This is a genomic window from Streptomyces sp. NPDC048507 (assembly GCF_043199995.1).
Taxonomy (GTDB): Bacteria; Actinomycetota; Actinomycetes; order Streptomycetales; family Streptomycetaceae; genus Streptomyces.
This window is the reverse complement of sequence record NZ_JBICWZ010000015.1, coordinates 57,672-115,342: the sequence shown is the minus strand read 5'-3', so window position 1 is coordinate 115,342 and position 57,671 is coordinate 57,672. Positions and strand designations below refer to the sequence as shown.

General features: G+C 72.8%; 43 protein-coding genes and 1 pseudogene (2 of these 44 cut by a window edge). 34 read left to right on the top strand and 10 right to left on the bottom strand.

What is annotated here, in order from left to right; genetic code table 11:
- The 6 genes from mmuM to argF form a co-directional block, all read left to right on the top strand.
- Window positions 1–200, top strand: the 3' portion of a protein-coding gene (gene mmuM / locus ACGFXC_RS30740; protein WP_393718142.1) for a homocysteine S-methyltransferase. 661 nt of this gene lie to the left of the window's left edge; 200 of the gene's 861 nt are visible here — the last part of the coding sequence; its start codon lies off the left edge, out of view; it ends in the stop codon at window positions 198–200.
- Window positions 201–268: 68 nt separating this feature from the next.
- Window positions 269–1,759: a 3' terminal RNA ribose 2'-O-methyltransferase Hen1 gene (locus ACGFXC_RS30735; protein ID WP_393718141.1), complete on the top strand. Its 1,491-nt coding sequence runs from the start codon at window positions 269–271 to the stop codon at window positions 1,757–1,759.
- On the top strand, window positions 1,756–4,380 hold the full coding sequence (locus ACGFXC_RS30730; RefSeq protein WP_393718140.1) for a polynucleotide kinase-phosphatase: 2,625 nt from the start codon (window positions 1,756–1,758) through the stop codon (window positions 4,378–4,380). Before ACGFXC_RS30735 ends, ACGFXC_RS30730 begins: the two co-directional genes overlap by 4 nt.
- A gap of 167 nt (window positions 4,381–4,547) precedes the next feature.
- A complete protein-coding gene (locus ACGFXC_RS30725) occupies window positions 4,548–5,045 on the top strand; it encodes a hypothetical protein (RefSeq protein ID WP_393718139.1) in 498 nt (165 codons plus the stop codon).
- Window positions 5,046–5,100: 55 nt separating this feature from the next.
- Window positions 5,101–6,327 carry an arginine deiminase gene (locus tag ACGFXC_RS30720; protein WP_393718138.1) on the top strand — a complete coding sequence of 409 codons (1,227 nt, stop codon included), beginning with the start codon at window positions 5,101–5,103 and terminating at the stop codon, window positions 6,325–6,327.
- 164 nt (window positions 6,328–6,491) lie between these two features.
- Window positions 6,492–7,502 carry an ornithine carbamoyltransferase gene (argF, locus tag ACGFXC_RS30715; protein WP_393718137.1) on the top strand — a complete coding sequence of 337 codons (1,011 nt, stop codon included), beginning with the start codon at window positions 6,492–6,494 and terminating at the stop codon, window positions 7,500–7,502.
- 43 nt (window positions 7,503–7,545) lie between these two features.
- Here the strand turns inward: argF and ACGFXC_RS30710 are convergent, their stop codons facing one another.
- Window positions 7,546–7,965 (bottom strand): ATP-binding protein, encoded by a 420-nt coding sequence (locus ACGFXC_RS30710; RefSeq protein ID WP_393718136.1) that lies wholly within the window; start codon window positions 7,963–7,965, stop codon window positions 7,546–7,548.
- Window positions 7,966–8,206: 241 nt separating this feature from the next.
- Between ACGFXC_RS30710 and ACGFXC_RS30705 the strand changes: the two genes are divergently transcribed.
- Both ACGFXC_RS30705 and ACGFXC_RS30700 read left to right on the top strand, forming a co-directional pair.
- Window positions 8,207–9,034: an enoyl-CoA hydratase family protein gene (locus ACGFXC_RS30705; protein WP_393718135.1), complete on the top strand. Its 828-nt coding sequence runs from the start codon at window positions 8,207–8,209 to the stop codon at window positions 9,032–9,034.
- A 4-nt stretch (window positions 9,035–9,038) separates the two neighbouring features.
- Window positions 9,039–11,369 carry a bifunctional salicylyl-CoA 5-hydroxylase/oxidoreductase gene (locus ACGFXC_RS30700; RefSeq protein WP_393718134.1) on the top strand — a complete coding sequence of 777 codons (2,331 nt, stop codon included), beginning with the start codon at window positions 9,039–9,041 and terminating at the stop codon, window positions 11,367–11,369.
- A gap of 25 nt (window positions 11,370–11,394) precedes the next feature.
- Here the strand turns inward: ACGFXC_RS30700 and ACGFXC_RS30695 are convergent, their stop codons facing one another.
- From ACGFXC_RS30695 to ACGFXC_RS30685, 3 genes are all read right to left on the bottom strand, one after another.
- Window positions 11,395–12,234 carry a GNAT family N-acetyltransferase gene (locus ACGFXC_RS30695; RefSeq protein ID WP_393718133.1) on the bottom strand — a complete coding sequence of 280 codons (840 nt, stop codon included), beginning with the start codon at window positions 12,232–12,234 and terminating at the stop codon, window positions 11,395–11,397.
- A 289-nt stretch (window positions 12,235–12,523) separates the two neighbouring features.
- Window positions 12,524–13,324: a PaaX family transcriptional regulator C-terminal domain-containing protein gene (locus ACGFXC_RS30690; protein ID WP_393718132.1), complete on the bottom strand. Its 801-nt coding sequence runs from the start codon at window positions 13,322–13,324 to the stop codon at window positions 12,524–12,526.
- Window positions 13,325–13,328: 4 nt separating this feature from the next.
- A complete protein-coding gene (locus tag ACGFXC_RS30685) occupies window positions 13,329–14,948 on the bottom strand; it encodes an AMP-binding protein (protein WP_393718131.1) in 1,620 nt (539 codons plus the stop codon).
- 142 nt (window positions 14,949–15,090) lie between these two features.
- On the opposite strand from ACGFXC_RS30685, the gene ACGFXC_RS30680 reads away from it, so the two are divergent.
- Window positions 15,091–16,215, top strand: coding sequence for an acyl-CoA dehydrogenase family protein (locus ACGFXC_RS30680; RefSeq protein WP_393718130.1), 1,125 nt, complete (start codon window positions 15,091–15,093; stop codon window positions 16,213–16,215).
- Window positions 16,212–16,610: a RidA family protein gene (locus tag ACGFXC_RS30675; protein ID WP_393718129.1), complete on the top strand. Its 399-nt coding sequence runs from the start codon at window positions 16,212–16,214 to the stop codon at window positions 16,608–16,610. The genes ACGFXC_RS30680 and ACGFXC_RS30675 overlap by 4 nt, the downstream gene beginning before the upstream one ends.
- A gap of 257 nt (window positions 16,611–16,867) precedes the next feature.
- On the opposite strand, the gene ACGFXC_RS30670 is transcribed toward ACGFXC_RS30675, so the two are convergent.
- On the bottom strand, window positions 16,868–18,247 hold the full coding sequence (locus tag ACGFXC_RS30670) for an aminopeptidase P family protein (RefSeq protein ID WP_393718128.1): 1,380 nt from the start codon (window positions 18,245–18,247) through the stop codon (window positions 16,868–16,870).
- 171 nt (window positions 18,248–18,418) lie between these two features.
- Between ACGFXC_RS30670 and ACGFXC_RS30665 the strand changes: the two genes are divergently transcribed.
- The 14 genes from ACGFXC_RS30665 to ACGFXC_RS30600 all read left to right on the top strand — a co-directional run bounded on the left by ACGFXC_RS30665 (window position 18,419) and on the right by ACGFXC_RS30600 (window position 34,663).
- Window positions 18,419–20,845 (top strand): collagenase, encoded by a 2,427-nt coding sequence (locus tag ACGFXC_RS30665; RefSeq protein WP_393718127.1) that lies wholly within the window; start codon window positions 18,419–18,421, stop codon window positions 20,843–20,845.
- Between the two features lie 82 nt (window positions 20,846–20,927).
- A complete protein-coding gene (locus ACGFXC_RS30660) occupies window positions 20,928–22,148 on the top strand; it encodes an NAD(P)/FAD-dependent oxidoreductase (protein WP_393718126.1) in 1,221 nt (406 codons plus the stop codon).
- Complete coding sequence (locus ACGFXC_RS30655; RefSeq protein ID WP_393718125.1) at window positions 22,148–22,462, top strand: (2Fe-2S)-binding protein; 315 nt, start codon at window positions 22,148–22,150, stop codon at window positions 22,460–22,462. The genes ACGFXC_RS30660 and ACGFXC_RS30655 overlap by 1 nt, the downstream gene beginning before the upstream one ends.
- Entirely contained in the window at window positions 22,443–23,939 is a 1,497-nt protein-coding gene (locus ACGFXC_RS30650; RefSeq protein ID WP_393718124.1) for an NAD(P)/FAD-dependent oxidoreductase, read from the top strand. Before ACGFXC_RS30655 ends, ACGFXC_RS30650 begins: the two co-directional genes overlap by 20 nt.
- 76 nt (window positions 23,940–24,015) lie before the next feature.
- Complete coding sequence (locus tag ACGFXC_RS30645; RefSeq protein ID WP_393718123.1) at window positions 24,016–24,942, top strand: dihydrodipicolinate synthase family protein; 927 nt, start codon at window positions 24,016–24,018, stop codon at window positions 24,940–24,942.
- A 21-nt stretch (window positions 24,943–24,963) separates the two neighbouring features.
- On the top strand, window positions 24,964–25,968 hold the full coding sequence (locus tag ACGFXC_RS30640) for a proline racemase family protein (protein WP_393718122.1): 1,005 nt from the start codon (window positions 24,964–24,966) through the stop codon (window positions 25,966–25,968).
- Window positions 25,965–27,002: a proline racemase family protein gene (locus tag ACGFXC_RS30635; RefSeq protein WP_393718121.1), complete on the top strand. Its 1,038-nt coding sequence runs from the start codon at window positions 25,965–25,967 to the stop codon at window positions 27,000–27,002. The genes ACGFXC_RS30640 and ACGFXC_RS30635 overlap by 4 nt, the downstream gene beginning before the upstream one ends.
- 56 nt (window positions 27,003–27,058) lie before the next feature.
- A complete protein-coding gene (locus tag ACGFXC_RS30630) occupies window positions 27,059–28,003 on the top strand; it encodes an ornithine cyclodeaminase family protein (RefSeq protein ID WP_393718163.1) in 945 nt (314 codons plus the stop codon).
- Between the two features lie 57 nt (window positions 28,004–28,060).
- On the top strand, window positions 28,061–28,771 hold the full coding sequence (locus ACGFXC_RS30625; RefSeq protein ID WP_393718120.1) for a GntR family transcriptional regulator: 711 nt from the start codon (window positions 28,061–28,063) through the stop codon (window positions 28,769–28,771).
- 203 nt (window positions 28,772–28,974) lie between these two features.
- On the top strand, window positions 28,975–30,720 hold the full coding sequence (locus tag ACGFXC_RS30620; RefSeq protein WP_393718119.1) for an ABC transporter substrate-binding protein: 1,746 nt from the start codon (window positions 28,975–28,977) through the stop codon (window positions 30,718–30,720).
- Window positions 30,721–30,742: 22 nt separating this feature from the next.
- Complete coding sequence (locus ACGFXC_RS30615) at window positions 30,743–31,693, top strand: ABC transporter permease (protein ID WP_393718118.1); 951 nt, start codon at window positions 30,743–30,745, stop codon at window positions 31,691–31,693.
- Entirely contained in the window at window positions 31,690–32,676 is a 987-nt protein-coding gene (locus ACGFXC_RS30610) for an ABC transporter permease (RefSeq protein ID WP_393718117.1), read from the top strand. The genes ACGFXC_RS30615 and ACGFXC_RS30610 overlap by 4 nt, the downstream gene beginning before the upstream one ends.
- Window positions 32,676–33,680 carry an ABC transporter ATP-binding protein gene (locus ACGFXC_RS30605; RefSeq protein WP_393718116.1) on the top strand — a complete coding sequence of 335 codons (1,005 nt, stop codon included), beginning with the start codon at window positions 32,676–32,678 and terminating at the stop codon, window positions 33,678–33,680. Before ACGFXC_RS30610 ends, ACGFXC_RS30605 begins: the two co-directional genes overlap by 1 nt.
- The gene (locus ACGFXC_RS30600) at window positions 33,677–34,663 is read left to right on the top strand and encodes an ABC transporter ATP-binding protein (protein WP_393718115.1); all 987 of its coding nucleotides are present in this window, start codon (window positions 33,677–33,679) and stop codon (window positions 34,661–34,663) included. Before ACGFXC_RS30605 ends, ACGFXC_RS30600 begins: the two co-directional genes overlap by 4 nt.
- Before the next feature lie 67 nt (window positions 34,664–34,730).
- Here the strand turns inward: ACGFXC_RS30600 and ACGFXC_RS30595 are convergent, their stop codons facing one another.
- On the bottom strand, window positions 34,731–36,785 hold the full coding sequence (locus tag ACGFXC_RS30595) for a prolyl oligopeptidase family serine peptidase (protein ID WP_393718114.1): 2,055 nt from the start codon (window positions 36,783–36,785) through the stop codon (window positions 34,731–34,733).
- Between the two features lie 109 nt (window positions 36,786–36,894).
- Between ACGFXC_RS30595 and ACGFXC_RS30590 the strand changes: the two genes are divergently transcribed.
- Both ACGFXC_RS30590 and ACGFXC_RS30585 read left to right on the top strand, forming a co-directional pair.
- Window positions 36,895–38,460 (top strand): MFS transporter, encoded by a 1,566-nt coding sequence (locus tag ACGFXC_RS30590; RefSeq protein WP_393718113.1) that lies wholly within the window; start codon window positions 36,895–36,897, stop codon window positions 38,458–38,460.
- Between the two features lie 33 nt (window positions 38,461–38,493).
- On the top strand, window positions 38,494–38,967 hold the full coding sequence (locus ACGFXC_RS30585) for a hypothetical protein (protein ID WP_393718112.1): 474 nt from the start codon (window positions 38,494–38,496) through the stop codon (window positions 38,965–38,967).
- Window positions 38,968–39,317: 350 nt separating this feature from the next.
- Here the strand turns inward: ACGFXC_RS30585 and ACGFXC_RS30580 are convergent, their stop codons facing one another.
- Both ACGFXC_RS30580 and ACGFXC_RS30575 read right to left on the bottom strand, forming a co-directional pair.
- Window positions 39,318–40,847, bottom strand: a complete 1,530-nt coding sequence (locus ACGFXC_RS30580; protein WP_393718111.1) for a helix-turn-helix domain-containing protein — start codon at window positions 40,845–40,847, stop codon at window positions 39,318–39,320.
- 168 nt (window positions 40,848–41,015) lie between these two features.
- Window positions 41,016–42,983 carry an amidohydrolase gene (locus tag ACGFXC_RS30575; protein WP_393718110.1) on the bottom strand — a complete coding sequence of 656 codons (1,968 nt, stop codon included), beginning with the start codon at window positions 42,981–42,983 and terminating at the stop codon, window positions 41,016–41,018.
- 104 nt (window positions 42,984–43,087) lie between these two features.
- Here ACGFXC_RS30575 and ACGFXC_RS30570 point away from each other — a divergent pair, with 104 nt between their 5' ends.
- From ACGFXC_RS30570 to ACGFXC_RS30550, 5 genes are all read left to right on the top strand, one after another.
- Entirely contained in the window at window positions 43,088–44,104 is a 1,017-nt protein-coding gene (locus ACGFXC_RS30570) for a LacI family DNA-binding transcriptional regulator (protein ID WP_393718109.1), read from the top strand.
- Window positions 44,105–44,325: 221 nt separating this feature from the next.
- Window positions 44,326–47,040 carry an aconitate hydratase AcnA gene (gene acnA / locus ACGFXC_RS30565; RefSeq protein ID WP_393718108.1) on the top strand — a complete coding sequence of 905 codons (2,715 nt, stop codon included), beginning with the start codon at window positions 44,326–44,328 and terminating at the stop codon, window positions 47,038–47,040.
- Between the two features lie 301 nt (window positions 47,041–47,341).
- Entirely contained in the window at window positions 47,342–48,772 is a 1,431-nt protein-coding gene (gene ngcE, locus ACGFXC_RS30560; RefSeq protein ID WP_393718107.1) for an N-acetylglucosamine/diacetylchitobiose ABC transporter substrate-binding protein, read from the top strand.
- 22 nt (window positions 48,773–48,794) lie between these two features.
- Window positions 48,795–49,745 (top strand): carbohydrate ABC transporter permease, encoded by a 951-nt coding sequence (locus ACGFXC_RS30555; RefSeq protein WP_393718106.1) that lies wholly within the window; start codon window positions 48,795–48,797, stop codon window positions 49,743–49,745.
- Between the two features lie 13 nt (window positions 49,746–49,758).
- The gene (locus ACGFXC_RS30550) at window positions 49,759–50,694 is read left to right on the top strand and encodes a carbohydrate ABC transporter permease (RefSeq protein ID WP_393718105.1); all 936 of its coding nucleotides are present in this window, start codon (window positions 49,759–49,761) and stop codon (window positions 50,692–50,694) included.
- 252 nt (window positions 50,695–50,946) lie between these two features.
- Here the strand turns inward: ACGFXC_RS30550 and ACGFXC_RS30545 are convergent.
- Window positions 50,947–51,210: pseudogene (locus ACGFXC_RS30545) on the bottom strand (MgtC/SapB family protein); the annotation flags it as partial.
- 111 nt (window positions 51,211–51,321) lie between these two features.
- Entirely contained in the window at window positions 51,322–54,042 is a 2,721-nt protein-coding gene (mgtA, locus tag ACGFXC_RS30540; RefSeq protein WP_393718104.1) for a magnesium-translocating P-type ATPase, read from the bottom strand.
- Window positions 54,043–54,612: 570 nt separating this feature from the next.
- Here mgtA and ACGFXC_RS30535 point away from each other — a divergent pair.
- The 3 genes from ACGFXC_RS30535 to ACGFXC_RS30525 form a co-directional block, all read left to right on the top strand.
- Entirely contained in the window at window positions 54,613–55,827 is a 1,215-nt protein-coding gene (locus ACGFXC_RS30535; protein WP_393718103.1) for an ROK family protein, read from the top strand.
- 118 nt (window positions 55,828–55,945) lie between these two features.
- Window positions 55,946–57,058 (top strand): sugar ABC transporter substrate-binding protein, encoded by a 1,113-nt coding sequence (locus ACGFXC_RS30530; RefSeq protein ID WP_393718102.1) that lies wholly within the window; start codon window positions 55,946–55,948, stop codon window positions 57,056–57,058.
- Window positions 57,059–57,341: 283 nt separating this feature from the next.
- Window positions 57,342–57,671, top strand: the 5' end (the start) of a protein-coding gene (locus ACGFXC_RS30525; RefSeq protein ID WP_393718101.1) for an ATP-binding cassette domain-containing protein. It continues 459 nt past the right edge of the window; only the first 330 of its 789 coding nucleotides appear in the window; it begins with the start codon at window positions 57,342–57,344; its stop codon lies off the right edge, out of view.

The following is a 57,671-nucleotide window of genomic DNA, read 5'->3' as shown; positions in this document are numbered from 1 at the left end:
CCTCCGTCACCACGAAACCCCTGCTGGCCTACCCCAACGACGGCTCGCTCTGGGACGCCGCCACCCTGACCTGGCACGCCCCGGCCGCCCCCGCCCCCTGGGACGTCCCGGCCTGGCGCGCGGCGGGCGCCCGCCTCATCGGCGGCTGCTGCCGCGTCGGCCCGGACGACATCGCGGCCCTGGCCCCCCGCCTCCGCTGACCCGCACCCCGCCGGACGGCACGAAAACCAGGGGCGCCGGACCGCTCCCGTGAACCAGAATCGGCCGGGTGTTCCTGACGATCTCCACCACCGGCACCCCCGAACGACCCGCCACCGACCTGGGCTTCCTGCTGCACAAGCATCCCGGGAAGGCGCAGGCGTTCGCCACCTCCCACGGCACCGCCCACGTGTTCTACCCCGAGGCCACGGCCGCGCGGTGCACGGCGGCCCTGCTGCTGGAGGTGGATCCCGTCGCACTCGTGCGGCGCGGCCAGGGCAAGGGCCGTGGCGGAGCACCCGACACGGCGCTCGCGCAGTACGTCAACGACCGCCCGTACGCCGCCTCCTCGCTGCTCGCCGTGGCGCTCGGCGGCGTCTTCCGCAGCGCCCTGGCCGGCCGGTGCGCGGCCCGGCCCGAACTGCCGCCGAGGCCGCTCCCGCTGCGCGTCGAGATACCCGTACTGCCCGCCCGGGGCGGCGCGGAGCTGGTGCGCCGGCTGTTCGGCCCGCTCGGCTGGAACTCCGTACGCACCGAGCCCGTCGTCCTCGACGAACGCTTTCCCGAATGGGGCGACAGCCGCTACGTGCGGCTCGTCCTGGAGGGCGAGCTCGGGCTCCAGGACGCCCTGCGCCAGCTGTACGTGCTGCTGCCCGTGCTGGACGACGCCAAGCACTACTGGATCGCCCCCGACGAGGTCGACAAGCTGTTGCGCGCCGGAGACGGCTGGCTCGCGGGCCACCCCGAGCACGCCCTCATCGCCGCCCGGTACCTGGCCCGGCACAAGCGGCTCACCCAGCACGCCCTGGAGCGGCTGGAACTGGCCCGCCTCGCCGAAGCCGACGGCAGCGAGGCCGGAGAACTCGACGACGCGGTGGAGGACGCAGTGGACGAAGCGGCGGCCGACGCGGCGGCGGCCGGGCCGGCCGTACCGCTCGCGGTGCGGCGGCGCGAGGCCATCCTCGCCGCTCTGCGCACCGCCGGCGCGGCCCGGGTGCTCGACCTGGGGTGCGGTCAGGGCCAGCTGGTGCAGGCGTTGCTGAAGGACGTCTCGTTCACCGAGATCGTCGGCGTCGACGTCTCGATGCGGGCGCTGGGCACCGCCGCCAAACGGCTGCGCCCGGACCGGATGGGGGAGCGCCAGAGTTCCCGCGTCAGCCTGCTGCAGGGCTCGCTCGCGTACACCGACAAGCGGCTGGCCGGTTACGACGCGGCCGTGCTCAGCGAGGTCATCGAGCACCTGGAGCTGCCGCGGCTGCCCGCGCTGGAGTACGCGGTCTTCGGCGCGGCCCGGCCCCGCACGGTGCTCGTGACCACCCCGAACGTCGAGTACAACGTCCGCTGGGAGTCCCTGCCCGCCGGGCACGTCCGCCACCGCGACCACCGCTTCGAATGGACCCGCGAGGAGTTCCGCGGCTGGGCGGGCCGGGTCGCCGCCCGGTTCGGCTACACCGTCGCGTACGTACCCGTCGGAGACGAGGACCCCGACGTGGGGCCGCCGACGCAGATGGCCGTCTTCACCGCCGCCACCGACACCCCGAAGGAGGGCGAGGCAGCATGACCACCCCCGCGACCACCCCGGCAACCACCCCCACCACCCCCGCCATCCCCGCCGCCCCCCGCGTGCTTCCCGTCACCGACCTGTCCCTCGTCGTCCTGATCGGGGCCACCGGATCGGGCAAGTCCACCTTCGCGCGCAAACACTTCAAGCCCACCGAGGTCCTCTCCTCGGACTTCTGCCGGGGACTGGTCGCCGACGACGAGAACGACCAGAGCGCCAGCAAGGACGCCTTCGAGGTGCTCCACCACATCGCGGGCAAGCGGCTCGCCGCCGGACGCCTGACCGTCGTGGACGCCACCAGCGTCCAGGCCGAATCGCGCCGCGCGCTGGTCCGGCTCGCCCGCGAGCACGACGTGCTGCCCATCGCGATCGTCCTGGACGTGCCGGAGGCCGTCTGCGCGGCCCGCAACGCCGCCCGCCCGGACCGGGCGGGCCTGCCCCGCCGGGTCATCCAGCGCCACCGCTCCGAACTGCGCCGCTCGCTGCGCGGCCTGGAACGCGAGGGCTTCCGCAAGGTGCACGTCCTGCGCGGAGTGGAGGAGGCCGAGACGGCCGAGGTGGTGCTGGAAAAGCGGTTCAACGACCTCACCCACCTCACCGGCCCCTTCGACATCATCGGTGACGTCCACGGCTGCGCCTCCGAGCTGGAGACCCTGCTCGCCGCGCTCGGTTACGAGGACGGCGTCCACCCCGCCGGCCGCACCGCCGTGTTCGTCGGCGACCTGGTCGACCGCGGCCCCGACAGCCCGGCCGTCCTGCGCCGCGTGATGGGCATGGTCCGGTCCGGCGACGCCCTGTGCGTGCCCGGGAACCACGAGAACAAGCTCGGCCGTTACCTCAAGGGCTCGAAGGTCCAGCTGACCCACGGGCTCGCGGAGACGGTCGAACAGCTCGGGCGCGAGTCCGAGGAGTTCGTGCGGGAGGTACGGGAGTTCATCGCCGGGCTGGTCAGCCACTACGTCCTCGACGGCGGCCGGCTGGTGGTCTGCCACGCCGGGCTGCCCGAGAAGTACCACGGCCGCACCTCCGGCCGGGTCCGTTCGCACGCCCTCTACGGGGAGACCACCGGCGAGACCGACGAGTTCGGCCTGCCCGTGCGCTACCCGTGGGCGCAGGAATACCGGGGCAAGGCCGTCGTGGTCTACGGACACACGCCGGTCCCCGACACCGCCTGGATCAACAACACCATCTGCCTCGACACCGGAGCCGTCTTCGGCGGCCGGATGACCGCCCTGCGCTGGCCCGAGCGCGAACTGGTCGACGTACCGGCCGAGAAGGTCTGGTACGAGCCGGTCCGGCCGCTCGTCGCCGAGGTGCCGGGAGGGCACGACGGGCGTCCGCTGGACCTGGCGGACGTGCACGGCCGGCGCGTCGTGGAGACCCGCCACCTGGGCAACGTCGGCGTCCGCGAGGAGAACGCGGCGGCCGCCCTGGAGGTCATGAGCCGCTTCGCGGTGGACCCCCGCCTGGTGCCCTACCTCCCGCCGACCATGGCGCCGACGGCCACCTCCACGGAGGAGGGCCACCTCGAACACCCCGCCGAGGCCTTCGCGCAGTACCGCGCCGACGGCATCGGGCGGGTGGTGTGCGAGGAGAAGCACATGGGCTCCCGGGCCACCGTCCTGCTCTGCCGGGACGCGGGCGCGGCCCGCGAACGCTTCGGCGTGGAGGACGGGGTCACCGGCTCCGTCTACACCCGCACCGGCCGCCCCTTCTTCCAGGACCCCGCGGTCACCGAGGAGTTCCTCGCCCGGCTGCGCGCCGCCGTCGGTGCCGCAGGCCTCTGGGAGGAACTGGACACCGACTGGCTGCTGCTGGACGGCGAACTGCTGCCCTGGTCCCTGAAGTCCACCGGGCTGCTCCGCAACCAGTACGCCGCCGTCGGCGCGGCCTCCCGGGCCGTCTTCCCGGACGTCCTCGCCGCCCTGGAGGCGGCCGCCGCCCGCGGCGTGGAGACCGGCGCCCTGCTGGAGCGCCAGCGCGGCCGGGCCGCCGACGCCGCCGCCTTCACCGCGGCGTACCGGCGTTACTGCTGGAGCACCGACGGGCTGGACGGCGTACGGTTCGCGCCGTTCCAGCTGCTCGCGGCGGCGGGCCGCTCACTGGCCGCCGTGCCGCACGACGAGCAGCTGGCCTGGCTGGACCGGCTCGCGGACGCCGATGAACGGACCGCCCGCGAGCGGGCCGCCGAGGGCGCGCAGGCCGCTCCGCTGCTGCGGCGCACGCGCCGGATCCTCGTCGACACCGAGGACGGGGACTCCGTGCGGGCCGGCACCGACTGGTGGCTGGAGCTGACGGCGGCAGGCGGCGAGGGCATGGTCGTCAAACCCCTCCGGGCGTACGCCCGGGACGGCAAGGGCCGCCTCGTGCAGCCGGGGGTGAAGGTGCGCGGGCGCGAGTACTTGCGGATCATCTACGGTCCGGAGTACACGCGTCCGGAGCAGCTGCAGAAGCTGCGCGGACGCTTCCTCGGGCACAAGCGCTCGCTGGCCCTGCGCGAGTACGCGCTCGGGCTGGAAGCGCTGGACCGGCTGACGGAGGGGGAGCCGCTGTGGCGGGTCCACGAGGCGGTGTTCGCCGTCCTCGCCCTCGAATCGGAGCCGGTCGACCCCCGGCTGTGATCCGCGCCGCCCGGCACGCGCCGTAAAGCGGGAGCCCCCGTACGGCCCGGAATTAGGTCGTATGGGGGAACTTTCGCGGAGAACTCCGGGGAAACCCCCGGCGGGATCGTTCATCCAGGGCAGCGGAATGTCCGCGACCCTGGAAGGACGGAACGTCACCTATGAAGATGACCGCGCGCGGAAGCATTGCGGCACTCCTGACCTGTATGGCCGCGGCCGGCGCGGCCACCCCGGCCGTGGCCGACGCGGTTCCCGTGGGAGTCCCGCTGGAGGCGGTGGAGACCACGCTGGGCGTGCCCGTCCCGCACCTGGCCACCGCGGTCCCGGTACCGGTCGTCGGAGCTCCGGAGGCGCCCCGTCAGCACAAGGGCGACATGCTCCCGACCCCACTGCTCCCGGTGGTGCCGATCGCCACCGACCTCGGTGCCACCAAGCTCACCTCGCCCGTGCCCAACCTCGCGGGCGCGCCGGAGACGGACGGGGAGGGGTCGCTGGAGTCCCCGGACACCACGCTGCGCACCCGCAGCCCCGGCGCGGTCCTGGGCGCCCCGCTGACCATGCCGGACGGCAGCAACTACGGGCTGCCGAACCTGACGGCGCCCAAGCTGGGCGTGGTCGCCCCCGAGGTGATCGGCGCCCCGACGGCACTTCTCGGCCTGCGCTGAGCCCGCGGGGCCGACGCCGGGTCAAAAAGCCGTTCGGTCTGGGAACGTGTACGGCATGGGATTCCATGTCGACTCCGAGACCGGGCGGCTGCGCCGCGTCATCCTCCACCGGCCCGACCTGGAGCTGAAGCGGCTCACACCAAGCAACAAGGACGCCCTGCTCTTCGACGACGTGCTGTGGGTGCGCCGGGCCCGTCAGGAGCACGACGGGTTCGCGGACGTGCTCCGCGACCGGGGGGTCGCCGTGCACCTCTTCGAGGACCTGCTGCGGGAATCCCTGGAGATCCCCGAGGCGAGACACCTCGTACTGGACCGGGTCTTCTACGAGAAGGAGTACGGTCCGCTCGCCACCGATCACCTGCGGGCGGTGTTCGACGGGCTGTCCTCGGCGGACCTCGCGCAGGCGCTGGTCGGCGGGATGACCAAGCGGGAGTTCCTGGAGCGGCACGCCGAGCCCGTCTCGGTGCGCTTCCACGTCCTGGACATGGACGACTTCCTGCTCGGCCCGCTGCCCAACCACCTGTTCACCCGGGACACCTCCGCGTGGATCTACGACGGGGTGTCGATCAACGCCATGCGCTGGCCCGCCCGGCGCCGGGAGACCGTGCACTTCGAGGCGATCTACCGGCACCACCCGCTCTTCACCGGCTCCGGCGCCTTCCACTACTGGTCGCAGGGGCAGGCGGACTACCCCTCGACGATCGAGGGCGGGGACGTCCTGGTCATCGGCAACGGAGCGGTGCTGATCGGGATGAGCGAGCGGACCACCCCGCAGGCGGTGGAGATGCTCGCACGGGGGCTGTTCGCGGCCGGCTCGGCGACGGCCATCGTGGCGCTCGACATGCCCAAGCGGCGCGCCTTCATGCACCTGGACACGGTGATGACCATGGTCGACGCGGACACCTTCACCCAGTACGCGGGGCTCGGCATGCTGCGCTCCTACACGATCAGGCCCGGCGAGCGGGCCGGTGAACTGCGGGTCACCGACCACCCGGCGGAGCACATGCACCGGGCGATCGCCGAGGCGCTGGGCCTGGAGCGGATCCGGGTGCTGACGGCCACCCAGGACGTGCACTCCGCGGAGCGCGAGCAGTGGGACGACGGCTGCAACGTGCTGGCGGTGGAACCGGGGGTGGTCGTCGCCTACGAGCGGAACGTCACGACCAACACGCACCTGCGCAAGGAGGGGATCGAGGTGATCGAGATCCCGGGCAGCGAGCTGGGGCGGGGCCGGGGCGGTCCGCGCTGCATGAGCTGCCCTGTACAGCGGGACGCGGTGTGACCGGGTGGCCGGGTGGCCGGGTGACCTGGTGACCTGCTGGTCGGCTGACCTGGGGTGACGGGGTCTGACGCGCCAAGGGGCTGTATATCAATGCAGAGGATCGTATATACTTCCAACCCTCCCCTGCCAGTGTCCCCTGTCAGCACCCCTCTGGAGCGTCACCCATGGCCACCGACCTCTTCGGCCGCAGTTTCCTCAAGGAGCTCGACTTCACCGCCGCCGAGTTCCGCGGTCTGGTCGACCTCGCCGCCGAACTGAAGGCCGCGAAGAAGGCCGGGGCCGAGCGGCGCCGCCTCCAGGGCAAGAACATCGCGCTGATCTTCGAGAAGACCTCGACGCGCACGCGCTGCGCCTTCGAGGTGGCCGCCGCCGACCAGGGCGCCCACACCGTCTACCTCGACCCCAGCGGATCGCAGATGGGCCACAAGGAGTCCGTCCGCGACACCGCGCGGGTGCTCGGGCGGATGTTCGACGGCATCGAGTACCGGGGCGACAGCCAGGAGGCGGTCGAGGAGCTCGCGGCGCACGCGGGCGTGCCCGTCTTCAACGGCCTCACCGACGACTGGCACCCCACCCAGATGCTGGCCGACGTGCTCACGATGACCGAGCACAGCGCCAAGCCGCTGGACCGGCTCGCCTTCGCCTACCTCGGCGACGCCCGCTTCAACATGGGCAACTCCTACCTGATCACCGGCGCCCTGCTGGGGATGGACGTACGGATCGTCGCGCCCGAGGCGTACTGGCCGGACGCGGCCGTGGTGGCGCGGGCCCGGGAGCTGGCGCTGACCAGCGGCGCGCGCATCACGCTGACCGAGGAGGTCGCGCAGGGCGTGGCGCAGGCCGACTTCGTGGCGACCGACGTCTGGGTCTCGATGGGGGAGTCCAAGGAGGTCTGGGACGAGCGGATCACGGCCCTCGCCCCGTACGCCGTCACCATGGAGGTGCTGCGCGCGACCGGGAACCCGGACGTGAAGTTCATGCACTGCCTGCCCGCCTACCACGACCTGGGCACCAAGGTGGCCCGGGAGGTCCACGAGCGGCACGGCCTGGACTCGCTGGAGGTCACGGACGAGGTGTTCGAATCGGCGCACTCCGTCGTCTTCGACGAGGCCGAGAACCGGCTGCACACCATCAAGGCCGTGCTCGTCGCGCTGCTCGCGAAGCCCGGCGCGTAGCGGACGGTACGAGCCCCGGCGGGCCCGTCCCGGCGGGCGCGTTTCAGGCGGGTGCGGCGCAGGCCGGCAGGGTGAACCAGACGGCCTTGCCGCGCTCGGTGCGCCGGTGGCCGCAGGCGGAGCTCAGGGCGCGGATCAGCAGCAGGCCCCGGCCGTGCTCCTGCCAGGGGTCGGGCGGGGTGTCGTCGCGGCGGGTGGTGAGATCGCCCGGCGGCCGGGGGTCCCCGTCGTGCACCTCGACCTGGCAGCCGTTCGCCAGCAGCTCCACGACCAGCTCGATCGGCGCGCCCCCGGTGGTGTGCTCGACGGCGTTGGCGACCAGCTCGGCGGTCAGCAGCTCCGCGGTGTCCGGGTCGGCGGCCGGCCCGGTGTCCGTGAGGGCGCTGCGGACCAGGGCGCGGGCGAGCGGCACGGCGGCGGTCGTGTGGGGGAGCGCGATCCGCCAGGCGGAGGCGTCGGGCAAGGCGGTCCGTCCGTTCCGGGGTTCGGGGCGGGGGCGGGGGCGAGGCGGGTTCGGGGCGGGGTCGGGGCGGGGTCGGGGCGGCGTCCTCGACGGGGCGGTCTGGTGAAGCGGAAGGGAATTCCTCCTTTCAACGATACGAAGTGGAAATCCGGAGCCGCAGGGCACCCCGGCCGAAGCGCGCCGAAGCGTCGCTGTCGCGTTTTCCTGACGGCGGTCACCAACCGGTGATACCGTCGTTCCCGTGAGCCCCTTCACCGGTTCCACCCCAGCGACAGGACAGTGGCGCCACCTGCGGGTGACCCGGCAGGACGGCGTCGCCACCGTCACCCTCGACCGCCCCGAGAAGCTGAACGCGCTCACCTTCGGCGCTTACGCCGACCTGCGCGACCTGCTCGCCGAACTCTCCCGCGAACGCTCCGTCCGCGCCCTCGTGCTCGCGGGCGAGGGCCGGGGCTTCTGCTCCGGCGGCGACGTGGACGAGATCATCGGCGCCACCCTCGCCATGGACACGGCCCAGCTCCTCGACTTCAACCGGATGACCGGCCAAGTGGTCCGGGCCGTCCGCGAATGCCCCTTCCCGGTGATCGCCGCCGTGCACGGGGTGGCTGCCGGAGCCGGTGCGGTGCTCGCCCTCGCGGCCGACTTCCGCATCGCCGACCCCACCGCGCGCTTCGCCTTCCTCTTCACCCGGGTCGGCCTCTCCGGCGGGGACATGGGCGCCGCCTACCTGCTGCCCCGCGTCGTCGGCCTCGGCCACGCCACCCGGCTGCTGATGCTCGGAGAACCCGTACGCGCGGCGGAGGCCGAGCGGATCGGCCTGCTCAGCGAGCTCGTCGACGAGGGCAAGGCCGATGCGCGGGCCGCCGAACTGGCCGCCCGCCTCGCCGCCGGACCCGCCCTCGCCCACGCCCAGACCAAGGCCCTGCTGACGGCCGAGCTGGACATGCCGCTGGCCGCCTCGGTCGAACTCGACGCCAACACCCAGGCGCTGCTCATGCACGGCGAGGACTACGCGGAGTTCCACGCGGCCTTCACCGGCAAGCGGCCGCCCCAGTGGAAGGGCAGGTAGCGCCGTGCGCGTGGCCGTCCTCGGCGCAGGACCCGGGGGACTGTACGCCGCCGCGCTGCTCGCCCGGCAGGGACACCGGGTGGAGGTGTGGGAACGGGGCGCCCCCGACGACACCTTCGGCTTCGGCGTCGTCCTCTCCGACGACACCCTGGGCGGCATCGAACGGGCCGACACCGCCGTCCACACCGCCCTCGGCGCCGAGTTCGTGCGCTGGGACGACGTGGAGGTCGTCCACCGGGACCGGCTGCTCACCTCCGGCGGCCACGGCTTCGCCGCGCTCGGCCGGCGCCGGCTGCTGGAGATCCTGCACGAACGCTGCGCGGGCCTCGGGGTCCGGCTCCGCTTCCGCACGCCGGCGCCCGACGCGTGGGAGCTCGCGAAGACGTACGACCTGGTCGTCGCGGCGGACGGGGTGCACAGCGCGACCCGGGGGAGCGGCGCCGCGCACTTCCGCCCGATCGTGACCGAAGGCCGGTGCCGCTACATCTGGCTGGCCGCCGACTTCGCCTTCGACGCCTTCCGCTTCGAGATCGCAGAGACCGCGCACGGTGTGGCGCAACTGCACGCGTACCCGTACTCCGCCGACTCCTCGACCGTGATCGTGGAGATGCGGGAGGAGGTGTGGCGGGCCTCGGGCCTCGACCTGTGCGACGAGGAGGAGTCCGCCGCGCGCTGCGCCAAGCTGTTCGCCGACGCGCTGCGCGGACGGCCGCTGCGCGGGAACCGGTCCGCCTGGACCCGCTTCCGCACCGTCGTCAACGAGCGGTGGTCGCACGGGAACGTGGTGCTGCTCGGCGACGCCGCGCACACGGCCCACTTCTCGATCGGCTCCGGCACCAAACTCGCCGTCGAGGACGCGCTCGCGCTCTCGGAGGCACTGGCGCAGGTGTCGTCCGGCGGCCCGGCGGGGGCCCTCGCGGCGTACGAGGCGGCGCGGCGGCCCGGCGTGGCCAGCACCCAGCGGGCGGCGGCCGCCAGCATGCGCTGGTTCGAGGAGATCGAGGGGTACGTCGGCCAGCCGGCCCGGCAGTTCGCCTTCAACCTGCTCACGCGCAGCCGGCGGGTGACGCACGAGAACCTGCGGCTGCGCGACGCCCGCTTCACGCGCGCGGTGGAACGGGAGTTCGGCTGCCCGCAAGAGGCGGCCGCGGGCGGGACCGGGACGCCGTCCGAAGCGGGGGCGTCCGAAGTGGTGTCCGGAGCGGCGCCCGAAGCGGCGTCCGAAGCGGCGGGAACCCCGCCGATGTTCACGCCGTTCACCCTGCGGGGGCTGACCCTGCGCAACCGGGTGGTCGTCGCGCCCATGGACATGTACTCGGCGCGGGACGGCGTACCGGGCGACTTCCACCTGGTGCACCTGGGCCAGCGCGCCCTGGGCGGGGCCGGACTGGTCCTCACGGAGATGGTCTGCGTCAGCCCCGAGGGCCGGATCACCCCCGGCTGCGCGGGCCTTTGGAACGCGGAGCAGACGGCCGCCTGGAAGCGGATCGCCGACTTCGTCCACACCTCCGCGCCCGGCACCGCCCTCGGCGTCCAGCTCGGCCACGCGGGCCGCAAGGGTTCGACGCGGGTCATGTGGGAGGGCATGGACGAACCGCTGCCCGAGGGCAACTGGCCGCTGGGCGCCGCCTCCGCGCTGCCCTACAAGCCGGGCGTGTCCGCCGTTCCGCGCGCCCTGACGGCCGGGGACCTCGCCGCGGTCCGCTCCGATTTCGCCGCGGCCGCGGTACGGGCCGTCGAATGCGGCTTCGACCTGCTCGAACTGCACTGCGCGCACGGCTACCTGCTGTCCGGCTTCCTGTCCCCGCTCACCAACCACCGTACCGACGCCTACGGCGGCTCCCTGGAGAACCGGCTGCGCTTCCCGCTGGAGGTCTTCGACGCGGTCCGGGCGGTCTGGCCGGCGCGGCGCCCCGTGACGGTCCGGATCTCCGCGGCCGACTGGGCGCCCGGCGGCACCACCCCGCAGGACGCGGAGGGGATCGCCGCGGCCTTCGCCGCACACGGAGCGGACGCCGTCCACGTGTCCACGGGGCAGGTCGTCGCGGACGAGGACCCGGAATTCGGGCGTTCCTACCAGACCCCCTACGCCGACCGGATCCGCAACGCGCTCGGCGTGCCCGTCATCGCCGTCGGCGCCATCTCCTCCTGGGACGACGTCAACTCCCTGCTGCTGGCCGGGCGGGCCGACCTGTGCGCGCTCGGCCGTCCGCACCTGTACGACCCGCACTGGACCCTGCACGCGGCTGCCGAGCAGGGGTACGAGGGGCCGGGCGCGCCGTGGCCCGCGCCGTACCGGGCGGGCAGCCGCAGGCCCCCGACGGGCAAGGGCTGACCGGCCCCGCGGGGCGCGGGGGCGGTCAGAGCGCCTCCAGGCGGACCCGGTCCTCCAGCGGGGCGTAGCCGAGCCGGCGGTAGACGCCGTTGCTGGTGGGGTTGGCGACGTCGGTGAACAGCAGCACCTCGCGCGCGCCGGCGGCGCGCGCGGCCGCGGTCGCGGCGTGGGTGACCCCGGCCGCGTACCCGTGGCGGCGGGCCGCGGGCGGGGTGTAGACGGGGCCGACACGGCTCGCGCCGCCGAGGGGGCGGGAGAAGCCCGCGAGGGACACCGGGCGGCCCGCTTCCTCCCAGAGCAGGACGCCGCCGTAGGAGACCCGGTCGCGCAGGGCGCCCTCCGAGGCGCGTCCGGGCTCGCCCAGCTCCCTGGTGAACTCCTCGGTCCAGCGCAGGAGCAGGGGCAGGTCCGCCGTCCGCGCGGGCCGGGGCCGTCCGGACGGGGCGGGGTCGGGGGCGGCGAGGGCGGTGAGCCGGTGGAGCCGGGTCTCCTCGGTGACCCGGGTGGGCCTGCCCCAGGCGCCGGCCAGGGTCCGCGCGTCCGCGCGGCGGGCGTTGACGGCGTCGACCGGGGCGAGCAGCGGCTCGGTGGCGAGGTGCGGCCCCAGGGCCCGGACGGCTTCGGCGGGCAGGGCGCCGAGCACGAGCGGGAAGGGCGGGGTGCACAGCAGGGCCCCGGCCGCCTTCCCGTCGGGGCCGGTCCACCAGCCGAAGACGGGGTCGGCGGCGCCGTAGGCGTGGGGGCCGCGCCGTCGCAGGGAGTCGGTGACGGTCAGCAGGAGGGTGTCGGACACGGGTCGCGCCGCCACGGCCGGGCGGGCGAGGGCCAGGTAGGCCGCCAGATCGGTACCGAAGGTCCACGTCATGCCCCATCGTGACGGCCGCCCCCGCCCGGGCGCACCGGGTTTTCGCGGCGGCCGCGGGGCCGGGTCCGGGCGGGTGCGGTGGTGCCGGGCGGGCTCTCCCCCGCGTGGGGGAGAGGCTCCCCCCGCGCGGGGGAGGAGTGGGGCGCGGGGGGCTGGGACCTTGGGGTGTGCGGGGAGGTCCGCACACGGTCCGGGCCCCGGAGGGGCCCCGGCAGGAGGAGGAACCATGAACGTTCGCAGCGCACCGGCGGGCGCGGTACGGGGCGCGCGCCGGGCACGGCTCGGGGGGCTACGCCTCCACGAAGCGGGCGCCGGCGTCCCGCAGCCGGGCGTGCAGTTCGGCGAAGACCGCCGCGGCCCGGTCGCCCGGCCAGTCCGCCGGGAGCAGTTCGCGCGGCAGCCCGGGATCGGCGTAGGGCAGCCGCCGCCAGGTGTCCAGGGCGGCGAGGTAGGTGCGGTAGGCCGCTTCCGGGGTGGGTTCGGGGCCGTCCTGGAGGGCGCGCAGGGCCGGCTCGTGCAGGTCGAGGAACTCCTCGTGCTGCTTGGCCAGCGCGGCCAGGTCCCACCAGCGGGCCACCGCCTCGGCGGTGGGCGCGAAGCCGAGGTGGGCGCCGCGGAAGAGTTCCACGTAGGCCGTCAGGTGCAGCCGCTCCAGGGTGTGCCCGGTCTCGCGGGCCAGCTGGGCCGGGGCGATCCAGACCCCCGGGGCCACCGCGCCGAAGCCGAGCCGGGTGAGCCGGGAGCGCAGCAGGTGCCGCTTGTGCCGCTCCTGTTCCGGGACGGAGAAGACCGCGACCAGCCATTCCTCCGAGACCTGCGGGGTGCCGTAGATGCGCCGGTCCCCGTCCTCCAGCAGCAGCCGGGCCTCCTCGGAGAGGTCGTAGGCCGCCGCCCCGTCGGCCGCCTTCGCGGGCACCAGGAAGCCGCGGCGCTTCAGCCGGGACACCGAGGAGCGGACGGCGGGCGCGTCGACGCCGGCCGCGCCCAGCAGGCGCACCAGGGCGGACACCGGTACGGGTCCCTCGAAGGACCTTCCGTAGGCGCCGTAGAACGTGACGATCAGGGATCGCGGAGTGTGCTGCTCGACCACGGGTTCACTCTAGATCGCGCAGCCGGAAGCGCTGAAGTTTGCCGGTGGCCGTCCGGGGCAGCGCCGGTACGAAGACGAAGGAGCGCGGGCACTTGTGCGGGGCCAGTTCGGCCCGCATGTGGGTGCGCAGGGCCTCTTCGGTCAGTACGGCCCCGTCCCGGACGACGGTGTACGCGACGACGATCTGGCCGCGGTGCTCGTCGGGCCGGCCGACCACCGCCGCTTCGCTCACGTTCGGGTGGCGCAGCAGGGCTTCTTCGACTTCGGGGCCCGCGATGTTGTAGCCGGAGGAGATGATCATGTCGTCGGCGCGGGCCACGTAGCGGAAGTAGCCGTCGGCGTCGCGCACGTATGTGTCGCCGGTGAGGTTCCAGCCGTCGCGTACGTACTGGGCCTGGCGGGGGTCGGCCAGGTAACGGCAGCCGACCGGGCCGCGTACGGCCAGCAGCCCGGGCTCGCCGTCGGGCACGGGCCGCCCGGCGGGGTCCACGACGCGGGCCTCCCAGCCGGGCACCACCCGGCCGGTGGTCCCGGGGCGGATGTCGTCGTCGGCGGCGGAGATGAAGATGTGCAGGAGCTCGGTCGCCCCGATGCCGTTGATGATCCGCAGTCCTGTGCGCTCGTGCCAGGCCCGCCAGGTGGCGGCGGGCAGGTTCTCGCCGGCCGAGACGCAGCGGCGCAGCGCCGACAGGTCGTAGGCGCCCGTGTCGTAGGGGCCGAGGGCGTCGAGCATGGATCGGTAGGCGGTGGGGGCCGTGAACAGGACGGTGACCCGGTGCGCGGCGAGCGCGGGCAGCAGCGTCCGGGGTGCGGCCTGTTCCAGCAGCAGCACCGAGGCTCCGGCGCGCAGCGGGAAGACGACGAGGCCGCCGAGTCCGAAGGTGAACCCGAGCGGGGGGCTGCCGGCGAACACGTCGTCGGGGCGGGGCCGCAGGATGCGGTGGGAGAAGGTGTCGGCGATGGCGAGGAGGTCACGGTGGAAGTGCATGCAGCCCTTGGGGCGGCCGGTGGTGCCGGAGGTGAAGGCGATGAGCGCCACGTCGTCGGCGGAGGTCTGCACGGCGGGATACGGCGCCGGACGCGCCTCGGCGAGCCGCAGCAGGTCATCGGGCCCCTCCCCGCCGTAGGCGGTGATCCGCAGCCCGGGCACCTCCGCCTTGACGAGGTCGTCGAGGGAGTCCGTGTGGCAGACGGCGTGCTGCACCCGGGCCATGGAGCACACCGTCGAGAGCTCCTGGGCCCGTTGCCGGTCGAGCACGGTGACGGCCACGGCGCCCGCCTTCATCACCGCCAGCCAGCAGGCGGCGAGCCAGGGCCCGGTCGGTCCGCGCAGCAGCACCCGGTTGCCGGGAACGACTCCGAGGTCGGCGGTGAGGGCGTGGGCGAGCGAGTCGACGCGCTCGCGCAGCTCCCCGTACGACCAGACCTCGCCCGAGCCGCCGCGGAAGGCGGGGCGGTCGGGCCCCCACTGTTCGATGGTGGCGTCGAGCAGTTCGGCGCCGCAGTTCAGTCGGTCCGGGTAGGCCAGTTCGGGCAGCTCGAAGAGCAGCTCCGGCCAGGCGTCGGCGGGTGGCAGGTGATCGCGGGCAAAGGTGTCGGCATGAGCGGAAGGCTTGAGCTCCAAGGCGGGTTCGCCCCCTTGCGACGTCCGGGCGGGTGGAGCCGGCCGTGCGGTGCGTCTCCCGGCTCACCACCGGGAGGTGCCCCTAGAGCGTATCGTGATGGTGACGACAGTCAACAGGACGCGATAAGACTGGGGCATTCGGATGGCCGGATTCGCGCTCGGGGCGGAAGAAGAGCAATGGTGTGCGCGGTTGCGCACCCTGTCGCGGGAGCGGCTGCGGCCGCTCGCCGAGAAGGGTGAGCCCGGCCGGGTGAACCGGCCGCTGCTGGCGGCGCTCGGGGAACTGGGACTGCTGGAGAGGGTGTTCGCCTCCGGTGCGCTGGAGCTGTGCCTGCTGCGGGAGTCGCTCGCCTACGGTTGCACGGAGGCGGAGACGGCGCTGGCCCTGCAGGGGCTGGGCGCGCACCCGGTGCTGGCGGCGGGCAGCCCGGCGCAGCGCGAGCGGTGGCTGCCGGGAGTGCGGGAGGGCCGGCTGGTGGCGGCGTTCGCGCTCAGCGAGCCCGGTGCCGGTTCGGACGCGGCGGCCCTGGAGCTGGAGGCGGCCCCGGACGGGGCGGGCTGGCGGCTCGGCGGGCAGAAGTGCTGGATCTCCAACGCCCCGGAAGCGGATTTCTACACGGTCTTCGCCCGGACGGGTGAGGCGCCGGGCGCGCGGGGGATCACCGCCTTCCTGGTTCCGGCCGACCGGCCCGGACTCGGCGGCGAGGCCCTCGACATGCTCTCGCCGCATCCGATCGGCTCGCTGTCCTTCGACGGGGTCCCGGTCGGCCCCGAGGACGTACTGGGGGAGCCCGGTCAGGGGTTCCGGGTGGCGATGGGCACCCTGAACCTGTTCCGGCCGAGCGTGGGCGCCTTCGCGGTCGGCATGGCGCGCGCGGCCCTGGACGCCACCCTGGCGCACACGGCGGCCCGTACGGCCTTCGGCGGGGTGCTGGCCGACCTCCAGGCCGTCGCGCACCGGGTCGCGGAGATGGCCACGCGCACCGAGGCGGCCCGGCTCCTGGTGTACGCGGCGGCGGGCGCGTACGACGCCGGGTCCCCGGACGTCCCGCGGCGGGCGGCGATGGCCAAGCTCCTGGCCACCGAGACGGCGCAGTACGTCGTGGACCACGCCGTCCAGTTGCACGGGGCGGTCGCGCTGCGCCGCGGCCACCTGCTGGAGCACCTGTACCGCGAGGTGCGGGCGCCCAGGATCTACGAGGGGGCCAGCGAGGTGCAGCGCACCATCATCGCGAAGGAGCTCTACCGGGGGGTGGCGGCGCGATGAGCCTGGAGCGGATCAATCCCGAGGGGCTGTCCCCGGCCACGGGCTTCTCGCACGCCGTCACCGCGACCGGGGGACGGCTGGTGTTCCTGGCGGGCCAGACGGCGCTGGACGGTGCCGGCGCGATCGTGGGGGAGACCCTGCCGGAGCAGTTCGAGCGGGCCCTGGCCAATCTGCTGGCCGCCCTCGCGGCGGCGGGCGGCGCCCCGGCGGACCTGGCCCGGGTGACGGTGTACGCGGTGGACGTCGAGGACTACCGAGGGCACGCCGCCGAGCTGGGGCGGATCTGGCGCCGGCTGGCGGGGCGGGACTATCCGGCCATGGCGGTGGTCGGCGTGGTCCGGCTCTGGGACACGCAGGCCCGGCTGGAACTGGACGGCATCGCAGTCCTGCCGTAGGCGCCCCCCGGCGACCCGGCGACCCGGCGACCCGGCGACCCGGCGACCCGGCGACCCGGCGACCCGGCGACCCGGCGACCCGGCCCCCCGGCGGCCCGGTGGCCCGGTGGCGCGGGGATCCGGGGGAGCCGCGGACGCCGGCCCCGCCGCCTGTCGCGGACCCGCACCCGCGGCCACCGCCCTCGCCGCCGGCTCCCGCCCCAGCCTCCCAGCCCCCGGCTCCCCTCCGGGGTGGGCGGGGCCCGGGCCGGGCCCGGTCAGGCGTTCGCGGAGTCCAGCAGGGTGCCCATCCACTCCTCCACGCCGGCGACCGTCCGGGGCAACGCCCCCGACATCAGCCGCGCCCCGTCGGCGGTGATGACCAGGTCGTCCTCGATGCGCACGCTCACCCCGCGCAGCTCGGCCGGGAGCGTCTCGTCGTCGGGCTGCAGGTAGAGGCCGGGCTCGACGGTGAGGACCTGGCCCTCCTCCAGGACCCCCTCCAGGTACGTCTCGGCCCGCGCCTTCGCGCAGTCGTGCACGTCCAGTCCCAGCATGTGCCCGCTGCTGCACAGCGAGTACCGCCGGTGCAGGTCGCCCTCGGCGTGCTTGAGGACCCCCCAGTGCGCGAGTCCCTCCGCGATGACGCGCATCCCCGCCCGGTGGAAGTCCCCGAAGCTCGCTCCGGGCCGCAGCGCCGCGATGCCCGCGTCCTGCGCGGCCAGCACCAGTTCGTAGACCTGCCGCTGCACCGGTGAGAACCGCCCCGACAGCGGGAGGGTGCGCGTGATGTCGGCCGTGTAGAGGGTGTCCGTCTCCACGCCCGCGTCCAGGAGCAGCAGTTCGTCCCGGTCCAGCCGGCCGTCGTTGTGGATCCAGTGCAGGATGCCCGCGTGGGCGCCGGAGGCGGCGATCGTGTTGTAGCCGGTTCCGTTTCCCTCCGCCCGGGCGCGCAGTCCGAAGACCCCCTCGATCCAGCGTTCTCCGCGCGGATGGGCGAGCGCCCGCGGCAGGGCCCGTACGACGTCCTCGAACCCGGCCGCCGTGTGGTCCACGGCCACTTGCAGCTGGTCGACCTCCCACGCGTCCTTGACCAGCCGCAACTCGGACAGCGCGGTGGCGAGTGCGGCGTCGTCGGCGGCGCTGCGCGCGGGCGGCGCGCCCAGGGTGTCCAGGTGCGCGCAGCGGATCCCGGTGAGCCGCTCGGCCTCCGCCAGGTCGGGGCGGCGCCCCACCCAGAACTCCCCGTAGCGGCGGTCGCGGAAGAACTCCTGGTTGCCGTCCGCCCGGGAGGAGCGGGGCCTCAGGTAGAGCACCGCCTCGTGGGCGTGCGGTCCGGACGGCTCCAGCGCCAGGACGTGGCCGGCCTGGTCCTCGCCCGTCAGGCCGGTCAGCCACGCGTACGCGCTGTGCGGCCGGAAGCGGAAGTCGGCGTCGTTGGAACGGACCGTCAGTTCACCGGCCGGTATCAGCAGCCGCTCGCCCGGGAAGCGCGCCGACAGCCGGGCGCGGCGGGCCGGGGTGAGGGCGTACGCGGGCACGCGCCCCGCGGCGGGGAGGGGGGTGGCCGCCCAGTTCCCGGCCATGAAACGGGACAACTCTGCTGATACCGGCCGGTCGTGACTGCCGGTGTTGAGGCGGGAGGAGGTGTCGGTCACGGAGGCTCCCTCAAGAAGTACCGAACTGGTGGGCGCACAGGGCTTGTCAGTGCAATTTCACATTACTATGTTACAGCTCACATCGCGGCACGTTAATCCCCGTCAAACGCCGTGTGAAGCAGGGCAGTCAGCGCACCACTTCCCCCACCTCCCTCCCAACAGGAGCATCCGGTGTCCCAGCACAGAGCTGTGCGTACGTCCCTCCTCTCCGCCGCCGTGGCGGTCACCCTCCTGGCCACCGCCGGCCAGGCCGTGACCCAGGCCGCCGAGCGGGGCACCACCGGCGCCGTACCCGGCGCCCCGGTACCCGGCGCCCTCACCGGCGGCGCCCCCGGCGCGACGGGCGCCGCCGCACCGAACCCCTTCGACGAGGTGGACCGCCTCGCCGAGGCCAAGCCGCTCGTCCCGGCCCCCGCCCCGGCCCCCGGCGGCACGGCCGTCGCAGACGGCAAGGTGCCCGGCGCCGCCCCGGCCGTCTCCGCGCCCGGCTCCGCCTCGTCAGCCGAACGCGCCGAGAAGAGCCGCGCGTCGGCCTCCGCGCAGGCCGCACCGACCGCGCGCGGCGTCGCGGGCGGCGTCCCCTGCACCCTCGACGGGATCACCGGCCTGACGCCCGAGCAGTTCGCGGACTTCCTCGCCGACCCGGCCGTCACCGCCGACGGCTGTCTGCGGGGCCTGATCTGGACCTGGGACGCGCGCCTGGCGCCCGTCATGTCGGACGCCCACGTTCAGGCGGTCTCGCGCCGGATATCCGGCCTGGCCGCCGCCCACGACGGCCGGGGCACCTCCCACCTGGAGGAGATGTTCACCTACCTGCACGCGGTCGCCTACCACGACTTCTCGCGCGACGAGATCGACGTCACCGACGCCCCGACCACGGCCGCGATCCGCAAGGCCATCGACGACTTCGGGGGCGCCGCCCGGACCTTCGACGTCACCCCCTCCAACGCCCGCACCCTGCGCGAGGCGCTCTACTCCTCGGGCCCGGGCCTGCGCCAGCACCAGCTCGGCCTCATCAAGAAGGTGCTGGCCACGATGGACGCGGCCCACCCGGCCACGAACACCGACGCCTCCTGGGGCGGTGCGGTGCTCGCCGCGCTCTCCGTCAACTACCTCGGCGTCTACCCGGGCAACCAGGACGCCGCCTTCCACGCGGCCGCGCTCGCCGACCCCGCCTACCGGGCCGCCTTCAAGGCCTTCGCCGGCTACACCCACCTCAAGGGCACCGGCAACGCCTGGGTGGCCCGCGACGCCCTCGGCGAGTTCGGCCGCTTCGGCCAGATCGAGGGCCTCAAGGACCAGACCACCGCGGACCTCGGCGCCCTGCTGGGACCGGTCAAGTCCGGCTGGGGCAACGGCAGCGAGCAGTGGGCGAAGCTGGTCTCCTGGCTGAACTTCTACGAGGCCTGCAAGCCGTACGGGGTGTGCAAGGAGGACATCGAGAAGCAGCTCTTCCCGTACACCTACACCTACGACAACGGGGGCATCAAGGTCCGCACCGCCCTCGACCGGGCCACCGTCGACCAGCTCTACTACGCCAGCAAGCAGGTCAAGACGCAGTTCCACCGCGTGCTGGGCACCGACCAGCCGCTGGCCGGCGACCCCAACACCACCCTGAACATCGTGCTCTACGCCTCCCGCGCCGACTACGAGAACTACCACCCCATCCTCACCGGCTACGGCACCAACAACGGCGGCATCTACATCGAGGACGGCGCCACCTTCTACACCTACCAGCGCCGCGTTCCCCAGGACTCCTCCCTCACCCTGGAAGAGCTCTTCCGCCACGAGTACACGCACTACCTCAACGGACGCTTCGCCGTCCCCGGCTTCTTCGGCCAGGGCCCCTGGTACGACGGCGACCGCACCACCGCCATGGACGAGGGCACCGCCGAGTTCTTCGACGGCGCCACCCGCGACAACGGCATCGCCGTCCGCAAGTCCCTGGTCCGCGGCATCATGAGCGACACATCCGGCGGCGGCCCCCGGATGAGCGTCCAGCAACTGCTCAACGCCACCTACGACGGCGACGGCTTCCGCTTCTACAACTACGCGGGCACGTTCTTCGAGTTCCTGTGGACCGAGAAGCCCTCCCTGCTGCGCGAGATGTACGGCCGCCTGCGCGCCAACGACGTGGCGGGCTACGACGCCTGGCGCAACCGGATGGGCTCCGACACCTACCTCCAGCGCGACTACGACCGCTTCCTGGACGCGCAGATCGCCAAGGTGGACCAGCTCTACGTCCCGAACACCAGCTTCACCGCCAACGACCAGCTGCGCGACTCCGCGCTCGCCTCGGTCAAGTCCGCCTTCGCCACGGCCACCTACAACACCCCGGACTGCGTGGAGAACGGCGACCCCGGCAAGCGCCGCTTCACCTGTACGGGACGGATCACCGCGAACCTGAAGAACTGGCGCAGCGACGACCAGAACTTCAAGGACATGTCCGAGACGGTCGACTACTTCATCCTCGACCGCACGGCCCCGGTCTCCAACAACTTCACCGACATGAACTGCTCCTTCGGCCCGGTGGAGATCTGGACCAACAAGGTGGCGGGGACGTCCTCCTACAGCTGTGAAGGCCCCCTGCGCAGCTGACCCGGATCCGGGCCGGTCCCGATGCCCTCGGGGGGCGGGACCGGCCCGGCACCCCTTCTAGAGAATGTGACATCTTACTCCCGTGTCCCAGACCCACTCCCCGGACGTCGTGATCATCGGCGCCGGTGTCGTCGGAGCCGCCTGCGCCTACTACGCGAGCCGCTCCGGACTCTCCGTGGCGGTGGTCGACCGCGGCTCCGTGGCGGGCGGCACGACCGGCGCCGGGGAGGGCAACCTGCTCGTCTCCGACAAGGAGGCGGGCCCGGAACTCGCCCTCGCCCTCCTGTCGGCCAGGCTCTGGCGCGAGCTGGCCGCCGCCTTGCCCGCGCAGACCGAGTACGAGCCCAAGGGCGGCCTGGTCGTCGCCCCCGACGAGACCACCCTGGGGGCCCTGCGCGCCTTCGCGGACGGCCAGCGCGCCTGCGGGGTCCTCGCCGCGGAGGTGGGGCCCGACGAACTGCGCGAGCTGGAGCCGCACCTGGCCCCGGGCCGGGCGGGCGGCTTCCACTACCCCCAGGACGCCCAGGTCCAGCCGGCCCAGGCGGCGGCCCGCCTGCTGGCCGCGTCCGGCGCCGCCCGCCACCTCGGCGAGGAGGTCACCGAGGTGCTGCTGCGCGGCGGCCGGGCCGTCGGCGTCCGCACGTCCCGGCGCACCCTCCTCGCCCCGGCCGTGATCAACGCGGCGGGCACCTGGGGCGGTCACATCGCCTCCCTCGCCGGCACCACCCTGCCCGTCATGCCCCGCCGCGGCTTCGTCCTCGTCACCGAACCCCTGCCCCGCGTCGTGCGCCACAAGGTCTACGCCGCCGACTACATCGCCGACGTCGCCAGCGACTCCGCCGCCCTGCAGTCCTCGGCCGTGGTCGAGGGAACCCCGGCGGGACCCGTCCTGATCGGCGCGACCCGCGAACGCGTCGGCTTCGACCGCGGCCCGTCCACCGAGGCCCTGCGCCGCCTCGCCGGCCAGGCGGCCCGGCTGTTCCCCGTACTGGCCGGCGTACGGGTCCTGCGCAGCTACCACGGCTTCCGCCCCTACCTCCCCGACCACCTCCCGGCGATCGGCCCCGACCCCCGCGTCCCGGGTCTGCTGCACGCCTGCGGCCACGAGGGCGCCGGCATCGGCCTGGCCCCGGCCACGGGCGCCCTGATCGCGGCGGTCCTGACCGGCGCCGCACCCCCGCTGCCCCTCGCGCCGTTCCGCCCGGAGCGCTTCGAGGAGCCGGGGGAGCCGCCGCCCGCGTCCCCGTCAGCGGCCCCGCCCGCGTCCCCGCCCCGGCACCACACCCCCGAGGAGCACCCCTGATGCGCCGCAGCCCCCGCTCGCTGGTCGGCGGCACCCCGCAGGCCACGTTCCCGATCGGCTTCGACGGCCGCGAACTGCCCGCCCAGGAGGGCCAGTCCATCGCCGCCGTCCTGTGGGCCGCCGGGATCCTCGCCTGGCGCACCACCCGCGAAGGCGGCGCCCCGCGCGGGGCGTTCTGCGGCATCGGCTCCTGCTACGACTGCCTCGTCACCGTCAACGGCCGCCCGAACCGGCGCGCCTGCCTCGTCCCGGCGCGCCCCGGCGACGCCGTCACCACCCAGGAGGGCACCGGACATGCCGACCTCGCCGTCTGAGCGCCCCCACCGCGGCCCGGCCCCCGCCGACCTCGCGATCGTCGGCGCCGGCCCCGCCGGACTCGCCGCCGCCGTCACCGCGGCCCGGCTCGGCCTGCGCGTCACCCTCCTCGACGCCGGGGAACGCCCGGGCGGCCAGTACTACCGCCACCCCGCCGCCGGCCAGGGCGCGGCCCGCCCGCAGGCCCTGCACCACGACTGGCCGGCCTTCGCCACCCGCGAAGCCGCCCTGCGCGCCCACGTGGCGGCGGGCCGCATCGGCCACCTGCCCTTCCACCACGTCTGGACGGTGGTCCCGGACGGCGACGGCGGCTGGACCCTGCACGCCGTCGCGGGCCCCGAGGAGCGCGCGGTGAGCGTCGCCGCCCGGGCCGTGCTGCTCGCCACCGGCGCCTACGAGCGCCAACTGCCCTTCCCCGGCTGGACCCTGCCGGGGGTGATCGGCGCGGGCGGGGCGCAGGCCATGCTCAAGGGCGGCCTCGTCCTGCCCGGCCGCCGCGTCCTCGTCGCCGGGAGCGGGCCGCTGCTGCTCGCGGTGGCCGGCTCCCTCGCCGCCGCCGGAGCCACCGTGCCCGCCGTCGTCGAGGCCGCCTCGTACACGGCGTACGCCACCCGGGGCCCGGCCCTGCTGCGCAACCCCGCCAAGCTCGCCGAAGGCGCCGCGTACGGCAGCGCCCTGCTGCGCCACGGCATCCGGCTGCTGACCCGGCACGCGGTGACGGCGGCGCACGGGCGCGACCGGGTCGAGGCCGTCACCGTCGCCCGCCTCGACCGGGACTGGCGCCCCGTGCCCGCCACCGCCCGCCGGATCCCCTGCGACGCCCTCGCGGTGGGCCACGGGCTCGTGCCCCAGCTGGAGCTGGCCACCGGTCTCGGCTGCGCCACCCTGCGCGCCCCGGACGGCACGGTCGGCCTGGAACTGGACGCGGAGCAGCGCACCTCCGTGCCCGGCGTCTGGTCCGCCGGCGAGACCGGCGGCGTCGGCGGCGCCCAACTGGCCCTGACCGAAGGCGAGATCGCCGCGTACGCCGTTGCCGCGCAGGCCGTCGCCGCGTACGCGCCCGCCGCGCGCCCCCCAGCTACCGCCCCGGTTCCGGCGGCCCTCATCCGGCGCCGCGCCCGGCTGCGCGCCTTCGCCGCGGCGATGGCCGCCGCGCACCGCCCCGGCGCGGGGTGGACGGACTGGCTGTCCGACGCGACGCCTGCGTGCCGCTGCGAAGAGGTCCCGGCGGGCCGGATCCGCGAGGCCGTCGACGCCCTCGGCGCCCGGGACGCGCGTACGGTCAAGCTGCTCACCCGCGCCGGGATGGGCTGGTGCCAGGGCCGGATGTGCGGTCCGGCCGTCGCCGCGCTGGCCGGCGAGGAGCCCGCTCCCGACCGCCGCCCGCTCTCCTGCCCGGTCCCGCTGAGCCATCTGGCCGCCCTGCCGCCGGACCCGGTCCCCGGTTCCGGCGAACTTCCGCCCGCCGCCCGCTGATCCGGACCGCTCCGGCCCTTGTGGCCGCCTCGCGTCCCCTAGTAAAATGTCACACACCACAAAAGGGAGTCTGCTCATGACCCACGCGCCCACCCCCGCGCCCCGCCCCGACACCCGCACCCGCCCCTGGCACGGCATCATGGTCGCCACCGCCCTGCCCCTGCGCGAGGACCTCAGCGTCGACCACGACACCTACGCGGAACACGTGGCCTGGCTGATCGCCGAAGGCTGCGACGGCGTCGTCCCCAACGGCTCCCTCGGCGAGTACCAGACCCTCACGGACGAGGAACGCGCCCGTGTGGTGCGCACCGCCGTCGAAGCCGCCGGGGACGGCTCCCGCGTGATGCCCGGCGTCGCCGCCTACGGCAGCGCCGAGGCCCGCCGCTGGGCCGAGCAGGCCGCCGAGGCCGGTGCCGGCTCGGTCCTGCTGCTGCCCCCCAACGCCTTCCGCGCCGACGAGGCGACCGTCCGCGCCCACTACGCCGAGGTGGCCGCCGCCGGCCTGCCCGTGGTCGCGTACAACAACCCCATCGACACCAAGGTGGACCTGACCCCGCAGCTGCTCGCCCGGCTGCACGCCGACGGCAGCATCGTCGCCGTCAAGGAGTTCAGCGGGGACGTCCGGCGCGGCTACGAGATCGCCGAACTCGCCCCCGGCCTCGACCTGCTCATCGGCGCCGACGACGTCCTCCTCGAACTCGCCCTCGCGGGCGCGGTCGGCTGGATCGCCGGCTACCCCAACGCCCTGCCGCGTTCCTGCGCCACCCTCTACCGGGCGGCCGTCGCCGGTGACCTGGCGACCGCACTGCCGCTGTACAAGGCCCTGCACCCGCTGCTGCGCTGGGACTCCAAGACCGAGTTCGTCCAGGCCATCAAGCTCTCCATGGACCTGGCCGGCCGCCCCGGCGGCGCCACCCGCCCGCCCCGCTTCCCGCTCACCGGCGAGACGGTGGCGGCGGTGCGCGCCGCCACCGAGAAGGCCCTCGCCGAAGGCCTCAACTAGCCCTCAGGGAGACCGAGACCCATGCGCACGCGACACGTCTACCACGCGGTGGACTCGCACACCGAAGGCATGCCGACCCGGGTGATCACCGGAGGGGTCGGGGTCGTGCCCGGTGCCACCATGGCCGAGAAGCGGCTCCACTTCGCCGAGCACTCGGACCACGTCCGGACCCTGCTCATGTACGAGCCGCGCGGCCACGCCGCGATGAGCGGCGCGATCCTCCAGCCGCCCACCCGGCCCGACGCCGACTTCGGCGTGCTCTTCATCGAGGTCTCGGGCCTGCTGCCGATGTGCGGGCACGGCACGATCGGGGTGGCCACCGTCCTGGTGGAGACCGGCATGGTCGCGGTGACCGAGCCGGTCACCACGGTCCGCCTCGACACCCCGGCGGGGCTGGTCAGCGTCGACGTACGGGTCGAGGGCGGCGCGGCCACCGCCGTCACCCTCACCAACGTCCCCTCCTTCGGCGCCGGCCTGGACCTGAAGGCCGAGGTGCCCGGCTTCGGCACGGTCACCTACGACCTCGCCTACGGCGGCAACTTCTACGCCTTCGTCGAACTGGACGCCCTCGGGCTCCCCTTCGACCGCTCCCGCAAGGACGACCTGCTCGCCGCGGGCCTCGCCGTCATGGAGGCCGTCAACGCCGGCCCCGACCGGCCCGTCCACCCCGAGGACCCCTCGATCGCCGGGGTCAAGCACGTCTACCTCGCCGCCCCCGGCTCCGACGCCCGGCGCTCCCGGCACGCGATGGCCATCCACCCCGGCTGGTTCGACCGCTCGCCGTGCGGTACGGGAACCAGCGCCCGCATGGCCCAGCTGCACGCCCGGGGCCTGCTGGAGCTGGGCGCCGACTTCGTCAACGAGTCCTTCATCGGCACCGAGTTCACCGGCCGCCTCACCGCGCGCACCACCGTCGGGGGCCGGCCGGCCGTGGTCCCCGCAGTCACCGGGCGGGCCTGGATCACCGGCACCGCCCAGTACTTCCTCGACCCGGCCGACCCCTTCCCCGGAGGGTTCCTGCTGTGAGCGCCGTCCGCACCGTCCGCACCACCGACTACCACACGGCGGGGGAACCCTTCCGCATCGTCGACCTCACCGACGGCGCCGGATCCGGCGTCCCGCCCGCGCCCGGGGACACCGTCGCCGAACGCTGCGCCACCGCCATCGGCACCGGGGGCTCGGGGACCGCGCCCCGGCCGAGCGCGCTGGACGACGTACGGCGCCTGCTGGTGCAGGAGCCGCGCGGGCACGCCGGGATGTACGGCGGCTTCGTGGTCCCGCCGGACGACGACGGGGCCCACTTCGGGGTCCTGTTCTGGCACAAGGACGGGTACTCCACCGCCTGCGGCCACGGCACCATGGCGCTCGGCGCCTGGGCGGTGGACACCGGGCGCGTCCCGGCGCCGCACGACGGGGACGTCCAGGTGCGCATCGACGTGCCGTCGGGCCGGGTCGCCGCCACCGTCCACCGCGACGGGGGCCGCACCACGGGCGTCACCTTCCGCAACGTCCCGGCCCGGGTGGCCGCCCGCAAGGTGCCCGTGGCCACCTCGCTCGGCCTCGCGGAGGCGGACATCGCCCACGCCGGGGCCTGTTACGCCTCCGTCGCCGCCCGGGACCTCGGCCTGGAGGTGACCCGCGCCGCGCTGCCCGGGCTGGTGCGGGCCGGCCGGGAGATCCGCGCCGCGCTGGCCGCCCACCCCGCCACCTGGCACCCGGACGGGCCGCTGCTGTCCGGGGTGTACGGGGTGGTGCTGTACGAGGAGCTGCCCGACACGCCGTTCGGGCCGCACCAGCGCAACGTCACCGTCTTCGCCGACGGACAGACCGACCGCAGTCCCTGCGGCTCCGGCACCAGCGCCCGGCTCGCGCTGCTCGCGCGGGACGGGCGGCTGGGGGAGGGGCAGGACCTGCTACACGAGTCGGTGACGGGCACGGTGTTCACCGGCCGGATCCTGGACGGCGGGATCACCGAGGTCACCGGCACCGCCTACCGCACCGGCGAGCACACCTTCACCGTCGACCCGTACGACGCCCTCGGGGCGGGGTTCCTCCTGTGACGGGCCGCGCCGCGGAGCCCGGGCTCCCCGCCCCCGGCGTCCCGGGGTCCGCCGGGCTGCCGCAGCTCGGCGCCGAACGGACGGCCCGGCTGCTCACCCCCGGGCGGGCCGCCGACGCCCTGGCGGACGCGCTGCGCGCCGGGCTCGACCCGGAGGGCTGTCCCCGGCGCTCCGCCCTGCGCGTGCCGGGCGGCGGCGAACTCCTCCTGATGCCCGCCGCCTCGGGCGGGTACGCCGGGGTGAAGATCGCCGGGGTCGCCCCGGGCAACCCCGCGCGCGGACTGCCCCGGATCACCGGGAGCTACCTGCTCCTGGACGGCCCGACGCTGAGCCCGCTGGCCCTGCTCGACGGGGCGGCCCTGACCGCGCTGCGCACCCCGGCCGTCTCGGCGCTCGCCTTGCGGTACCTGGCCCCGCCCGGCCCGGCCGGGCGGCTGGTGCTGTTCGGCTCGGGCCCCCAGGCGTACGGGCACCTCGACGCGGTGTGCGCCGAGCGGCCGCCCGCCGAGACGGTGGTGGTGGCCCGCGACGCCGGTCGGGCGGGCGAACTGGCCGCGTACGCCCGGCGGCGGGGCCTGCCGGCCCGTACCGGCACCGCGGCGGACGTGGCGGGCGCGGACCTGGTCGTCTGCTGCACCACGGCCCGCGAACCCCTCTTCGACGGACGGCTGGTGGCGCCGGACGCGCTGGTGGTCGCCGTCGGCTCGCACGAGCCGGACGCCCGCGAGACCGACACGGCCCTGGTGCGCAGCGCCGCCGTGTACGTGGAGTCGCGCGCGGCGGCGCTGCGCGAGGCGGGGGACCTGCTGATCCCGGAGGCCGAGGGGGCGATCGGCGCCGGTCATATCAGCGGCACCCTGTCCGACCTGGTGCGCGGCCGGATCTCGCGGGGAGAGCGGCCGGGTCGTCCACAGCTCTTCAAGAGCGTGGGCATGGCCTGGGAGGATCTCGTCGTGGCGGTCGCGCTGTTCAGGGCCGCCGGGGCGAACAGCGCAACGTGACATTGTACGCTGTTCCTCTGCTCGTCGGCGGTGTCGGGTGGTCTCGGAGGAAAAGCAATGGGTGACCTGAAACAGCACAGTCTCATCAAGGCCCAGGAAAGGCTCCGCGACCAGGTCGGCCACGCCCTGCGGGCGGCGCTCATCGCCGGGGAACTGCGCCCGGGGAGCGTCTATTCGGCCCCCGGCCTCGCCTCCGAACTCGGCGTCTCCGCCACGCCCGTGCGCGAGGCCATGCTCGACCTGGCCCGCGAGGGGCTGGTCGAGCCCGTCCGCAACAAGGGCTTCCGCATCACCGAGGTCAGCGAGCGCGACCTCGACCAGTACACCGAACTGCGCACGATGATCGAGGTGCCGACCATCGGCCGGATCACGAAGATCGCCACGGCCGGGCAGCTGGAGGCCCTGCGCCCCATCGCCGAGGAGATCGTCACCAGCGCCCGCGAGCACAACCTCATCGGCTACCTGGAGGCCGACCGCCGCTTCCACCTGGGCCTGCTCGCCCTCGCGGGCAACGACCGCCTGGTCGAGACCGTCGGCGACCTGCGCAAGCGCTCCCGCCTCTACGGGCTGACGGGCCTGGACGAGGCCGGCAAGCTGGTCTCCTCGGCCGAGGAGCACATCGAACTCCTCGACCTGATGCTGACCGGGGACTCCGAGGCCGCCGAGGCCTGTATGCACCGCCACCTCGGCCACGTCCGCTCCCTGTGGGCCCAGGGCCGCGACGAGCCGGTCGGCCGCACCCCCGGGGGCCTCGGCTCCGGCGTCTGACCGCCCCGCTCCGCTTCTGCCGCTCCGCTCCGCGCGATCCGTCGGGCGGCCCCGGCCCACGTGGCCGTGGCCGCCCGACTGCCGTGTGGGGCAAGGGATTTGGACACGGCTGAATAACGTCGCCGCCAACCCCTTGTCAGTACAATTTCACATTACTATGTTACCGGTCACATCCTAAGCGCGGCCCTTCACTGGAGTGACCCATGACCAAGCGCACCCAACTCGCCCTCGCCACCGCCGTGGTGGCCGCTCTCGCACTCGGTGCCTCGGGCTGCTCCGACCCCAAGAAGACGGCGCACGCGGACCCCTCCGCCGCCAACCCGGCCGCCGCGAACGACGGCAAGATCCTCGGCGGCACCCCCGTCAAGGGCGGCACCCTCACCGTCCTGTCCAACCAGGACTTCTCCCACCTCGACCCCGCCCGCAACTGGGTCATGCCGACGATGGACTTCGGGACCCGGCTGCTCTACCGCACGCTCGTCACCTTCAAGGCCGAGCCCGGCAAGGCCGGCAGCGAACTGGTCCCCGACCTCGCCACCGACCTCGGCACCCCCTCCGACGGCGGGAAGACCTGGACCTTCACCCTCAAGGAGGGCGTGAAGTACGAGGACGGCTCGCCCGTCAGGGCCCAGGACGTCAAGTACAACGTCGAGCGCTCCTTCGCCCCCGACCTCACCGGCGGCCCCGACTACGCCGCCCAGTACCTGGCCGGCACCGAGGGTTACAAGGGCCCGCTGGACGGCAAGCACCTCGACTCCGTCACCACCCCCGACGACCGCACGATCGTCTTCCGGCTGCGCCGCCCCGTCGCCGAGTTCTCGGCGACCGCCACCCTGCCCACCTTCGCGCCCGTCCCCGCTTCCCAGGAGAAGGGCACCCAGTACGACGCCCGCCCGTTCTCCTCGGGCCCGTACAAGATCGAGACGTACGACCGGGACAAGAAGCTCGTGCTCGTGCGCAACGAGCACTGGGACCCGAAGACCGACACCGTCCGCAAGGCCTACCCGGACCGCTTCGTGGTGGTCATGGGCCTCAAGGGCGGCCAGATCGACGACCGGATCATCGCCGGGGAGGGCGCCGACGCCTCCGCCGTCGAGTACGCCGACATGCGGCCCGAGAGCGCCCCCAAGGTGCTGCCCAAGCCCGACGTCAAGGCCCGGCTGCTCGCCGAGTCCCAGGGCTGCACCGAGATGCTCCACCTCAACAACTCCAGGGCCCCCTTCAACGACCCGAAGGTCCGCGAGGCCATGCAGTACGCCGTGGACAAGGAGGCCGTGATCACCGCGGGCGGCGGCCCCGCCCTCAACGAGGTCGCCACCGCCTACCTGCCCCCGGCCCTGTCCGGCGGCAAGCAGGCCGACACCCTGGGGATCGCCCCCGCGGGGGACCCGGCCAAGGCGAGGGAACTCCTCAAGGCCGCCGGAAAGGAAGGCCTGAAGGTCTCCCTCTCCGTCTCCACCGGGGACAAGGGCAAGGCCGAGGCCATCCAGCAGGGCCTCGCCCGGGCCGGCGTCCAGGTCGTCATCGACACCGTCGACCCCGGCGCCTACTACGACGTCATCGGCGACCTCTCCACCACCCCCGACATGACCATCAACGGCTGGTGCCCGGACTACCCCTCCGGCTCCACCTGGATCCCCTTCGTCTTCGACGGACGCACCATCAAGGACAAGGGCAACCAGGGCAACTACTCCCAGTTCCGCGACGACGCCACCATGAAGCGGATCGACGAGATCAACGCCATGGCCGACGCCGGGCAGGCGAGCCGGGCCTGGGCCGACCTCGACGCCGAGATCATGAAGAAGGCGCCCTCCGTGCCGCTGCTGCTGGAGCGCAAGCCGCTGCTGGTCGGCCCCAACATCGCGGGCGCCTACGGCCACCCGGTGTGGACCGGCACCATCGACTACGGGACCGTCGGCCTCAAGGACCCCTCCAAGAGCCGGGGCTGAGGACCGGGAAGGCCCCGCCACCATGACCACCACCGCCCCGGACCGGGCCGCCCCGCCCGCCAAGGACCTCCCGCCCGGCAGCAGCCCCTGGCAGCTCGCCCGGCGCGAACTGCGCCGCCGCCCCGCCGTCCGCGTCAGCCTCGCCGTCGTCCTCCTCTTCGTCGTGACGGCCCTGGCCGCCCCCTGGCTCGGCGCCCTCGGCGGCTGGTCCCCGGACGCCTTCGACAAGGCCGCCGTCGACCCCTACCTCGGCGGCCAGCCCCTCGGCTCCTTCGGCGGCATCAGCCCCGAACACTGGCTCGGCGTCGAACCCGTCACCGGCCGCGACCTGTTCGCCCGCGTCGTCCACGGCGCCCGGGTCTCCCTCATGATCGCCTTCGCCGCCACCGCCATCGTCGTCCTCGCGGGCACCGCCGCCGGCATCGTGGCCGGCTACTTCGGCGGCCGCACCGACGCCGTCCTGTCCCGGCTCATGGACCTCACGATGTCCTTCCCCTCGCTGATCTTCATGATCGCGATGCTGTCGGTGGCCAAGGACGTTAACCGGATCGCCCTGATGACCGCCGTCATCGGCCTCTTCGGCTGGCCCGGCGTCGCCCGCGTCGTCCGCGGCCAGACCCTCTCCCTCAAACACCGCGAGTACGTCGACGCCGCCCGCGTCGGCGGCTCCGGCCCCTGGCGGATCCTCACCCGCGACATCCTCCCGGGCGTCGCCGGCCCCGTCATCGCCTACACCACCCTGCTCATCCCCGGCATGATCAGCACCGAGGCCGCCCTCAGCTACCTCGGCGTGGGCGTGCGCCCGCCCACCCCCTCCTGGGGCCAGATGATCGCCGAGTCCGTGGCCTTCTACGAGACCGACCCCATGTACTTCGTCATCCCGAGCACCTTCCTCTTCCTCGCCGTCCTCGCCTTCACCCTCCTCGGAGACGCCCTGCGCGACATCCTCGACCCGAGGGGCGGCCGTACGTGATCCTCTACCTCGTCCGCCGCCTGTTCGCCCTCGCCGGCGTCCTCCTGGCCATCGCCGCCGTCACCTTCCTCATCTTCTACGTCCTGCCCACGGACCCGGCCGCCGCGGCCTGCGGCAAGACGTGCAGCGCCGAACGGCTGGCCGACGTACGCGCCTACCTCGGACTCGACCAGCCCGTCTGGAAGCAGTTCGGCGGCTTCCTCTCCGGCATCTTCACCGGCCGCACCCTCGGCAGCGGCCCGTTCGCCGTCCAGTGCGACTTCCCCTGCCTGGGCTACTCGTACGAGAACTCCCTGCCCGTCTGGGACCTCCTCATGGACCGGCTCCCCGTCTCCGCCTCCCTCGCCGCCGGCGCCGCCGTCCTGTGGCTCCTGCTCGGCCTCGGCGCCGGGGTCACCGCCGCCCTGCGCAAGGACACCGCCACCGACAAGGCCCTGATGGTCGGCGCCGTCGCCGCCGCCTCGCTGCCCGTCTACTTCACCTCCGTGATGCTGATCTACGGAGTCATCCGCATCGCCGGCCTCCTGCCCTACCCCGCCTACCGGGCGCTGACCGACGACCCGCTCGGCTGGGCCTCGAACCTGCTCCTGCCGTGGACCGCGCTCGCCCTGCTCTACGCCGCCATGTACGCCCGCCTGAGCCGGGGTTCGATGATCGAGGCGATGGCCGAGCCCTACATCCGCACCGCCCGCGCCAAGGGCATGCCCGAGCGCACCGTCGTCGTCAAGCACGGGCTGCGCTCCGGCATGACGCCGGTCCTCACCCTCTTCGGCATGGACCTGGGCGGACTGCTGGCCGGAGCCGTGATCACCGAATCCATCTTCGGGCTCCCCGGCATCGGCCGGCTCTTCTACGGCGCGCTCGTCAGCTCCGACCAGCCCGTGGTCCTCGGGGTCACCCTGCTCGCCGCATTCTTCATCGTCGTCGCGAACCTCGCCGTCGACCTCCTGTACGCCGTCGTCGACCCGAGGGTGAGGTACTGATGACCACCGCACCACCCCTGCTCGAAGTGCGCGACCTGCGCGTCACCTTCACCACCCCGCGCGGCACCGTACGCGCCGTCGACTCCCTCGGCTTCACCGTCGAGGCCGGACGCACCCTCGGCATCGTCGGCGAATCCGGCTCCGGCAAGTCCGTCACCTCGCTCGCCGTCATGGGCCTGCACCGCGGCGCCGCCCGGGTCACCGGCTCCGTCGCCCTCGCCGGACGGGAACTCACCGCCCTGTCCGAGAAGGAACTGTCCGCGGTGCGCGGCCGCCGGATGGCGATGATCTTCCAGGACCCGCTGTCCAGCCTGCACCCCTACTACACCGTCGGCGAGCAGATCGCCGAGCACTTCCGCGTCCACTTCCGGGCCGGTCGGTCCGCCGCCCGCAAACGGGCGGTGGACGTGCTCGGCGAGGTCGGCATCCCCGAACCGGCGCGCCGCGCCGGGGAGTACCCGCACCAGTTCTCCGGCGGCATGCGCCAGCGCGCCATGATCGCCATGGCCCTGGCCTGCGAACCCGACCTGCTCATCGCCGACGAACCGACCACCGCCCTCGACGTCACCGTGCAGGCGCAGATCCTGGAGCTGATCGCCCGCCTCCAGCAGGAGCGTGGCCTCGGCGTGGTCATGATCACCCACGACCTCGGGGTCGTGGCCCGCGTCGCCCACGAGGTGCTCGTCATGTACGGCGGCCGTGCCGCCGAACAGGCCGGCGCCGACGAGCTGTTCGCCCGCCCGGCGCACCCCTACACCCAGGGCCTGCTCGACTCCCTGCCCCGCCTCGACACCCCCGACGACCTCCCGCTGCCCTCCATCCCCGGCTCCCCGCCCTCCCTGCTGGACCCCGCCCCCGGCTGCGCCTTCGCCCCGCGCTGCGGACGGGCCGCCGCCCGCTGCACCGCGGAGCGTCCCGCGTTCGTGCCGTACGGGGACGGGCCGCACCGCTCCGTGGCCTGCCACTTCGCGGGAGCCCCGCACCCCGAGGAGGCGGTCCGATGACCGCGACCGACACCGGCCGGCCCCTGCTCTCCGTACGGGACCTGACCATGACCTTCCCCGGCCGGCGCGCGCTGACGGGCCGCCGCGGGGCGTCCGTGCGGGCCGTCGACGGGATCTCCTTCGACCTCGCCGCCGGCGGGACCCTCGGCCTGGTGGGGGAGTCGGGCTGCGGCAAGTCCACCACCGGGCGGATGCTGGTCCGCCTCCTCGAACCCACCTCCGGCACGGTCACCTTCGACGGCGTGGACATCAGCCGGCTCTCCCAGAGCGCCCTGCGGCCGGTCCGCAGACACGTCCAGATGGTGTTCCAGGACCCGCACTCCTCCCTCAACCCCCGCCAGACCGTGGCCCGCATCATCTGCGACCCGCTGTTGGTCCAGGGCTGGAGCGCGGGCGACGCCCGCCGCCGGGCCGCCGAACTGATGGAACTGACCGGCCTCATCCCGGAACACATCGACCGCTACCCGCACGAGTTCTCCGGCGGCCAGGCCCAGCGCATCGGCATCGCCCGCTCGCTCGCCACCAGCCCCCGGCTGATCGTCGCGGACGAACCGGTCTCCGCGCTCGACGTCTCCGTCCAGGCGCAGATCGTCAACCTGATGGAACGGCTGCGCGCCGAACTGGGCCTGGCCTACGTTTTCATCGCGCACGACCTCTCGGTCGTCAAGCGGGTCAGCGACCGGGTCGCGGTCATGTACCTGGGCCGGATCGTCGAGATCGGGGACAAGAAGTCCCTGTACGAGGACCCGCAGCACCCCTACACCCGGGCGCTGCTGTCCGCCGTGCCGCTGCCCGACCCGGCGGCGGAGCGGCGGCGCGAGCGGATCGTGCTGCTCGGCGACCCCCCGAGCCCGGCCGCCCCGCCCCCGGGCTGCACCTTCCACCCCCGCTGCCCGAAGGCGCAGGAGATCTGCCGCACCGAACGGCCGCTCCTGCGGACCGCCGCCTCCCGCGAGGTGGCCTGTCACTTCCCGGGTGACTGACGGGGATCACGGGAAGAAGGAGGGCCCCGCGGCCGATGAAGCCCGCGGGGCCCTTCCGCGCACCGCTCTAGGCCAGTTCGCGGCGGAAGAAGGCGAGCTCCTGGGCCATCACCTTCTCGCGCATGCCGTCCGGGGTCATGTGGGTGACGCCGGGGAGGGCCAGCAGCCCGTGGGGGCGGCCGGCGTCCGTCAGGGCCCGGGACAGGCGCAGGGTGTGGGAGGGGTGGACGTTGTCGTCGGCCAGGCCCGTGACGAGCAGCAGCGGGCGGGTCAGCCGCGGGGCGTCCGGGAGCAGCGAGTCCCGTGCGTAGACGTCCGGGTGCTCCTGCGGGAGCCCGAGGTAGCGCTCGGTGTACGCGGTGTCGTAGTGCCGGAAGTCGGTCGGCGCGGCGCCCGCGGCGGCCGCGTGGAAGACGTCGGGGCGGCGCAGGACCGCCATGGCCGCCAGGTAGCCGCCGTAGGACCAGCCCCGGACGCCGACCCGGCCGAGGTCGAGGTCGCGGTGGCGCGCGCCGAGCGCGTGCAGGGCGGCGACCTGGTCGTCCAGGGTGACCTCGGAGAGGCCCCGGTACACGGCGTGGGTGAAGGCGGGCGAGACGTACGGGGTGCCCCGGTTGTCCACGGTGACCACGGCGAAGCCCTGGTCGGCCCACCACTGCCGGGCCTGCCAGCGGCGCGGCTCGGCGCAGACGTCCTGGAAGCCGGGGCCGCCGTAGCCGTCCACCAGGACGGGCAGCCGCCTGCCCGGGACGTGTCCGCGCGGCAGTACGAGGGCCGTGGGCACGCCGTGCTCGGTGACCCGCTCCAGGAGCGGGACCACCCGGTGGGGCAGCGGTGCGGCGAGGTCGGCCGGGGCGCAGGTGCGGCCGTCGGCGGTGCGTACGGTGCGCCGGTACCCGTCGGCGTCGGCCGAGGTCAGCAGCAGCGCACCGGCTCCGGCCTGGACGGTGTGCACCCCGGGGCCGTCGGCCAGCGGGGTCAGGGCGCCCGTGTCGGGGTCCAGGAGCAGCACCTGCTGTTCGGCGGGGTCGCGCAGTCCGGCCTCGATCAGCAGCCGGCCCGCGTGCACCCCGGCCACGCGCCGGACCTGTATCCCGTCGCCGGTCAGCGGCTTCCCGTCGAGGGCGAGGCCGCGAGCGGTCCCGCCGGGGGTGTCGGCGGCGGTGAGCATCCGTCCGTCGGGCAGCCGGGCCGGGGTGCCGGGCAGCGGGTCCACCCAGCGCGGGTGCGCGGTGCGCGACAGCTCCCGGGTGCGGCCGTTGGCGGGGTCGGCCGTGAGCAGCAGGACGCTGCGCTGGAGCCGGTCCTGGACGGTCAGCAGGATCTCGGCGTCCGACTCCCACTCGACCCCGGACACGTACGGGTGGGCCGCGCCGTCCCAGTCGAGGCGTACGCGGGCACCGTCCGGGCGGAGCACCCAGAGCTGGACGTCGGCGTTGGGGCCGCCGGCCTCGGGGTAGGCGAAGTCCTCGGCGGGCCGCTCGGGGTGGGCGGGGTCGGCGAACCAGCGCCGCGGCAGGGCGCTCTCGTCGACGCGGGCGGCGAGCAGGGTCTGCCCGTCGGGGGACCACCAGTGGCCGCGGGCACGGCCGAGCTCCTCGGCGGCGGCGAACTCCGCGACGCCCCAGCGGGCCCCGTCGTCGGGGCTGACGCGGCCGCCGGGGGAGACGTGGAGGGCGTCGTCCGTGACGTACGCGGTGCGCGAGCCGTCGGCGTTGGGACGGGGGTCGAGGGCGGGTCCGGCGGTGGCGATCCCGACGGGCCCGCCGTCCGTGCCGGCGGTGACGCCGTAGAGCCGGCCGTAGAGGGCGAAGACGGCGCCGCGGCCGTCGCCGCGCAGCGCGTACGAGCCGATCCCGGCGGCGACGACCCGGGTCCGCTCGCGCAGGCGGCGCTCGGCGAGCGGGAGTTCGCCGGGCTCGGGGCACAGGGCGCGGGGGTCGGCGAGCAGGGTTTCGGCGCCGGTGGCGGTGTCGAGCACCCAGAGGCCGTCGAACGGGTCGGTGGGCCCGGTCGAGCGCAGGAACCACAGGAGCCGGCCCTCGTCGCCGAACGCGAACGCGCGGGGCGTTCCGTGGGTGAACCGGGCCGTGTCGGCGGAGAGCCTGAGGAAGTCGTCCATGATCCTAGTGTGGCATGTGAAATATCACATGGCCTAGGGTGAGGAGCCCGGCCGGGAGCACTGGGCCGTTCGAGTGGTGACCCCCGGGGTCCGGGCATAGCGTCGACTAGTGGACCCGAACGCACTGCCGACCAGCAACGGGACCGACGGCAAGGTCCGAGGGAGCGGAAACGGGCTGGCCCTGTTCGTGATCGCCTCCTGCCAGCTCATGGTCGTTCTCGACATCACCATCGTGAACATCGCGCTACCGCACATCCAGACCGCGCTCGACTTCTCGACGGAGAGCCTCTCCTGGGTGGTCAACGCCTACACCCTCACCTTCGGCGGCCTGCTCCTGCTCGGCGGCCGCACCGGCGACATCCTCGGCAGACGGAGGGTCTTCATCTTCGGCGTCCTCCTCTTCGGCCTCGCCTCCCTCCTCGGCGGCCTCGCCCAGAACGCCGGCCAGCTCATGGCCGCCCGCGCCCTCCAGGGCGTCGGCGGCGCCATCGCCTCCCCGACCGCGCTCGCGCTGATCACCACCACCTTCCGCGAAGGCCCCGCCCGCAACCGGGCCTTCGGCGTGTTCGCGGCCGTCTCGGCGGGCGGCGGAGCGATCGGCCTCCTCGCGGGCGGCATCCTCGTCGAATGGCTCAACTGGCGCTGGGTGCTCTTCGTCAACGTCCCCATCGCCCTGCTGATCGCCCTGCTCGCCTCGCGCGTCATCCGCGAATCCGCCCGCCACCCCGGCCACTTCGACCTCGCCGGCGCCCTGCTGTCCACCCTCGGCATGGTGTCCCTCGTCTACGGGTTCATCCGCGCCTCCCAGCAGGGCTGGAGCGACCCCTACACGATCGGCTCCTTCGTCGTCGCCGTGCTCCTGCTCACCCTGTTCGTCCTGAACGAGCGGCGCTCGCCACAGCCGATCACCCCGCTGCACATGTTCGCGGACCGCAACCGGGCGGGCACGTACGGGATCATGCTGTTCCTGGCCTGCGCGATCTTCGGCATGTTCTTCTTCCTCACCCTCTTCGTGCAGAACGTCCTCGGCTTCACCCCCCTGCGGGCGGGACTGGCCTTCCTCCCGGTCAGCGTGATGATCGCGCTGGCCGCCGGCACCGCCTCGCAACTGCTCCCCAAGTTCGGGCCCAAACCCTTCATGGTCACCGGCGCGCTGTGCTGCGCGGCCGGGCTCGCCTGGCTGACCCAGACCGACGTCCACTCCACCTACCTCGGCAGCGTCCTGGGACCGATGCTGGTCTTCGCCACCGGCATGGGCCTGCAGTTCGTCTCGCTGACCCTGATGGCCCTGTCCAACGTGTCCGACCGCGAATCCGGCGCCGCCTCCGGGCTGCTCAACACGATGCAGCAGGTGGGCGGCTCCCTCGGGCTGTCCATCCTGGTGACCGTGTTCGGCACGGCCAGCCGCAACGAGGCCAAGGCCCAGGTCCCCGACTTCCTGCGCACCTCCACCCCCGGGCAGAAGCTGTACTTCGCGCGGACCCACCAGCTCCCCAAGCCCTGGGCCGACCAGGTGCTCACCTCCGGGGTGAGCACGGCCTTCGTGGCGGCGGCGCTGTTCACCCTGGTCGGCGCCGCCATCGCGCTGTTCGTGATCCAGGTCCGGCCCTCGGACCTCCAGCGGCTCCAGGGCAACCACTCCCCGGCAGCCGTACCGGAGGAAACGGCCGGGTAGGCTCGTGGATCATCGAACTTCGGGGGGAAACCGATGCGCAGCTCCACCACGGCCCGGCGGGCCGCGACCGCCGCCCTGGCCCTGTCCCTGACCGTGCTCACCGCCGCCTGCGGCAACGCCGGGGCCCTGAAGGCCCCGGCCCCGGCCCCGCCCCGCACCACCGCACCGTCCGCACCCGCCGCCCCGGCCGCCGCGTCGGCACCGGAGAAGGTCCGCGACGCCTTCGCCGGGCTCCAGGCCACCCTGGGCGAATCCTGCACCCCGGGCAACTGCGCCTACTTCCTCGGCCGGGTCCACGACGAACTCCACCGCATGGACCGGGCGATGAAGGCCGACCCGAAGGGTCCCGGCCACTTCCCCGAGCCCATCGCGGCCATCGCGAAGCTCGACGGGGAACTCGGCGGCGACAGCGCCTTCGAGAACCTGAAGAAGCACCAGAGCACCCTCATCAGCACCCGCGACGAGATCAACACCTGGATGCAAGACCACCCCGACGACTACCGCTGACCCCCTCAGCGCCGCCCACGCCGCATCCGGCACCGCGCCTCGCCAAGGCCGCGCGGTCAGCCGGGAGTCAGTGCTCGAGACAGGCGACGTTCCCGGCGCGCCGGGCGCCGTCGGCCGCTCGGAGCCGGACGAAGCTCACGCGGTTTTGTTGACCATGACGTCGCGCCCCAGTCGGGCGGCGACCACGGCCGCGAAGGGTCACGTGCCCATCCGTAGGTGGCGAGGAGCACGGGATCCCTGTCGCCGTAAGTCGGTTCGATGCCCGCGGTGTGCTCGGCCTCATCGAGGCGGGCGTCGCGCCGGGCGGAGCCCCCGCCGGTCGGCTGGGTGCCGGGGCGGGGGCTGACTTGCTAGATGTCGCGGAAGATCTCGATCTGGGCGCCGACCGAGTTGAGGCGCTCGGCGAGTTCCTCGTAGCCGCGGTTGATGACGTAGACGTTGCGCAGGACCGAGGTGCCCTCGGCGGCCATCATGGCGAGGAGGACGACCACGGCGGGGCGCAGGGCCGGGGGGCACATCATCTCGGCGGCGCGCCAGCGGGTGGGGCCCTCCACCAGGACGCGGTGCGGGTCCAGGAGCTGGAGGCGGCCGCCGAGGCGGTTGAGGTCCGTCAGGTAGATGGCCCGGTTGTCGTACACCCAGTCGTGGATCAGGGTCTGGCCCTGGGCGACGGCGGCGATGGCGGCGAAGAACGGGACGTTGTCGATGTTCAGCCCGGGGAAGGGCATCGGGTGGATCTTGTCGATCGGCGCCTCCAGCTTGGAGGGGCGGACCGTGAGGTCGACCAGGCGGGTGCGGCCGTTGTCGGCGACGTACTCCGCCGAGCGGTCGTGGTCGAGGCCCATCTCCTCCAGGACCGCGAGCTCGATCTCCATGAACTCGATGGGGACCCGGCGGATCGTCAGTTCCGACTCCGTGACGACGGCGGCGGCGAGCAGGCTCATCGCCTCGACCGGGTCCTCGGAGGGGGAGTAGTCGACGTCGACGTCGATGACGGGGACGCCGTGCACGGTGAGCGTCGTGGTGCCGATGCCCTCGACCTTGACGCCCAGCGCCTCCAGGAAGAAGCACAGGTCCTGGACCATGTAGTTCGAGGAGGCGTTGCGGATGACGGAGACGCCGTCGTGGCGGGCCGCGGCCAGCAGGGCGTTCTCGGTGACCGTGTCCCCGCGTTCGGTCAGCACGATCGGGCGGTCGGGGGAGACCCCGGGCTCGATCTGGGCGTGGTAGATGCCCTCGGTCGCGGTGATGTCCAGGCCGAAGCGGCGCAGGGCGATCATGTGCGGCTCGATGGTGCGGGTGCCGAGGTCGCAGCCGCCGGCGTAGGGCAGCTTGAAGCTGTCCATCCGGTGCAGCAGCGGGCCGAGGAACATGATGATGCTGCGGGTGCGCCGGGCCGCGTCCGCGTCCATGGCGTCCATGTCGAGGCGGGCCGGCGGGACGATCTCCAGGTCGACGCCGTCGTTGATCCAGCGGGTGCGGACGCCGATGGAGCCCAGGACCTCCAGGAGCCGGTAGACCTCCTCGATGCGCGCCACGCGGCGCAGCACGGTGCGGCCCTTGTTGAGGAGCGAGGCGCACAGCAGGGCGACGCACGCGTTCTTGCTCGTCTTGACGTCGATGGCCCCGGACAGGCGGCGGCCGCCGACCACGCGCAGGTGCATCGGTCCCGCGTAGCCCAGAGAGACGATCTCGCTGTCGAGTGCTTCACCGATTCGGGCGATCATCTCAAGGCTGATGTTTTGATTGCCGCGTTCGATGCGGTTCACCGCGCTCTGGCTGGTGCCGAGTGCGTCGGCGAGCTGACTCTGCGTCCAGCCGCGGTGCTGCCGGGCGTCACGGATGAGCTTACCGATGCGTACGAGGTAGTCGTCTGCCATGGATGCACCGTATCTCAGATATGAGATGCCTTCTGTTTCTGGTGGTGCAGACGGGTGTTACCGACCGTCAGCTCACCGGATTTTCCGAACATCGCACTGATTACGGACATCTCACCTCGTATGCGCACCGGCCGCCCGTCACGTTCCGCCGGTCGTGTCCCTCTACCGTCAGTGTCCGCAGGCGTGGTGGCGCCCGCCGTGCACCGCCGCGTACGCGGCCGGGCGCGGTCCGGATACCGCCCGGGCCGCCCGCGCCGCGGCGTCCCGGCCCGCCGCGGAGTCCGCGTCGTGCACCACGCGACCGCCGACCAGGGTCATCCGTACGCCCGTTCCGCTGATGTCGGCCACCGGACAGCGGGTCACATCCCGGTCCAGCAGCACCAGGTCCGCCGCCTTGCCCGGCTCCACCGTGCCCGTCAGCCCCTCCTGCCTCAGCTGCCACGCCGTCCCGGCCGTGTGCATCCGCAGCACCGACGTCCGGCCCAGCCCCTCCAGCTCCCGGTGCAGCGGGCCCGAACCGTGCGCGCCCTGCCGGTCGATCGCGGTCCGCAGCTGGTTCCACACCTGGAGCGCGTCCACCGGCCAGTCCGAGCCGCCGCTCAGCCGGGCCCCGGCGCGCTCCAGACTGCGCGCCGGGTACATCCACCGGTGCCGCGCCTGCCCGATGTACGGGAGCAGGGCCTCCATCGTCCAGGTGTCCTCCGCCGCCCACTGGAGCTGCATGCAGGCCGCCACGCCCAGCTGCGCGAAGCGCCGCAGGTCCGCCGGGTCCACGAGCTGCAGGTGGGCCACGGCGTTGCGCGCGTCCCGTCGGCCCGTCACCCGGAGGGCGTACGCGTACCCGTCCAAAGCCGTCCGTACCGCCCGGTCCCCGAGGCCGTGGGCGTGCACCTGCCAGCCGGCCACGTTGAACGCCGCCGTCAGCCGCCCGTAGTCGGCCGCCGAGGTGTACAGCTCGCCGCGGTTCGCCGTCGGCTTCCCGTTGCCGTCCAGGTACGGCTCCAGCAGCGCGGCCGTCTGCGCCGGGTATTCGATGACCCCGTCCAGGAACACCTTGACCATCCCGAACCGCAGCCCCCGGACCCCGTCGAACTCCCGGCGCAGCCCGCGCGCGTACGCCAGCGCCGCCGCCGGGTCCTTCGTCTGCCCGGCGTCGAGCCGGATCGCGGGCACGATCCGCTGCGGCAGCTGCCCCGCCGCCGACAGGGCCTGGTAGAGCTCCAGCTCGTGCCGTCCGACCAGGGCGTCCATCATGGTCGTGACCCCCGACGCCGCCGCCAGCGCGAGCACCTTCGCGCAGGCCGCGACCAGTTCGGCCCGGGAGGGCTCCGGCACGTGGCGCTTGACCAGGTCCTGCGCGTCGTCCTTCAGGACGCCCGACGGCTGCCCGTCCGGACCCCTGACGATCCGGCCGCCGACCGGGTCCGGGGTGGCCGCCGTGATCCCGGCGATCTCCAGGGCCCGCCGGTTCGCCCAGAGGTTGTGGCCGTCGCCGCCGACCAGAGCGAGGGGTCTACGGGTCTCCAGCGCGTCCAGCATCGAGTGGTGCGGCACGCTCCCCGTCGGCAGCAGCCCGACCGGATTCCAGTCCTCCACCACCAGCCAGCGGTCCGGCTCGGCGCTCGCGCCCCCGGTGTCGGCGAGGAAGCCGGCCAGCAGCGCCCGCAGTTCGGGCAGCGTGGTCTCGGCCCCCTCCAGGGAGGGCCGCAGCGAGCGGTCGCCCGCGCCCAGCGGGTGCACGTGCCCGTCGTGGATGCCGCTCATGACGGTGTTCCCCCGGGCGTCGAGCACCTCGGTGTCCCGTCCGACGTGACGGCGCACCGCCGGGCCGCTCCCGGTGGCCAGGATCTTCCCGTCCCGCCCGACCGCGACCGCCTCCACCGGCGCACCGCCGCCCGCGGTCCCGGTGAACACCCGGGCGTTGTGGATCACGAGGGCGGCCGAGCCGCGTCCGCCGGAGGTGCCGGCCGCGGCCGCCGGGCCCGCGCCCAGCAGACCGGCCGCCCCCGCCGCGCCGACGGCCCCGAGGAGACCGCGCCGGGAGAGCGGCGAACCGGAGGGCGGGGCAGAGGAAGAGAAGAAGGAAGGGGAGGGGGAAGGGGAGGAAGGGGAGGAAGGGGAGGAAGCAGGGGGCATGGCCACTCCAAAGGTCGGTGTGGCCAGGACACTGTGTGATTAACCCCTTAACCAGAACCCGCCGCGGCCGACGAAATCCGCAGCGCCGTCCGTACGATGGCCCCGTGCCCGGGCCCGTACCGACCATCGCCGACATCGCGCGAGCCGCCGAGGTCTCCACGGCGACCGTCTCGCACGCCCTCGGCGGCACCGGCCGCGTCGGCGAGTCCACCCGCCGCCGGGTCCGCGAGGTGGCGGCCGCCCTCGGCTACGGCGGCCGGCGCGGCCCCCGCACCCGTACGCTCGGCCTCGCCGTCACCACGTACGCGGGATCCGCCTGGAACTACGTCGAGGTCGCCTACTTCTCCCGGCTGCTGACCGCCGCCACCGCGGCCGCCCACGCCCACGGCTACGCCCTCACCGTGCTGCCCGCCGACCGGGGCGGCGAGCCGCTGTGGCACACCCTGGCCGTCGACGGGATGCTGCTGCTCGACAGCCCGGCCGGCGATCCGGTGCTCCGCGCCCTGCGGGCCCGCGGCCTGCCGGTGGTCTTCGACGGCCGCCCGCCGGACCCCCGGCCCGCGGACGTGTGGGTGGACAACGACCACGAGGCCACCACCCGCGAGGTCCTCGACCACCTCGCCGCCGCCGGCGCCCGGCGGATCGCCCTGCATTCGGCGTACGGCCGGGAGTACTACACGGGGGCCGTCACCGAGGCCTACGTCCGCTGGTGCGCCGGGCGCGGGGCGCAGCCGCTGGTGGTCCCGTTCGACCCCGAGGACGCCCCGGGGCGCGCCTTCGACCCGGTCTTCGCCGGGCCGTCCCGCCCCGACGCCGTGTACTGCGTCTACGACCCGGGCGGCCGGCAGGTGCTGGCCGCCGCCGCGCGGCACGGGCTGCGGATACCGGGGGAGCTGCGGCTGGTCTGCGCGAGCGAGGATCCTGCGTACGCGGCGTGCGACCCCGGCGTCAGCACCGTGACCCTGCGGCCGGAGCTGATCGGCCCGAGCGCCGTGGCGGCACTGGTGGAGCTGCTGGAGTCGCCGCAGGGCGCGGCGCCGGGCCAGCGGACCGTCCCGGCCGCGCTGACGGTGCGCGCGTCCTCGGCGGTGCGGGCGTCCCCCTCCACCCCTTCGCGGTGAGCGCCCGAGGGCTCGGTGCTGTTGTGGCCCATGCCGCATCACCCCGGGCGCGGCGATGTACTAGAGTTATCTCGACATCGAGATATCTGCCGAAGGCGCACCGCAGCCGCCCCCGCTGGTAAGGGTTACCTAACTTAGCCCTACCTTAGCGGATTGGCCAGAGGGCGTGGCGGCAGGATTGCGGTAATACGCGCGAAAAATCATGCATGAAGGAGACTGTCGTGTCGGCGAACAGCTTCGACGCCCGCAGCACGCTGCAGGTGGGCGACGAGTCGTACGAGATCTTCCGGCTGGACAAGGTCGAGGGCGCCGCGCGCCTTCCCTACAGCCTGAAGGTCCTTCTGGAGAACCTGCTCCGCACCGAGGACGGCGCGAACATCACCGCCGACCACATCCGGGCGCTCGGTGGCTGGGACTCCCAGGCCCAGCCCAGCCAGGAGATCCAGTTCACGCCGGCCCGCGTGATCATGCAGGACTTCACCGGCGTGCCCTGCGTCGTCGACCTCGCCACCATGCGCGAGGCCGTGAAGGCCCTCGGCGGCGACCCGGCGAAGATCAACCCGCTCTCGCCCGCCGAGATGGTCATCGACCACTCGGTCATCGCCGACAAGTTCGGTACGAAGGACGCCTTCGCCCAGAACGTCGAGCTGGAGTACGGCCGCAACAAGGAGCGCTACCAGTTCCTGCGCTGGGGCCAGACCGCCTTCGACGACTTCAAGGTCGTCCCCCCGGGCACCGGCATCGTCCACCAGGTCAACATCGAGCACCTGGCCCGCACGGTCATGGTCCGCGGCGGCCAGGCGTACCCCGACACCCTCGTCGGCACCGACTCGCACACCACCATGGTCAACGGCCTGGGCGTGCTGGGCTGGGGCGTCGGCGGCATCGAGGCCGAGGCCGCGATGCTCGGCCAGCCGGTCTCCATGCTGATCCCGCGCGTCGTGGGCTTCAAGCTGACCGGCGAGCTGCCGGCCGGCACCACCGCCACCGACCTCGTGCTGACCATCACCGAGATGCTCCGGGGGCACGGTGTCGTCGGCAAGTTCGTCGAGTTCTACGGTGAGGGCGTCGCCGCCACCTCCCTGGCGAACCGCGCCACCATCGGCAACATGTCGCCGGAGTTCGGCTCGACCGCCGCGATCTTCCCGATCGACGACGAGACCCTGAAGTACCTGCGCCTGACCGGCCGCGACGCCCAGCAGGTCGCCCTGGTCGAGGCGTACGCCAAGGAGCAGGGCCTGTGGCTGGACCCGGCCGCCGAGCCGGACTTCTCCGAGAAGCTGGAGCTCGACCTCTCCACGGTCGTCCCCTCCATCGCCGGCCCGAAGCGCCCGCAGGACCGCATCGTCCTGGCGAACGCCTCCCAGCAGTTCGCGCAGGACGTGCGCAACTACGTCTCCGACGACGAGGAGGCCGGCAAGGAGTCCTTCCCGGCGTCCGACGCCCCCGCGTCCTCCAACGGTGTGCCCACCAAGCCCACCCGGGTGACCCTGGCCGACGGCACCTCCTTCGAGATCGACCACGGCGCCGTCACCGTCGCCGCGATCACCTCGTGCACCAACACCTCGAACCCCTACGTCATGGTCGCCGCGGCGCTCGTGGCCAAGAAGGCGTCCGAGAAGGGCCTGACCCGCAAGCCCTGGGTCAAGACCACCCTGGCCCCGGGTTCGAAGGTCGTCACCGACTACTTCGACAAGGCCGGCCTGACCCCGTACCTGGACAAGATGGGCTTCAACCTCGTCGGGTACGGCTGCACCACCTGCATCGGCAACTCCGGTCCGCTGGACGAGGAGATCTCGAAGGCGATCAACGAGGCCGACCTCGCGGTCACCTCGGTGCTCTCGGGCAACCGCAACTTCGAGGGCCGCATCAACCCCGACGTCAAGATGAACTACCTGGCCTCCCCGCCGCTGGTCGTCGCGTACGCCATCGCGGGCTCCATGAAGGTGGACATCACCAAGGACGCCCTGGGCACCGACACCGACGGCAAGCCGGTCTACCTCCAGGACATCTGGCCCTCCGAGGCCGAGGTCAACGACGTCGTGGCGAACGCCATCGGCGAGGACATGTTCAGCAAGTCCTACCAGGACGTCTTCGCGGGCGACGCCCAGTGGCAGGCGCTGTCGATCCCGACGGGCAACACCTTCGAGTGGGACCCGCAGTCCACCTACGTGCGCAAGCCCCCCTACTTCGAGGGCATGACGATGGAGACCACCCCGGTCTCCGACATCGCCGGCGCCCGCGTGCTGGCGAAGCTGGGCGACTCGGTCACCACCGACCACATCTCCCCGGCCGGTGCGATCAAGGCCGACACCCCGGCCGGCAAGTACCTCACGGAGCACGGCGTCGAGCGCCGCGACTTCAACTCCTACGGTTCCCGCCGCGGCAACCACGAGGTCATGATCCGCGGCACCTTCGCCAACATCCGCCTGCGCAACCAGATCGCCGAGGGCACCGAGGGCGGCTTCACCCGCGACTTCACCCTCCCGGACGCGCCGGTCTCCTTCATCTACGACGCCTCCCAGAACTACCAGGCCGCCGGCATCCCGCTGGTCATCCTGGCGGGCAAGGAGTACGGCTCGGGCTCGTCCCGCGACTGGGCCGCCAAGGGCACCGCGCTGCTCGGCGTCAAGGCCGTCATCGCCGAGTCCTACGAGCGCATCCACCGCTCGAACCTGATCGGCATGGGCGTCCTGCCCCTGCAGTTCCCCGAGGGCGCCACCGCGGCCTCCCTGGGCCTCACCGGCGAGGAGACCTTCGCCTTCACCGGTGTGGAGGAGCTCAACAACGGCACCACCCCCCGTACGGTCAAGGTCACCACCGACACCGGCGTGGAGTTCGACGCGGTCGTCCGCATCGACACGCCGGGTGAGGCCGACTACTACCGCAACGGCGGCATCATGCAGTACGTGCTCCGCAACCTGATCCGCGGCTAGTCACCGCCGGGTCGCCACGCGGCACCAAAGGGCCGTATCCCCGCACAGGGGGTACGGCCCTTTCGCGTACCCCGGGCCGGGGTGAGGTTTCGGAGAGGTCTCAACTCGGAAAAGCTGACCAACATGTCTGTGCATGATCTTGCTCACACGAGCGAAAGTGGACTATACCTGTGCCCGTCCGGCCCACCGAGCTTCGAACGGCACCGGACCGGGGGATGGGCGGGGACCTGCGGTGACGTCCGCATGCACGGCGCTGGCCGTGACTTCCGGCCTCCTTCACACTTCTGACGAAGGCGAGGACATGAGCATGGCATCCACTGGTGAGGGCCTCGGACGTCGCGACCTGATCAAGCGCTCGGCGGCGCTGGGACTGATCTCGGTGCCCACGATGAGCTTCCTGTCCGCCTGCGCCTCCGGCGGCGAGGACACCACGAAGGGGCCGGACAAGGGCGCCGTGACCAAGGAGAACCCGTTCGGCGTCGCCAAGGGCGGCAAGCTGGACGTGGTCGTCTTCAAGGGCGGCTTCGGCGACGATTACGCGAAGGCCTGGGAAGCCGCCTTCGACAAGAAGTGGGGCACCACCAGCTCCCACCTGGGCACCCAGGAGATCGCCGCCAAGCTCCAGCCCCGCTTCAACGCCGGCAACCCGCCGGACGTCATCGACGACTCCGGCGCCCAGCAGATCAAGGTCGACGTCCTCGCCAAGGGCGGCCAGCTCGCCGAGCTCACCCCGGTGCTCGACGCGCCCTCGCTTGACGACCCGGCCAAGAAGGTCCGGGACATGCTCATCCCCGGCACCGTCGAACAGGGCACCCAGGAGGGCAAGTTCGTCGCCCTCTACTACGTCTACACCGTGTTCGGCTTCTGGTACTCGGGCAAGCTCTTCAAGGAGAAGGGCTGGGCCGAGCCGAAGACCTGGGACGAGTTCCTGGACATCTGCACCAAGGCCAAGGCGGCCGGCATCGGCGGACTCGCCCACCAGGGCAAGTACCCGTACTACATCAATGTCGTCATCATGGACCTGATCGCCAAGAAGGGCGGTCTGGACGCCATGAAGGCGATCGACAACCTGGAGCCGAACGCCTTCGAGGGCAACCCCGCCGCCCTCGCCGCCGTCGAGGCCGTCTACGAGGTCGTCGAGAAGGACCTGCTGATGGCCGGCACCAACGGCCTCACCCACACGGAGTCCCAGACCGCCTGGAACCAGTACAAGGCGGCCTTCATCCCCTCCGGCTCCTGGCTGGAGAACGAGCAGCTCAAGCAGACCCCGGACGACTTCGACATGAAGTTCCTGCCGGTCCCGACCCTCGCCGACAGCAAGCTGCCCTTCGAGGCGATCCGGGCCGGCGCCGGCGAGCCCTTCATCGTCCCGGAGAAGGCCGCGAACAAGGCGGGCGGCCTGGAGTTCCTGCGCTCGATGCTCTCGCGCGAATGGTCCACGCTCTTCGCCCAGCAGGCCAACTCCCTCACCGTGGTCAAGGACGGCGTCGACCCGAACGTGAAGCTGCGCCCGGGCACCGCCTCGGCGGTCGCGGCCGTCAAGACCGCCGGGACGAACACCTTCAACTACCTGTATCCCGACTGGTACAGCGAGATGGACACCGAGATCCAGAACGCGTCCAATGAGCTGATGGCCAAGCGGATCCAGCCGAAGGAATGGATCAAGCGGGCCCAGGCTGCGGTAGACAAGGCTGCCAAGGACCCGAACGCCAAGAACAACCACCGCAGCTGACCTCGTCCAAGGGGCGGACACCATGAGCCAAGTAGCCCGAGGCAGGGGCAGGGGAAGGGCCGGTTTCATCGTCGGCTTCCTCGTCCTGCCGCTCGCGCTGTACCTCACTTTCGTTATCTGGCCGTACGTTCAGACGTTCGGCTACTCCTTCACCAACTGGTCCGGACAGTCGCCCACGTTCGACTTCGTCGGGCTGGACAACTACTCCGCGCTGATGGAGGACGAGGTCTTCCGCGGAGCCCTCTGGCACAACCTGCTGCTCCTGGTGTTCGTCCCGACGATCACCATCCTGCTGGCCCTCTTCTTCGCCTTCATGGTGAACGCGGGAGGGCGCAGCGGGGCGGGCGGGGTGCGGGGCGTCCGCGGCTCCTCCGTCTACAAGATCGTCTACTTCTTCCCGCAGGTCCTGTCGCTCGCGATCCTCGCCGTGCTCTTCGGCGCGGTGTACCGCAGCGACGAGGGCGGCCTGCTGAACGGGTTCCTCGCCAAACTGGGCCTGGTGGACCCGGCCCACCCCGTCGAATGGCTCAACCAGCCGAACCTCGTGCTGTGGTGCCTGCTCCTGGTGGTGGTGTGGCACGGGGTCGGCTTCTACCTGGTGCTCTTCTCGGCCGCCATGCAGTCCGTGCCCAAGGACATCTACGAGGCGGCCCTGCTCGACGGCGCCGGGCGCGCCCAGACGTTCTTCAGGGTCACCCTGCCCCTGCTGTGGGACTCCGTGCAGACCTCCGCGGTCTACCTGGGCATCGCCGCCATGGACATGTTCGTGCTGGTGTCGACCATGACCTCCGGCCAGTTCGGCGGCGGGCCCGACCACCACAGCGAGGTCATGGCCACGGTGCTGATGCGCAACTTCCTGTACTTCGGCAAGAGCGGCTACGCCTGCGCCATGGGCGTCGTCATGCTCGTCCTGACCATGATCCTCTCCGTCATCACGCTGCGCGCCACCCGCCGCGAGCGCATCGAGTTCTGAGCGGAGTTCCACGATGACTGCAGAGTCCACGGTGATCAAAGCGCCGGGCGAGGCCTCGGCCGAACGTTCCGGCAGCAGCGGCCGCCCGGGGCGGGGGGCGAAGGCCGGCTCCGACGGCATGGTGCTGAACGTCTTCTCGCACGGGTTCCTCGCCGTCTGGGCGATACTGATCGTCCTGCCCCTGATCTGGCTGGCGCTCGGTTCGTTCAAGACGGACGGCCAGATCGGCGGCTCGGCCCTCAGCTGGCCGTCCAACTGGCACTTCGACGCCTTCTCCCGGGCCTGGGACAAGGGCATCGGCGACTACTTCGCCCACACGCTGATCGTGCTGGTGTTCTCGGTCCCGCTGACCATGCTGCTCGGTTCGATGGCCGCGTACGTGCTGGCCCGCTACCCCTTCCCGGGGAACCGGCTCTTCTACTACTTCTTCGTCAGCGGGGCCATGTTCCCGGTGTTCCTGGCGCTCGTTCCGCTGTTCTTCATGGTCAAGCGGCTGGACATGCTCAATACGTACCAGGGTCTGATCCTGGTCTACGTGGCCTACTCGATGCCCTTCACCGTCTTCTTCATGCACTCCTTCTTCCGCACGCTGCCGACGGCCGTGCACGAGGCGGCGGTGATCGACGGGGCCTCCGACACCCGGATCTTCTTCCAGGTGATGCTGCCGATGGCCAAGCCCGGCCTGATCAGCGTCGGGATATTCAATGTCCTGGGGCAGTGGAACCAGTACATCCTGCCGTCGGTCCTGATGCAGCCGCAGACCGGATCGGACCCCGAGCGCTACATGCTCACCCAGGGCCTGATCCAGCTCCAGTACCAGATGGGGTACGAGACGGACCTGCCGGTGCTGTTCGCCGGCGTGACCATCGCGATGATCCCGATGCTGGTGGTCTACCTGTCGTTCCAGCGCCAGATCCAGGCCGGCCTGACCTCGTCCGCCCTCAAGTAGGGGAGGCGGACGGGTCGGGCACGACCGACCAGCTGACCGCCGAGACCGACGGGTCGAGCGAGAGGTTGCTGACCGCTTCCTCCAGCGGACGAGCCGGTGGCGGATGTGGGCCTCCTCCGCCTCCAGGCAGACCGCCTCGAAGTGGTAGTCGACGGGCACCTCGGCGCCGCCGCGCGGCTCCCGGTCGAGCCGCCGGCCCAGCGGGCGCAGCAGGAGGTTCGCCCCCACCACGCCCGCCGTGCCGAAGGCGGCCAGCACGAACAGGCCCACCCCCGCCAGGCAGCCCACCGCCGCCGAACACCACAGGGTGGCGGCCGTGTTCAGCCCGCGCACGCTCAGCCCGTCCCGCATGATCACCCCGGCGCCCAGGAAGCCGATCCCCGAGACGATCTGGGCGGCGACCCGCGAGCCGTCGTAGTTCACCTCGGAGACCGCGCTGAGGAACCCGTACTGCGAGAGCAGCACGAACAGCGCGGCCCCGCCCGCCACCAGGGCGTTCGTCCGCAGGCCCGCCATCCGGGCCCGCCACTGCCGTTCCAGGCCGATGACCGCACCGAACCCGAGGGCGGCCGCCAGGTGCGCGGCCATCTCCCACTCCGTGAGCAGCGTCATCGGCCCCTCCCGTTCCTACAGCCAGGTCTTGAACGTGCGGATGTACCAGGTCTTCACCAGCTGGGTGAGCGTGCAGTAGGCGAGCAGCACGCCGATCAGCCAGGGGAAGTAGCCCGCCGGCAGGGCCACGAACCCCAGCGAGGGGGCCAGCGGCGAGAAGGGCAGCCAAAGCCCGGTCAGCACCGCGAGGACGGTCATCACCATCACCGGCCAGGAGGCGCGGGACTGGACGAAGGGGATCCTGCGCGTGCGGATCATGTGGACGACCAGGGTCTGCGAGAGCAGGCCCTCGACGAACCACCCGGACTGGAAGAGCGACTGGGCGGCCTCGTTGTCGGCGGCGAAGACGTTCCACATGATCACGAACATCGCGATGTCGAAGATCGAACTGATGGGTCCGATGGTCACCATGAAGCGGAAGATGCCCTTGGCGTCCCAGTTGCGGGGCTTGCGCAGGTACTCCTCGTCCATCCGGTCCCACGGGGTGGCCAGCTGGGCGATGTCGTAGACCAGGTTCTGCACCAGCAGCATGATCGCGAGCATCGGCTGGAAGGGGATGAACGCGCTCGCCACCAGCACCGAGAAGACGTTGCCGAAGTTCGAGGAGGCCGTCATCTTGATGTACTTGATGGTGTTGCCGAAGGTGGTCCGGCCCTGGAGCACCCCCTGCTCCAGGACGGTCAGGTCCTTCTCCAGCAGGATGATGTCCGCCGACTCCTTGGCGATGTCGACGGCGGTGTCGACCGACACGCCGACGTCGGCCTCGCGCAGGGCCGCCGCGTCGTTGATGCCGTCGCCGAGGAAGCCGACGGTGCGTCCCTCGGCCTGCAGGGCCCGTACGATCCGGGCCTTCTGGACGGGGTTGACCTTGGCGAAGACCGTCGTACGGGCGGCCAGCGCGCGCAGCGCCTCCTCGTCGAGGCCGTCCAGCTCGGCGCCGCAGACCACGTGGCCCACCTCGATGCCGACGTCCGCGCAGACCCGGGCCGCCACCAGCTCGTTGTCGCCGGTGACCACCTTCACCGCGATGCCCTTGTCGGCCAGGCCCCGCAGGGCGGCGGCCGCGGAGGCCTTCGGCGGGTCGAGGAAGGCGAGGAAGCCGATCAGCGTCAGCCCGTCCTCGTCGGCGACGCCGTAGGCGGCGCGCGGCGCGTCCACCGTGCGGGTGGCGACGGCCAGGACCCGCAGGCCCCGCCGGTTGTTCTCCTCGGCGATCCGGGTGACGCGGCGCCGCAGCTGTTCGGTGAGCGCGACGCGCTCGCCGCCGTCGCGCAGGTGGGTGCACAGGCCGAGGACCTCCTCCACCGCACCCTTGGTGATCAGGACGTGCTCGGGGCGGCCGCCGGTGCCCAGCACGCTGTTGCGGTTCAGGACCACGGACATCCGGCGCCGGGCGAAGTCGAAGGGGATCTCGTCGACCATCGAGAAGCGTGCGTCGACGACAACCTCCTCGGCCTCGCCCACGCGGTCGATGACCGCCTGGTCCATCAGGTTCTTCAGGCCCGTCTGGAAGTGGGCGTTGAGGTAGCCGTACTCCAGGACCTCGGTGTCCTCGGCCCCGTGCACGTCCAGGTAGCGGTCCAGGACGATGCGGTCCTCGGTGAGGGTGCCGGTCTTGTCGGTGCACAGGACGTCCATCGCGCCCAGGTTCTGGATCGCGTTGAGCCGCTTGACGACAACCTTGTGCCGGGACATGGCCACCGCCCCGCGCGCCAGGTTCGCGGAGACCACCATCGGCAGCATCTCGGGGGTGAGCCCGACCGCCACGGCGACGGCGAAGAGGAAGGCCTCGTCCCAGTCGCCCTTGGTGAAGCCGTTGATCATGAAGACGACCGGGACCATGACGAGCATGAAGCGGATCAGCAGGAAGCTGACCTTGCGCACGCCGTTGTCGAAGTTGGTCTGCGGGCGCTCGCCGGCCAGCGAGCCGGCCATGGAGCCGAAGTAGGTGTCGGCGCCGGTGGCGACGACCACGCCGGTCGCGGTGCCGGAGGTGACCGAGGTCCCCGCCAGACAGAGGTTGTCGGCCTCGACCGGGTCGGCCGTCTCGTGCTGGCCGAGGTCCTCGGCGCGGGTGTCGGCCTTGGCCACCGGCAGGGACTCGCCGGACAGCGAGGCCTGCGAGACCATCAGGTCCTTCGAGGTCAGCAGGCGCAGGTCGGCGGGGATGAGGTCACCGGCGGCCAGCTTGACCAGGTCGCCCGGGACCACCTGCTCCATCGCCACCTCGAAGGTGGTGGGGCCCGAGCCGCTGCCGGCCCGGCGCTGCACCGCGCAGGTGGTGGTGACGAGCTTCTGCAGCGCGTCGGCCGCCCGGCCCGAGCGGTACTCCTGCCAGAAGCGCAGCAGACCGCTGATCCCCACCATGGCGGAGAGGATCACGACGCCCGGGTCGGCGGGGTCCTGCCAGAACATGACGGCGGCCAGGAAGACCAGGACGCCGATGAAGGGGTTCCAGAACGCCTTGGCGAGCTGGACGGTCCAGTGCGGGGCCCGCTCGTGGGCGACGGTGTTGGCGCCGTGCCGCTCCAGGCGCAGCGCCGCCTCGGCGTGGGTGAGGCCACCGCGCGAGGTGTCCACGTCCTGGAGCACCCGGACGGCCGGCCGGGAGCTGACGGCGGCGAGGCGCTCGCCGACGCGGCGGGTGCCGGCCTCCAGCTCGGCGGCCTTGCGCTCGCGGCGGGAGCGGCCCGGCGGTGCGAGCTTCGCGGGGGTACGGGGGGTGAGCATGGTCATGACGAATACCTCCCTCCACGGCGCCCGGGCAGCACGGAGCGGCACGGTGACGTGGAGTGATCATGGGTCGGCGCGGGAGGGCACGCAGGGCCCCGGACGCGCCGGTGGGCATGGATGACGCACGCCCGTCACGGGTGCAGGGCATGCGGAAGGAGTGAAAGGATGCACGCAGGCGGCGAAGCGCCGCCGGGCCCGGTGGGGCCGTGCGGTATCGGGAACAGGTCAGCTGATCAACGGGTCAGCGGACGCGGGCGCTGCAAGGACTTCGATCGGGACTCATCCCGAACACCTCCTCGCGTAGCGCCGTCATCACAGGGCGCCAGGTCCGGCCGGAAAGGCCGCAGAGGACCGGCGCCTCAGCGACCGTAGCACGATCGAAGAGGCCCCAGTTCCTCCTTTTGGTCAGGGGTGTCCCATTCGTACTGCGTCAGCCTCTTGACGTCTGGATGGCCAAAGGCTCGACTTAAGGTTCACAAGTTGGAGAGACGCCGGGGTCTCGGAGCGCACAGCCGCGACGACCGGCCGGGGGGCGACGGCTGGCCGTCGCTTATGGGCAGGAGTGGATGAGTCGTGCAGACTCCCGGATCGCAGTCCTCACTGCATCGCGCGAACCTCGAACGGGTCGTGCGGGCCGTGCGCCTCGCGGGTTCGCTGACCCAGGCGGAGATCGCCCGCACCACCGGACTGTCGGCGGCCACGGTCTCCAACATCGTCCGCGAGCTCAAGGACGCCGGGACCGTCGAGGTCACCGACACCTCGGCCGGGGGCCGCCGGGCCCGCAGCGTCTCGCTCAGCGGGGACGCGGGCATCGTGATCGGCGTGGACTTCGGCCACACCCACCTGCGGGTGGCCGTCGGCAACCTCGCCCACCAGGTGCTGGCGGAGGAGTCCGAGCCGCTGGACGTGGACGCCTCCTGGGTGGACGGTTTCGACCGGGCGGAAGCGCTGGTCGGACGCCTGGTCAAGGGGGTCGGCGTCAGCCGGGACAAGGTCATCGGCGTGGGGCTCGGCGTCCCCGGCCCCATCGACGTGGAGTCCGGGACCCTCGGCTCCACCGCGATCCTGCCGGGCTGGGCCGGGATCAACCCGCGCCAGGAGCTCTCGCAGCGCCTCGGCGTGCCCGTGTACGTGGACAACGACGCCAACCTCGGGGCCCTCGGCGAGCTGGTCTGGGGCAGCGGCCGGGGGGTCAAGGACCTGGCGTACATCAAGGTCGCCAGCGGGGTGGGCGCGGGCCTGGTGATCAACGGCCAGATCTACCGGGGACCCGGCGGAACGGCCGGGGAGATCGGGCACATCACCCTGGACGAGTCGGGCCCGGTCTGCCGCTGCGGCAACCGCGGGTGCCTGGAGACCTTCGCCGCGGCCCGCTACGTGCTGCCGCTGCTCCAGGGCAGCCACGGGCCGGAGTTGACGATGGAGCGGGTGGTGGAGCTGGCCCGCGGCGGGGACCCCGGCTGCCGCCGGGTCATCAGCGACGTCGGCCGGCACATCGGCAGCGGAGTGGCCAGCCTGTGCAACCTGCTGAACCCGAGCCGGGTGGTGCTGGGAGGGTCGCTCGCCGAGGCGGGTGAACTCGTACTGGCCCCGATCCGTGAATCAGTGGGGAGGTACGCGATCCCCAGCGCGGCCCGCCAGTTGTCCGTCCTGACGGGCTCGTTGGGCGGCCGCGCGGAAGTGCTCGGCGCGCTGGCCCTGGTGCTGAGCGAGATGGGCGATTCGACGCTTTTGGTGGAAAATGGAGTGGGCGTGCGCGCTCCCGCCGTCATGTCTTCAGTTAGATAACGGATGGCACCGTTGTCATCTCGTTAAGGATTCACTCCTTGACGGCAAAGTTGCGGCCGGGGTTGACTCACATCCACCTCGGCCGCAGTGTTGCGGCCTCGTCAGGGAGGTTCAAGTAATGAACACGCGTATGCGCAGAGCCGCCGTAGCCGTCGCCGCCGGTGCCATGGCCGTTTCGCTGGCCGCCTGTGGCAGTGCCAAGGAAGCGGGCGGCGAGAAGAAGCCTTCGGGCGCCGCCGCGGGCGACGCCATCAAGGTCGGTCTGCTCCTGCCGGAGAACCAGACCGCGCGCTACGAGAAGTTCGACAAGCCGCTGATCGAGAAGAAGGTTTCCGATCTGACGGGCGGCAAGGCCGAGGTCGTCTACGCCAACGCCAAGCAGGACGCGACCACGCAGAACTCCCAGGTCGACACGATGATCACCAACAAGGTGAACGTCCTGATCATCGACGCGGTCGACGCCAAGGCCATCGCGGGCTCGGTCAAGAAGGCCAAGGACGCCGGCATCCCGGTCGTGGCCTACGACCGCCTCGCCGAGGGCCCGATCGACGCCTACACCTCCTTCGACAACGAAGAGGTCGGCAAGGTCCAGGGCAAGGCGCTGCTGGAGGCCCTGGGCGACAAGGCCAAGGACGGCCAGATCGTCATGATGAACGGCTCCGTCACCGACCCGAACGCCGCGCTGTTCAAGAAGGGCGCGCACTCCGTCCTGGACGGCAAGGTGAACGTCGGCAAGGAGTACGACACCAAGGAGTGGAAGCCGGAGAACGCCAACACCAACATGGCGGGAGCGCTCTCGGCGATCGGCAAGGACAAGGTCATCGGCGTCTACTCCGCCAATGACGGCATGGCCGGCGGCATCATCACCGCCCTGAAGGCCGCCGGTCTGAACCCGCTCCCGCCGGTCACCGGCCAGGACGCCGAACTCGCCGGTGTGCAGCGCATCGTGGCGGGCGAGCAGTTCATGAGCGTCTACAAGCCCTACGCTCCCGAGGCCTCCGCGGCCGCCGAGATGGCCGTCGCCCTCGCCAAGGGCGAGAAGATCGACGGGATCATCAACAACAACATCGACAGCCCCACCACCAAGGGCGTCCCGTCGGTGCTGATCCCGGTCGTCTCGCTGACCAAGAGCAACATCAAGGACACCGTCATCAAGGACGGCGTCTACACGGCCGACGAGATCTGCGCCGACAAGTACGCGGCCGCCTGCGCCACCCTCGGCCTCAAGTAGGCCCCGCGGGGCCTGTCAAGGCCCCGGCCAGGCCCGCCAGAGCCCGCGGAAGTCCCGCGGACGTCCCGCGGAAGCCCGCGAAGAAACGTCTCCTCATCCGAGACGGCCCCGTACCTGCCCGGCGCCCCGCACCTTCTCACCCCGCCACCCGCGGGGCGCCGGGCAGAAACGATTCCCCTTCCGGGTTCCGCGCCCCGCTCCACGTATCTCCGCTCCACGTATCCCCGTCCGCCCCGCTCCTGCTCTTTTGCACGACATCCCCGCCGGTCAGGCGGCGAAGGAGATGGTTCATGTGTCCGCTGCGCCCGTGCTGGCGTTGCGAGGGGTCTCGAAGCGGTTCGGTGCCGTCCAGGCCCTGACCGACGTAGAACTCGAGATCCACTCCGGTGAGGTGGTCGCCCTGGTCGGCGACAACGGCGCCGGCAAGTCCACGCTGGTCAAGACGATCGCCGGCGTGCATCCCATCGATGACGGAGTCATCGAGTGGCAGGGCCGTCCGGTCTCCATCAACAAGCCCCACGACGCCCAGAGCCTCGGCATCGCGACGGTCTACCAGGACCTCGCGCTGTGCGACAACATCGACGTCGTCGGCAACCTCTTCCTCGGCCGCGAG

Coding starts and splice junctions, on each gene's coding strand:
- ACGFXC_RS30640 (WP_393718122.1), top strand. CDS start 24,964: ATGCGCACGCGACACGTCTACCACGCGGTGGACTCGCACACCGAAGGC.
- argF (WP_393718137.1), top strand. CDS start 6,492: ATGGCCACCGACCTCTTCGGCCGCAGTTTCCTCAAGGAGCTCGACTTC.
- ACGFXC_RS30580 (WP_393718111.1), bottom strand. CDS start 40,847: ATGGCAGACGACTACCTCGTACGCATCGGTAAGCTCATCCGTGACGCC.
- ACGFXC_RS30600 (WP_393718115.1), top strand. CDS start 33,677: ATGACCGCGACCGACACCGGCCGGCCCCTGCTCTCCGTACGGGACCTG.
- ACGFXC_RS30595 (WP_393718114.1), bottom strand. CDS start 36,785: ATGGACGACTTCCTCAGGCTCTCCGCCGACACGGCCCGGTTCACCCAC.
- ACGFXC_RS30725 (WP_393718139.1), top strand. CDS start 4,548: ATGACCGCGCGCGGAAGCATTGCGGCACTCCTGACCTGTATGGCCGCG.
- ACGFXC_RS30645 (WP_393718123.1), top strand. CDS start 24,016: ATGACCCACGCGCCCACCCCCGCGCCCCGCCCCGACACCCGCACCCGC.
- ACGFXC_RS30720 (WP_393718138.1), top strand. CDS start 5,101: ATGGGATTCCATGTCGACTCCGAGACCGGGCGGCTGCGCCGCGTCATC.
- ACGFXC_RS30555 (WP_393718106.1), top strand. CDS start 48,795: ATGAGCCAAGTAGCCCGAGGCAGGGGCAGGGGAAGGGCCGGTTTCATC.
- ACGFXC_RS30620 (WP_393718119.1), top strand. CDS start 28,975: ATGACCAAGCGCACCCAACTCGCCCTCGCCACCGCCGTGGTGGCCGCT.
- ACGFXC_RS30650 (WP_393718124.1), top strand. CDS start 22,443: ATGCCGACCTCGCCGTCTGAGCGCCCCCACCGCGGCCCGGCCCCCGCC.
- ACGFXC_RS30730 (WP_393718140.1), top strand. CDS start 1,756: ATGACCACCCCCGCGACCACCCCGGCAACCACCCCCACCACCCCCGCC.
- ACGFXC_RS30575 (WP_393718110.1), bottom strand. CDS start 42,983: ATGCCCCCTGCTTCCTCCCCTTCCTCCCCTTCCTCCCCTTCCCCCTCC.
- ACGFXC_RS30675 (WP_393718129.1), top strand. CDS start 16,212: ATGAGCCTGGAGCGGATCAATCCCGAGGGGCTGTCCCCGGCCACGGGC.
- ACGFXC_RS30680 (WP_393718130.1), top strand. CDS start 15,091: ATGGCCGGATTCGCGCTCGGGGCGGAAGAAGAGCAATGGTGTGCGCGG.
- ACGFXC_RS30585 (WP_393718112.1), top strand. CDS start 38,494: ATGCGCAGCTCCACCACGGCCCGGCGGGCCGCGACCGCCGCCCTGGCC.
- ACGFXC_RS30615 (WP_393718118.1), top strand. CDS start 30,743: ATGACCACCACCGCCCCGGACCGGGCCGCCCCGCCCGCCAAGGACCTC.
- ACGFXC_RS30530 (WP_393718102.1), top strand. CDS start 55,946: ATGAACACGCGTATGCGCAGAGCCGCCGTAGCCGTCGCCGCCGGTGCC.
- mgtA (WP_393718104.1), bottom strand. CDS start 54,042: ATGACCATGCTCACCCCCCGTACCCCCGCGAAGCTCGCACCGCCGGGC.
- ACGFXC_RS30655 (WP_393718125.1), top strand. CDS start 22,148: ATGCGCCGCAGCCCCCGCTCGCTGGTCGGCGGCACCCCGCAGGCCACG.
- ACGFXC_RS30625 (WP_393718120.1), top strand. CDS start 28,061: ATGGGTGACCTGAAACAGCACAGTCTCATCAAGGCCCAGGAAAGGCTC.
- ACGFXC_RS30695 (WP_393718133.1), bottom strand. CDS start 12,234: ATGACGTGGACCTTCGGTACCGATCTGGCGGCCTACCTGGCCCTCGCC.
- ACGFXC_RS30605 (WP_393718116.1), top strand. CDS start 32,676: ATGACCACCGCACCACCCCTGCTCGAAGTGCGCGACCTGCGCGTCACC.
- ACGFXC_RS30550 (WP_393718105.1), top strand. CDS start 49,759: ATGACTGCAGAGTCCACGGTGATCAAAGCGCCGGGCGAGGCCTCGGCC.
- ngcE (WP_393718107.1), top strand. CDS start 47,342: ATGAGCATGGCATCCACTGGTGAGGGCCTCGGACGTCGCGACCTGATC.